This window comes from Plantactinospora sp. CA-290183 (genome assembly GCF_050936375.1).
GTDB lineage: Bacteria > Actinomycetota > Actinomycetes > Mycobacteriales > Micromonosporaceae > Plantactinospora.
Genome location: NZ_JBNJMX010000008.1, coordinates 1 through 55906, shown reverse-complemented (window position 1 = coordinate 55906; position 55906 = coordinate 1). Strand labels below are relative to the sequence as shown.

Genomic DNA, 55906 nt, shown 5'->3' with positions numbered 1-55906 from the left:
GGCCGCCAGCGGTGGACGCGAACCGCCATAGGTAGAAGGGACAGTGATGGGCACCGACGCAACCCCCACCGCCACCACCGATGCCTGGAGCCGCCGCGGCTTCCTCGGCCTCTCCGCCTGCGCGGCGGCCAGCGCCATCTCGCTCTCCGGCCCGTTCACCGGGGTGGCCCAGGCCGCCGAGGGTGGCGCGGTCCGCGACGCGCGGGGCACCCGGCTGCCGGTCGGCCGGATCGGCATCCAGCTCTACTCCGTCCGCACCGACCCGGCCCCGTTCGCCGAGAAGCTGCCGCTCCTCGCGGGGCTGGGCTTCAAGGAGATCGAGTTCGCCGGGTACGGCAACGGCACCCCGACCGACGCGGACATCCTGGCCATCCGGAAGATCCTCGACGACAACGGTCTGAAGGCGGTCGGCTCACACGTCGGCTTCGACGCGCTCTTCGGCGACCTGACCCGGCAGCTCGACATCGCCCAGATGCTCGGCATGAAGCACATCGGCACCGCCAACGCACCCACCGGCAGCCGCTACAGGGCCGACTGGCGGATCGCCGCCGACCGGTACAACGCGGTCGGCGGGGCGGCGAAGGCGCGCGGGCTGAAGTTCTACCAGCACAACCACGACGGGGAGTACAACTTCCTCCTGGACACCGGCCCGCTCGACGCGGGCGGCAAGCCGACCCGGTCCACCGGGCAGCGCGGCCTGGAGTACTTCTTCGGCCTCACCCAGCCGGACCTGGTCTACTTCGAGATGGACATCTACTGGGCGTACCAGGCCCAGGTGCGGTTCAAGAGCTACCTGGACGAGTACGGGGTGACCCGGCGCGACACCTTCGACCCGATCAGGACGATCAGCAAGCAGCAGGAGCGCTTCCCGCTGTTCCACGTCAAGGACGGCGTACTCAACGCCGAGGGCACCAGCCTGACCATGACCGAGTACGGCGTGCCCGGCGGCTACGTGCCGTTCGAGCAGTTCTTCGCCAGCCTGACGTCGACCGACGCCCACCACTACATCTGGGAACAGGACAACGCCGGCACCACCCCGCCCGAGCAGGGCGGCGTGTACGGCGCGGCGGAGCGCAGCTACGACAACATGCGCGCCACCCGCTTCTGAGGTGTAAGGAAGGGCCCCTTCCTATACAAAAAACGATAGGAAGGGGCCCTTCCTTACACCCTGGGTCAGAGGTCGGGGTCGGCGCCGGCCTGGGCGGCCGCCACGATCCGGTCGGTCTCGGAGACCACCTCGGCGTCGTCGGCCGGCGTGCCGGGGTCGTACCGGACCGTCCAGGTGAGCCCGTCGACCCCGCGTACCCGGCGGGCCGCCACCCGTACGCCGCCGGCGGGCAGCCGGTGGTGCGCGGTGTACGCCACCGAGCGGGTCACCCGGGCCCGTACCTGGTGCGGCACGTCCGCCGGATCGAGCAGCAGGTACGTCCGCGCCGGCCCGTCGGCCAGCACGAGGTAGCCGTCCCGCTCGGCGACCCGCTCCGCCGGGGTGACCGCCAGGTCCCGGCCCGACCAGACGGCCTTGTGGATGTCGTGCCAGCCCAGCCGGCCGGCCTCGCCGGGCAGCCACAGCCCCCGGTCGGTGACGACCAGCACCTCGTCGCCCTCGCCGACCCGGGCCCAGTCCAGCACCCGCTCGTCGCGGTCCAGCGCCGGCCGCAGCGCTGCGGGCAGCCGCCGGGACCGGGAGAAGAGCTTGAACGCCGCCATGACCTACAGCCCTCCCATCGCCTGCTCGCGCAGGGCTCGCCCGTGCTGCTCCAGCGAGAGCAGCTCACCGAAGAGCGCGAAGTACTCGTCCTTGTTGGCCGCCGGATTGATCCGCTGCACCTTCGACTTCAACTCCCGGATCCGGGTGGTGACCGCGCCCCACTCCAGCCGGGACAGCGTGATGGAGACGTACCGGGGATCGGGTTCGGTGTCGATGCGCAGCGGCTCGACGGCGAGTTCGCCGATGAGCGCGGTGGCGGCCAGGTCACCGCAGGCGTCCCGGACCCGCTCGATCCAGACGGCGCCGCCGGTCCCGCTCGCCGCGCCGCCGGCGGCCGCGACCGCCTCCCGCACCTCCCGGTGTACGGGGTTCAGGTAGGCCTCCGCGGCGAGTGCGTCGAACATCGGGCCGGCCAGCACCGGCACCTGCAACGCCAGCTTCAGCGCCTCGCGCTCGACCATGGACTGCGGGCTGTCCACCCCCTGCTCGCCGGACCTGACCCGGGCGGCCGGGGCGGGCCGGCCACCCCGGTTTGGTGCGGCGGATCCGCTCCCCTGCCCGGCCGCCGCGTTCAGCACCGCCCGCTGCACCGGTTCGATCTCCATGCCGAGGTCGCCGGCCAGCTTGCGGACGTACTCCGGGCGCTTCTCCCGGTCCTTGAGCTTGGCCACCAGCGGCGCGGCCCGGCGCATCGCCTCCACCCGGCCGTCGACGGTGTCCAGGTCGTAGCGGGTCAGCACGTGGCGCAACGCGAAGTCGACCAGGGGTTCGCGGCGGGCAACCAGGTCCCGCACCGCCAGGTCGCCCTTGGCCAGCCGCAGGTCGCAGGGGTCCATGTTGTCCGGACTGACCGCGATGAAGGTCCGCCCCACGAACCGCTGGTCGTCCTCGAAGGCCCGCAGTGCCGCCTTCTGCCCGGCCGCGTCGCCGTCGAAGGTGAAGATGATCTCGCCGGCCACCGCGTCGGTGTCCATCAGCAGGCGGCGCAGCACCGAGATGTGGTCGCCGCCGAACGCGGTGCCGCAGGTCGCCACCGCCGTCGGAACGCCGGCCAGGTGGCACGCCATGACGTCGGTGTAGCCCTCCACGATCACCGCTCGACCCTGCCGGGCGATCTCCCGCTTCGCCTGCGAGATGCCGTAGAGCACGTGTGACTTCTTGTAGATCGGCGTCTCGGGGGTGTTCAGGTATTTCGGGCCGTCGTCGTCGTCGAAGAGCTTGCGCGCGCCGAACCCGATCACGTCGCCGGTGAGGTCCTTGATCGGCCAGAGCAGCCGGCGCCGGAACCGGTCGATCAGGGAACCGGACCGGGCCTCGCGGGCCAGCCCGGCGCTGACCAGTTCCGGCCCGGTGAAGCCCTTCTGCCGCAGGTGCTTCGTCAGCGCGTCCCAGGTGTCCGGGGCGAAGCCGCAGCCGTAGGTCTGGGCGGCGGCCCGGTCGAAGCCCCGCTGGGCGAGGAACTCCCGGGCCGGCCGGGCGGCGGCGGTGCCGAGCTGGCCGGCGTAGAACTCGGCGGCGGCGGCGTGCGCGGCCACCAGGCGCTGCTTCTGTCCCTGCTGCGGGCGGACCGGCGCCGGCCCGGCCTCCTCGTAGCGCAGCTGGATGTTGGCCCGGGCGGCCAGTCGTTCGATCGACTCGACGAAGCTCAGGTGCTCGGCGTCCATCAGGAACTTGATGGCGTCGCCGCCGACCCCACACCCATGACAAAAGAAGACATTTCGGGCGGGCGCCACGGTGAAGGAGGGGGTCTTTTCGTCGTGGAACGGGCAGAGGCCCTTGAGGTTGCCGCCGCCGGCGGACCGCAGCGTGACGGTCTCGGAGATGATGTCCGCGATCGAGGTGCGTTCACGGACCAGCGTGATGTCCTCGTCCCGGATCCGCCCAGCCATCCGCCACCTCCTCCGGCGTACATCCTGCCCTGCCCGGCGGATCTCCTGCCGAAGGGGTGTCGGGCCCGGCGGCGGCCCCGACACCTTGTGGCCACACGCTGTTACCCCGTCGCAACAGGCGGCCTACACTGCCCGGCATGGTCAGCCCCCTGGTCCGCCGCCGGCGTCTCGCCACGGAGCTGCGCGCCCTCCGCGAGGCCGCCGGGTTGACCCACGAGCAGCTCGGCCGGCAGGTCGGCATGCACCGGTTGAAGATCAGCCGCCTGGAGACGGCGACCAGCCGGCCGAACGTGCCGGACGTGATGAAGCTGCTCGACGCCCTCGGGGTCACCGGGGCCCGGTGGCACGCGCTGGTCCAGGTCGCCCGGGACGCCGGCGACCGTGGCTGGTGGGAGCGGTACGGCACGGACATGGGCGGTCGCCAGCAGGTCTACGCGGACCTGGAGGCCGGCGCGGTGACGGTCCGGGAGTACCAGACGGTGGCGGTCCCGGGGCTGTTGCAGCTGCCGGACTACGTCCGGGCCCGTTCGGAGCAGAGCGTCCGGATGGGTGAGCCGATGCCGGCCGACCTGGCCCGCTCGGTCGAGGCCCGGATCGCCCGCCAGCGGATGCTGCGCCGGCCGGGGGGACCGAGCTACGAGGTGGTGCTGGAGGAACTGGCCGTACGGCGGCTCGGCGCGCCGCCCGAGGTGATGCTCACCCAACTCCGGCACCTGGTCGAGCTGGTCGGTGATCCGGCGGGGCGGACGGCCGTACGGATCCTGCCGATCGAGGCGGAACTGCCCGGCTACCTGCTCGCCCGTACGCCGTTCTCGCTCTACACCTTCGCCGATCCGGCGGATCCGCAGGTGGTGGCGATCGACACGGAGACCGAGGACCTCGTCCTCACCGAGCCCGAAACGGTACTGCGCCACCAACGCCTGTACGCCGAACTGCGCGACGCCGCGCTGCCGATCGAGGCGAGCCTCGTTTTCCTGATGGAGGCGGCCGACCGGATCAGTTCCGGCCGCCGGACCAGGAATGCGAAACCCGCGGCGGGAGAGGGCTGAGGCGGCGAATGGCGAAGCAGATGTTCGGCCAGTGGCACAAGTCGAGCCGGAGCATCGGCGGCAACGACAACTGTGTCGAGGTGTCGGTCAGCACGGACGGGCGGGCGGTCGGGGTACGGGATTCGTGGGATGCCGGTGGTCCGATCCTGGTCTTCACGCCGCTCGCCTGGTCGCGTTTCGCCGCCGCGCCGCCCGCGCCCGACCCTCGCTGACGGGCGTCGATTTCCGCGCGCAAGCGCATCCCGGGCACGCCGATTTGCGCGGTCGGCTTCCGGTTTTCCGGCCCGGTCCGTCGGGGCCGGGCACCGGCGTCGTGGCCGGCAACCGCCGCCACCTGCGTTAAACAGCGGTTTCGGGCCTTGCTTTCGTTGCGTAGCCGGGGGAATACTGATCAGGTCTTAGACGTGAACTGTTCACACATATCGGCGAACTTGCATCTGTAGTGCCACGTGGATCGTCTCACTGTCCTTGACCTGTCGACGGAAGGGCGCCGTCATGACCTCCGTTTTCCGTGAACCGAGCCCGGTGGACGACCTTGACGTGGTCACCATCGAAGAGGCACCCCGACTCTGTGCGCTCTACCGGACCCGAGAACCCGAGTTACCCGCGCACGAACAGCCGCCGGAGGGAGTGGCGGGCTGGGTATTGGCCTGGCCGGACGGATCGGCGCTCACCCTGGTCACCGAGGGCGGCCGGCGACAGATCATCACCGCTCCGCTCGCCAGCGTGCAGAAATTCTGGACCGGTGTGCTGGCCGCGGACCTGGTCGCGGTCAATCGCGCCGCGGCGTGAGCGGTGCGGTGGCAGCCGCGCCGCCCGACGCCGCGCGAGCATTCCCGCGAATAGCGGAATGGACGCCTCTCCCGGCGCGTCCCGCCCGGTGACAGCGCCGCCGTCGTAGCCGGTGCGCCGCCGGCCGCCCGGTCCGGGCACCGTACCGACCCGACGTACGCTGGCTGCCACGGACCGCCGCCGGTGGGCCGTGGACAGGCCAGTTCGTCCCGAGGAACGCTCATTCGTCTGGGGAGAGGTCATGGGCCAGGGCGTACACGTGCAGGAACTGCCGGGCATCGGCAAGCGGTACGACATCGATCTCGGCCACGGCGGCGATCGGATCTCGGTGGTGGTCCGCCGCGACGGCACCCGGGACCTGTACGTCTTCACCACCCGGTCCGACGACCCGACCGCCGTGATCGAGCTCACCGAGGAGCAGTCCCGGAAGGTCGGCGCGGTGCTCTCCGGCACCTTCTTCGCCTGACGGCCGCTGTCCCCGACGTCAGGCGAATCCGCCCGGCCCCACCCCGGCGCTACTCTCGACGCCGCCACGCCCTTGCCCGACGCGCCCGGCGTCCCGGCGCCACACCCGGTGGGAGACCACGCGATGCACGCTGACCTGATCGGCCTCGGTGCGCTGGTGCTGGTGGCCGGGCTGCTGGCCCGGGGAGGGCGGCGCCTGGGGCTGCCCACGGTCCCGTTCTTCATGCTCACCGGCATCCTGCTCGGCCCGGCCACCCCCGGGCCGGTGCTGGTCCGGCATCCGGAGGACCTGGCCCTGCTGGCCTCCGTCGGGCTGGTGCTGCTGCTGTTCAACCTCGGCGTCGAGTTTCCGATCGGGCAGGTGCTCGGCAGCGGCCGGCGACTCTTCATCGCCGCGGCCTGCTCCATCGGGCTCAACGTCAGCGCCGGGCTCGCCCTCGGCTTCGGCCTCGGCTGGGGCACCTCCGAGGCGCTGGTGATAGCGGGCGCGCTCGGCATCTCCTCGTCGGCGATCGCCACGAAGCTGCTCATCGAGCTGCGCCGGCTGACGAACGCCGAGACGCCGATCATCCTGGGCATCATCGTCATCGAGGACCTCTTCCTCGCGCTCTACCTGGCGCTGCTCTCCCCGATCCTGTCCGGCGCCGACTCGGCGGCCGAGGTCGCCCTGCACATCGGGATGAGCTTCGGCTACCTGCTGCTGCTCCTGCTGCTGGCCCGGTACGGCGCGCGGGCCGTCACCATGCTGATCGGCAGCCACTCCGACGAACTCCTCGCCATCCTGATGGTCGGCCTGGTGGTGCTGGTCGCCGGTCTCTCCGCCGAGGTCGGCGTCTCGGACGCGATCGGTGCGCTGATGATCGGACTGGTCGTCGCCCGGACCGCCGTACGGGAACGGGTGGAACGGCTCGTCCTGCCGCTGCGGGACGTCTTCGCCGCCGTCTTCTTCGTGGCCTTCGGGCTCAGCATCGACGTCGGCGCACTCGGTTCGGTGGCGGTACCGGCGGTCCTCGCCGCGCTGATCACCGTCGTCGTGAACATCGGCGCGGGGCTGATCACCGGCTCGCTCTTCGGGTTCAACCAGCGCGGCGCCGCCAACGTCGGGCTGACCGTGCTGGGCCGGGGCGAGTTCTCCCTGATCCTGGCGACGCTGGCGCTGGGTGCCGGGCTGAACCCGAAGATCGGGCCGTTCGTCGCCCTCTACGTGCTGATCCTCGCCGTCCTCAGCCCGATGCTCGCGGCGCAGTCCCGCTACCTGGCCCGGGTGATCCCGGACCGCCTGCTCCGGTCCCGCTGGCGCTACGTGCGCGAGGAGACGATGAGTACCGCCTGCACCCACCTCGACCGGATACAGATCACCGAGAGCGACGCCGAGGCCTGCCCGCAGTGCCTGGAGACCGGCGAGGACTGGGTACGGCTGCGGATGTGCCTCACCTGCGGCGCCGTCGGGTGCTGCGACGACTCGGCGAACAAGCACGCGACCGGGCATTTCGAGGAGACCGGGCACCCGTTGATCCGCTCGATCGACCCCGGTGAGGAGTGGCGCTACTGCTACCTCGACGGGGCGCTGGTCCGGGAGCCGATCGGGCCGCGCCCGACGGTCGGCTGAGCGTTCCGACGCGCTACCCGGCGTGCGAGGGACGCGGTCCCCGGCGCGGGTCAGGAGCCGGCCTGGGCCGGCAGCAGGTGGCTCACCTGCGGGGCGCCGTCGGCGTGCGACAGGGCCCGCAGTTCGGCCGCCTGGTCCGCCTTGGTCAGCCGGCCGCCGTGCTGCCGCAGGTGCTCGTCCCAGGATGGCAGCTCGTAGACCTCGATGAAGCGGTCCGTCGACTCGCCCTCCCGGTACAGCCCCCACCGCATCGCCCCGGTGCGCTGCCGGGCGGCGCGGACGTCCTCCATGGCCGCCACGAACGCCCCCTTCTGCTCCGGCCGGACGGCGTAGGTGAGGATCACCACCACCGGCCCGACGCTCGGGTCCGGCTCGTCCACCAGGTCCACCTCGGGCCAGTGGGTCGCCGGGTCCCGCTCCACGGCGCGCAGGTCGGGAAGCGGCCAGACCCGTACGGTCAGCGCGCCGGCGATCATCAGCACGGCGGCCCCGAGGTGGGCGACGACGAGGCTGGCCAGATCCGCCACCACGCCCCAGGCGAGTGCGCCCAACGCCTGCCCGCCGGCGAACACCACCTGGTAGACCGCCAGCCCCCGGGCGCGTACCCAGCCGGGGAGGAAGAGCTGGACCTCCGCGTTGATGTTGGACAGCACGGTCACCCAGGCGAGTCCGGCCGGGACCAGCGCCGCCAGCACCACGGCCTCGTCGCGGACCAGCGCGATCACCAGCAGGGCCAGCCCGTAGACCAGCCCGGCCAGCAACAGGAAACGGTTCGGGGAGAGCCGCGACCGGACCCAGGGCAGCGCCAGCCCGCCGAGCACCGCGCCGACGCCGAGCGCGGCCAGCAGCACGCCGTACCCGCCGGAGCCGAGACCCAGGCGCTGGTTGGCGATGAGCGGCAACAGTGCCCAGAGCGCGCTGCCCGGCACCAGGAAGAGCAGCGCCCGCAGCAGCAGGCGCTGCACGATCGGCGAGTGCCGGACGTACCGGCCGCCGGCCCGCAGCGCGGCGGTGAACCGCTCCGGCACCTCCACCGAGCGGGACGTGCCGGGCCGCCAGCGGATCAGGGTGAACGCGAAGAACGCGAAGGCGAGGGTGTTGAGCGCGAAGACCAGGGGCACGCCGGTCCAGGAGATCAGCAGGCCGGCCACGGCCGGACCGACCGAGCGGGCCATGTTGACGCTGATCGAGCCGAGCCCGGAGGCGGACTGGAGCAGGTTGCGCGGGACCAGGTCCGGAATGACCGCGGCCCAGGCCGGCAGGGTGAGCGCCTGGCCCACGCCGAAGGCGAAGGTCAGGGTGAGCAGCAGCGCCGGGGGCATCCGGCCGGTCGCGGTGAGCAGCGTCAGGCCCAGCCCCACCGCGACGATGAAGAACTGTACGGCGATCAGCAGGTGCCGCCGGTCGAAGCTGTCCGCCAGGGCACCGGCGGGCAGGGCGAGCAGCAGGATCGGCAGCATGCTCGCGGTCTGCACCAGGGAGACCAGGGTGGACGCGCCCGGTTCGCTGATCAGCAGCCACTGCGCGCCGACGGTCTGCATCCAGGTGCCGATGTTGGCCACGAGCATGGCGACCCACAGGTTGCGGTACGCCGCCACCCGCAGCGGCGCCCAGGCCGAGGGGGGCGGTTCGGCGGAGGCCGGCCCGGCGCTTACCATCGCCCGTCGGCGCGCAGCACCTTCTGCCCGGAGACGTAGAGGTCCTCGGCGCGAAGCAGCAGCAGCCGGACAACCTCCGCCGCCACCTGCTCGGGCGGTGCGGACACGGTGTCGAGGAACTCGGCGCCGACCCGTTCCTGCAACCGGGTGTGCATGGGTCCCGGGTGGATCTCCATCACCTTGACGCTGTTGCTCCGCTGCGCCTCGGCCAGCGACTCGACCAGGCTGGTGCCGAAGCTCTTGGTGGCCCGGTAGAGCGGGATGCCCGGCCGGGGGACCTCGACCGCCAGCGCCCCGACGTACACCAGGTTGCCGTGGCCCTGCCGGTGGAGCTGGATCAGCGCCTCCCGCAGCAGGTAGGCGGTGCCGAGCACGTTCACCTCGACGGCCCGGCGGATCAGGTCCGGGGAGAGCTCCTCCAGGGCTCCCCCGGCCCACATTCCGGCGCAGTGCGCCAGGCCGTCGATCGTGCCGTACCGGTCGATCACCTGCGCCAGGCTGTCCCGCACCTGGTCCGGGTCGGAGACGTCACAGACCAGGCCGTCGCAGCCGAGTTCGTCGCGGGCGGCGGAGACCTCTCCCGGCACGTTGCCGAGGACCACCACCCGGTGTTCCGCCGCGAGGATCCGGGCCACCTCCAGCCCGAGCCCACTGGTGCCGCCGTCCACCACGAAGGTCCTGGGCTCCATGCCGCTCCCGCTTCCGCCTCGCCGGCCCCGCGCCGACGCGGCGCCCTACAAGGAGGTTGTCACCTGCGGCGCGGCCGTGCGGCCATGATCGGCCAATCGCCGGACCGGGGCGGGCGGGCAGCGGGGCCGAAACGGCGCAGCCGGTGGCTCACCGGGACAGACCCCCCGGCCGCCGGTCGGTCCGCCGTCGCGGGGTGACCGGGCACCCGCCCGGCGGCGCGGGCCGCCCGCCGGTTCCCCGGAGGAGCTGTGCGCCCACCACGCGACGGGGGTGCCGCGGGCCGGCGCGACGGCGCGGGCCCCCGGGACGGCATCGAAGGGTTGAAGGTTTGTTTCATCGCTCGGTCTCTATCCGTCAACCAGGCGTCACGCCAGGTTCTCTCCCGTGGATCTTGCCGTTAACGGCCGGCCCGGAGGGTAGGCGCCCATGAGGAACCTGAGTCGTCGCACCTTCGTCCTAGGTGGACTCGTCACGGCCGGTACGGTGCTGGGGTCGTGGCACGCCGTCCAAGCCGCCGTCCCGTACCCGTTCAAGCTGGGCGTGGCCTCCGGGGAGCCGGAGCCGAACAGCGTCGTGCTCTGGACCCGGCTCGCACCGTCGCCACTGAACGCCGACGGGCAGGGCGGGATGGCCAACGCCGACGTGACCGTCGAGTGGCAGGTATCCAGCAACGAGCGGTTCAGCTCCCTGGTCGCCTCCGGATCGGTCACCGCCCGCTACGCGCAGGCCCACTCGGTGCACGTGGTCGCCGGCGGGCTGGCGCCGGACGCCGACTACTACTACCGGTTCCGCGCCCAGGGGCACATCTCGGCCGTCGGCCGGACCCGCACCGCCCCCGCCGTCGGCACCTTCGGCCGGGACCTGGTGATGGCCTTCGCCTCCTGCGCGCACTACGAGTCCGGCTACTACACGGCGTACCGGCGGCTGGCCGAGGACGCGCCGGGCCTGGTACTGCATCTCGGCGACTACATCTACGAGGGCGGCACCAACACCTCGGCGGTGCGCCAGCACGTCGGCGGCGAGATCGTGACGCTGGCCGACTACCGCCGCCGGTACGCCCTCTACAAGTCCGATCCGGACCTCCAGGCGGCCCACGCGGCGGCGCCCTGGCTGGTGGTGCCCGACGACCACGAGGTGGAGAACAACTACGCCGGCACGGTACGGGAGAACAACACCCCGGCGCTGACCGCGGCGCAGTGGACCGCCCGGCGTGCCGCCGCCTACCAGGCGTACTACGAGAACATGCCGCTGCGCCCCGCCTCGACCCCGAGCGGCAACTCGATCCCGCTCTACCGTCGGGTGCGCTGGGGGCAGCTCGCCAACTTCTACATGCTCGACACCCGGCAGTTCCGCAGTGACCAGGCGTGCGGCGACGGCAGGAAGGTCTGCGCCGACGCCGACCTGGCGTCCCGCTCGATCACCGGGGGCGCGCAGGAGAGCTGGCTGCTCGACGGGCTCGCGCAGCGCACCGCGACCTGGGACATCCTCGGCCAGCAGGTCTTCTTCGCCCGGCAGTTCGACGCCGCCGGCGCCGGCAACATGGACGCCTGGGACGGATACCGGGCCTCCCGCTCCCGCATCCAGCAGGGCTGGCGGGACCGGGCGGTACGCAACCCGGTCGTGCTCACCGGCGACGTGCACCGGGCCTGGGCCAACGACCTGAAGGCCGACTACGCCAACTCGAACTCGGCGACCATCGGCACCGAACTGGTCTGCACCTCGATCACCTCGGGGGGCAACGGCAGCGGCAGCACGACCATCCCGAACGTGGCCACCAACCCGCACCTGAGGTTCCACTCCGACCGGCGCGGCTACGTCCGTACCACGATCAGCCGAGCCCAGGTCCGGGCCGACTTCCGGACCGTCGCCTCGGTGACCGAGCACGGCGCCCCGGTCTCCACCCTGCGTTCGTTCGTCATCCTCGACGGCCAGCCCGGCCTCCAGGCCGGATAGTCCGGCCGGAACAGAAAGAGAGCCGCAATGACAGCCTTCGCGTCGTTGATCGTCGCGTCCACCCTGGTGGTGTCCGCCGCACCGGTCGAGGTGGCGGCCGCCGAGGTGACCTGGGCCACGGCCAACAGCGTCGCCACCGGCGACCAGGACTTCCCGGCCATCGCCGCCAACCGCACCGGCCAGGTCGCCGTGGTCTGGGAGGACGACCGGTCCGGCACCGACCCGGCCGACAACGCCCACTCGGAGATCTACCTGCGGCTGTTCACCAACGGCACCCCGGTCTACGAGGTCAAGCTCTCCGGCGGCGGCACCAGCGGCACCGCCTGGCGGCACCTCAGCCCGGACGTCGGCCTGGACGACCGGGGCAACGCCGTGGTCGTCTGGGCCGACGACCCGGACGGCAACGGCGTCTACAACATCCCGTACCGGGTGGTCTCGCCGACCGGCACGGTCCGGGCCTCCGGTCAGGCCAACGCGAGCGCCGCCGGCACACAGATCCTGCCGAAGGTCGCGGTCGACCCGGACGGCACGCCGAACAACGCCGCGGCGACCGCCTTCACCGTGGTCTGGGAGGACATCCAGGGGACCGGTCCGGCCACCGTCAAGGCCGCCGGCTACACCAACATGACGACCAAGGCGTACGAGGTGTCGGCGAGCCAGACCACCGGGGAGCACCACCGGCCGGACGTGGCGGTGTCGGCGTCCGGCGAGGCGCTGGTCACCTGGGACGAGGACGCGGACGCCAACGGCTCGTACAACATCGGGCTGACCCGGCTGGCCAGGGCCGACGGCGCGGTGGTGCTGTCCCGGCGTACCGCCAACTCGATCGGCGACGGCCAGCAGCGGACCTCGGCGGTGGCGGCGAACTTCGCCGGCGACTTCACGATCTCCTGGGTTTCCGACCACACCGGCAGCGCCGGCGTGTGGAGCCGCTCGTTCACCGCCGCCGGCACCGCCCGGCACGCCGAGGTGCAGACCTCGACGGGTGCGGGGGCCGGCGGCCCCACGGTCGGGATCGACGACCGGGCCAACGCGGTGGTGGGTTGGACGGTGCAGGGCGCGAACCCGGACGTCTGGCTGCGCGGCCTGAACCCGGACGGTACGACGGGTGGCGGGCGGCTGGCCGCGCAGGCGTTGAGCCAGTCCACCGCGGGCCGGCAGGAGCAGATGGCGGTCACCTCCTCGCCGTGGAGCGAGGTGGGCATCGCCTACACCGACGACGCCGACGGCAACCTCTCCGACCAGATCCTGCTGGGCGTCGGCCCGACCAACGCCGAGTGGCTGACCCTCCGGGCGCCGCACCGCTGACCGGCGGCCGGTAGGCCACGCCGAGCGCGTGACCCGCCCGGCCCGCAAGGCGCCGTTGATCGCGGTGATCAGGGAGTGGATGAGGCGACGCGCCGGACAACACGCGGAACCGTTCCCTGATCACCGCGATCGTCGGCTCAGCCGGCGGTGAGGCGCCGGTGCCAGGCCAGCGCGGCCGGGTCGGTCAGCGAGGCGACCTGGTCGACGACCACCCGGAGCCGGGCGGCGTCGTGCGGCGCGGCCTTCCACAGGGGAGCGAAGACCGGATCGAGCGCGTCCGGGGCCCGCGCCGTCAGCGCGGCCACCAACTCGGCGAGGATCTCCCGCTGGCGTACGTACCAGCTCTCCGCACCCGGCCGGCGCATGACGTAGCGCAGCGCCATCCCCTTCAGCAGGGCACACTCGGCACGGATCCGCCTCGGCACCACCAGCTCGGCGGCGTACCGGCGCAGTTGGCCGGCGCCGAACCGCTCCTCGGTGGCCGCCACGGCCGCCGCGACGAACCGTCCGGTCAGCACGCTCGTGCTGCTCTTGAGCGCGACCTGCGCGGCGTGGCTGCCGTCGTAACCGGCCAGTGGCGCCAGCACGGGATCGTCGAGCAGTTCGGTCAGCACCCCGGCCAGGTCGTCGGCCGACTCGTTCGAGTAGCGCCCGGCCACGTCGACGCAGAGCGCGGCCCGCTCGTCCGGATCGTCGCGCAGCAGCGGCAGCCGCAGGTAGCCGCCGTGCACCCCGTCCTCCACGTCGTGCACCGAGTAGGCCACGTCGTCGGCCCAGTCCATCACCTGGGCCTCCAGGCACTGGACGTCGGGCGGGGCGCCCCGGCGCAGCCAGGCGAAGGTGTCGGCGTCGTCGGCGTACACCCCGAACTTGGCCTGCCCCGGGCGGCGCGGCCACGGGTATTTGCAGGTCGCGTCGAGGGAGGCCCGGGTCAGGTTCAGCCCGGCGGACCCGCCGTCCGGCCCGAGGACCTTGGCCTCCAGCCGGGCCAGTACGCGCAGCGTCTGGGCGTTGCCCTCGAAGCCGCCGCAGGCCTGGGCGATGCTGTCCAGGGCGGCCTCGCCGTTGTGCCCGAACGGCGGGTGCCCGAGGTCGTGTGCCAGCCCCGCGACGTCCACCAGGTCGGGATCGCAGCCGAGCCGGGCGCCCATCTCCCGGGCGATCTGGGCTACCTCCAGCGAGTGGGTCAGCCGGGTCCGCAGGAAGTCGTCCGTGCCCGCGGTGTGCACCTGGGTCTTGGCGGCCAGCCGGCGGAAGGCGGCCGAGTGCAGCACCCGGGCCCGGTCCCGCTGGTAGGGCCCGCGCCCGTAGCCGGTGTCCTTGGGCGGCTCGGCGACCAGGCGTTCGGCGTCGGGCTGGCTGACCACCCCGCCCTGTCTCACCGACACCGCCTCACGCCCCCGTACGCCCCGGTCCCGTGCCCAACCGCGGAGAGGGTCAGGAGCGGCCGGCCAGTACGCAGAATTCGTTGCCCTCGGGATCGGCCAGCACCGTCCAGGTGTCGTCCGGGGACTGTCCGACGTCGACGTGCCGCGCCCCCATGTTGACCAGCCGCTCGACCTCGGCCTCCTGGTCGGCCGGGCGGAGGTCGATGTGCAGCCGGTTCTTCGTCTCCTTGCCCTCGGGCACCGGTACGAAGATCAGGCCCGGCAGCGTGTCCGGTCCGCACCGGATCTCCACCTCGTCGGGCAGCTCGTTGACGATCTGGTAGTCGAGCGCCTCGGCCCACCAGCGCGCGAGCCGAGCCGGATCAGCGGCGTCGACCACCAGGTTCTCCCAGACGCTGCCCATCGATCACACCTCCACGGCGAGGGAAGGGAAACTCGCGTGCCGAACAGGGTACGCCGGCCGGCCGACGCCGGTGCGGCAACGATCCCCCGACACTCTGCGCGGTCGGAGAATGTCTCTGGGCAACAGTCGATCAGCCGAGAGTTGTCACACAATCGCCCATGGTCAGGGACCCCGTGCCGGCATCGCCCGGTGTAGCGTGCCGGAGGCGGAAGGTTACCGGCCGGGAACCGCAGGCCCGGCGGCACGGACCGATCTGAGGAGAGACACCGGTGAACACTGATGCCGCTCTGCTGGCCGAACTGCACCGGCTGCGCCGCGCGGTGCCGCAGATATCCGGCGCGGTGGTCGCGGCCGTGGACGGGCTGCTCGTCGCCAGCGACCTGCCGGGTGCCGACCCGCACCACATCGCCGCCCTCTCCGCGGCGTGCCTCGGCATCGGACACCGCTTCGCCCATCTGGTCGGTCACGGCCCGCTGCGGGAATCCGTCGTCCGTGGCGCCGACGGCTGGGTGGTCTCCTACCCGGCCGGTCCAAACGCGATCCTGACCGCGGTGGCGGTCCCCGAGGCCGACCTGGGCCGGCTGCACGCCGAGGCCCGCCCCGCCGCGCAGCGGCTCGGCGCGCTCTGGGAGGCCGCCCGGCAGCCGACGGTGGCGACCGCGATCCCCCCGGTCGACGACCCGCACGCGCCGCTGGCCACCCGGACGCCGATGGCCACCCTGCCGGCGAACCTTCGCGGCGCGGGGTGGCGCCCGTCCGGCCGCGAGTGAACCCCCGCCCGCCGCCGCACCCGGGCCGGATCGTCGTCCGGTGCCGGTGCCCGCGGGCAGGCACCGGCACCGCGCCCGGCGGTCACCCGGCGGAGGTGCCGGTCAGCGGCTGTCCGAGCCGGCCGCCGAAACCACCGCCCGGCCGGCCTCCAGCCGCGCCACCGGCACCCGGAACGGTGAGCAGGAGACGTAGTCCAGCCCGACCTCGTGGAAGAAGTGCACCGACTCCGGGTCGCCGCCGTGCTCGCCGCAGACGCCGAGCTTGAGCCCGGGCCGGGCCGCCCGGCCCTCCTCGCTGGCGATCCGGACCAGCCGGCCCACGCCCTCGGCGTCGATCGACTCGAACGGCGAGATGCCGAAGATGCCCAGCTCCAGGTAGCGCCAGAAGAAGGCGCCCTCGACGTCGTCCCGGGAGAACCCCCAGCCCATCTGGGTCAGGTCGTTGGTGCCGAAGGAGAAGAACTCGGCCGCCCCGGCGATCTGTCCGGCGGTCAGCGCGGCCCGGGGCACCTCGATCATCGTGCCGATCAGCACCTGGACCGGCTGTTCCCGGGTCACCTCCGCGATGATCTTCTCGGCCTCGGCGCGTACCGTCTCCAGCTCCTGGACCGCGCCGACCAGCGGCACCATGATCTCCGGCTTCGGGTCGCCGCCGCCCCGGGCGCACTCCACCGCCGCCTCGACGATCGCCCGTACCTGCATCGCGAACAGGCCGGGGATGACCAGCCCGAGGCGTACCCCGCGCAGGCCGAGCATCGGGTTCTGCTCGTGCATCCGGCGTACCGCGCTCAGCAGCGCCTCGTCCCGGCCGGCGTCCTCGCCCCGCTCGTGGGCGACCGCGACGTGCACGGCGAGTTCCTCCAGCGGCGGAAGGAACTCGTGCAGCGGCGGGTCGATCAGCCGTACCGTGACCGGTTGGCCGTCCATCGCCTGGAAGATCTCCAGGAAGTCCGCCCGCTGCAGCGGAAGCAGCTCGGCCAGCGCCGCCTTGCGGTCCGCGTCGGTGCTGGCCAGGATCAGCCGCTCCACCAGCGCACGCCGGTCGCCGAGGAACATGTGCTCGGTGCGGCACAGGCCGATCCCCTCGGCGCCGAACCGCCGCGCCCGGGCCGCGTCCTCGCCGGTGTCGGCGTTCGCCCGCACGCCCAGCCGCCGCTGCCCGTCGGCGTGCGACATGAGCCGGTGTACGGCGACGACCAGCGCGTCGTCGGCGCGCTCCGGGTCGAGGGTCCCCTCGAAGTAGCGCACCACCTCGGAGGGCCAGACCGGCACCTCGCCGAGGTAGATCCGGCCGGTGGTGCCGTCGATGGAGATCACGTCCCCCTCGCTGATCGTCTGCCCGCCGACGGTGAACCTGCGGCCCGGGACGTCCACGTCGAGGGAGTCGGCGCCGCAGACGCAGGTCTTGCCCATGCCCCGGGCGACCACGGCGGCGTGGCTGGTCTTGCCGCCGCGCGAGGTCAGGATGCCCTGGGCGGCGATCATCCCGGGCAGGTCGTCCGGGTTGGTCTCCCGGCGCACCAGGATGACCGCCTCGCCGGCGTTGCCCAGCTCGACCGCCCGGGGGCCGTCGAAGACCACCGTGCCGACCGCCGCGCCCGGGGACGCCCCGATGCCCCGGGCCACCGGTGTCAGGTCGTCGCTCACCTTGAACCGGGGGAACATCAGTTGGGCGAGCTGGGCGCCGTCGACCCGGCGCAGCGCCTCGTCGAGGTCGATCAGGCCCTCGTCGACGAGCTGCGCGGCGATCACGAACGCGGCGGCGGCGGTCCGCTTGCCGACCCGGGTCTGCAACATCCACAGCTTGCCGCGCTCGATGGTGAACTCGATGTCGCACAGGTCGCGGTAGTGCTCCTCCAGCCGGGCCATGATCGCCAGCAGCTCGTCGTACGCGGGCTTGTTCAGCTCTTCGAGCCGCTGCAACGGGACGGTGTTGCGGATGCCGGCCACCACGTCCTCGCCCTGCGCGTTGGCCAGGTAGTCGCCGTAGATGCCCTGGGCGCCGCTGGCCGGGTCCCGGGTGAAGGCGACCCCGGTGCCGGAGTCCGGGCCGAGGTTGCCGAAGACCATCGCGACGACGTTGACGGCGGTGCCGAGGTCGGCCGGGATCCGTTCCTGGCGCCGGTAGAGCACCGCCCGCTCGGCGTTCCACGACTGGAAGACCGCGTTGACGGCCAGCTCCAGCTGCTGCCGGGGCTGCTGCGGGAACTCCCGCCCGGTGTGCTCGACGAAGATCTTCTTGTACGCGTCGACCAGCGCGCGCAGGTCGCCCGCGTCCAGGTCCAGGTCGCTGGTGGTGCCCTTGGCCTGCTTGGCCTCGTCGAGCGCCTGCTCGAACTCCTCGCCCGGTACGTCACAGACCGTCTTGCCGAACATCTGGATGAGCCGGCGGTAGGAGTCCCAGGCGAACCTGGCGTTGCCGCCCGCCTGGGCGGCCAGCCCGGCGACGCTGGCGTCGTTGAGCCCGACGTTGAGGACCGTCTCCATCATCCCCGGCATCGAGTATCTGGCGCCGGAGCGCACCGAGACCAGCAGCGGGTCGGCCGGATCGCCCAGCCGCTTGCCCATCCCCTCCTCCAGGGTGGCCAGGTGCGCCGCGATCTCCTCGGGCAGCCCGGCCGGCTGCCTGCCGGTGGCCAGGTACGCCTTGCAGGCCTCGGTGGTGATGGTGAAGCCGGGCGGTACGGGCAGCCCGAGGTTGGTCATTTCCGCCAGGTTGGCGCCCTTGCCGCCGAGCAGGTCCTTCAGGTCCCTGTTGCCCTCGGAGAAGTCGTAGACGTACTTCTGTTCCGCCGTGTGCTGCGATGCCACCGGAGCCTCCCACGCGCGCCGTTCGACACTGAACGATGGTTTAGCCGCTCTCTACGTACCCCTCGGAGGGCGTCCCGTATCCGGGGGAACGAATGGCCGTTGGTGGGCGAAGGCTAAGCGACGGACGGGCGACCTGGGAGGCTTCGGTGACAATGTGCACAGGCATCCGGCCTGTCCGTGTTCGCGAGGTTGCGTGGGAACGATCCCACGGTCACCACTGAGCATTGCCGGGTCGTCGTCACCGCTTCGACATCACTGGTTCACAGTCGTACCACAGGGTGATCAGACCTTGACAGGCGGCCATTTCGAACGTACGTTTCACGGGATTTGCCCCGAATCATTTGCGGCTTCCCCCCGGAGATGCCTGCCGTGCGACCTACCACTTCCCCGCCCCGGTCCGCCCCGGACCCCACCACCGACGCCCAGGTCCGCCTCACCGACGTGCTGCCCGCCCCGGTGCGGGTGGAGCCCGCCGCCGGGGTCGAGTTCTTCCTGACCCCCGGCACGACGATCCGGACCACCCCGGCGCCCGCAGCCGGCGACGTCGGCCGCTACCTGGCCGAGCTGCTGCGCCGTCCCACCGGCTACCCGCTGCCGGTCGTGCCCGCCAACCCCGCCGAGGCGGCCGGCGGGATCTCCCTGCTGCTCGTCGAGGACGACGATCCGGCGGCCGGGACCACCCCACCCGCGACCCGGGCGCAACCGCCGGCGACCGACTCCCCCCGGGCGGCGACCGAGGGGTACCGGCTGGAGGTGACCGCGACCGCCGTGGTGATCCGGGCCCGGACCGCCACCGGGCTCTTCCACGGGGTGCAGACGCTGCGCCAACTGCTGCCGGCGAAGATCGAGTCCCGCCGGCGGCAGCCGGGCCCGTGGCGGGTGCCCGGCGGGTCGATCTCCGACCACCCCCGGTTCGCCTACCGGGGCGCGATGCTCGACGTGGCCCGGCACTTCTTCGCCGTACCGCACGTGCTGCGCTTCATCGACCACCTGGCCCGCTACAAGCTCAACCACCTGCACCTGCACCTCACCGACGACCAGGGGTGGCGGATCGCGGTGGACTCCTGGCCGAGGCTGGCCACCGTCGGCGGCGCCACCGAGGTGGACGGCGGCCCCGGCGGCCACTACACCAAGGAGGACTACCGGAAGATCGTGACGTACGCCGCCGCCCGGCACATCACCGTGGTACCGGAGATCGACCTGCCGGGGCACACCAACGCGGCGCTCAACGCGTACGGCGCGCTGGCCCCGGACGGGATCGCACCGCCGGAGTACACCGGCACCGACGTCGGCTTCAGCGCGGTGGCGGTGCACAGCGACCTGACGTACCGGTTCGTGGACGAGGTGCTCGGCGAGGTCGCGGCGCTCACCCCGGGACCGTACCTGCACATCGGCGGCGACGAGGCCTTCACCCTCTCCCCGGCGGACTACGCGGCGTTCGTGGACCGGATCCAACCGCTCGTCACCGGGCACGGCAAGGCGGTGCTGGGCTGGCACCAGATCGCGGCGGCCGGACACAGCCCGGGTCGGGTCGTGCAGTACTGGGGCACCGGCCAGGCCGACCCCGCGGTCGCCGCCGCCGTCGCGGCCGGCGCCCGCCTGCTGCTCTCCCCCGGCAACCGGACCTACCTCGACATGAAGTACGGCCCGGCCACCCCGCTCGGCAAGGACTGGGCCGGCTTCGTGGAGGTGCGCACGGCGTACGACTGGGACCCGGGTGCCTACCTCAGCGGCGTACCCGCGGAGGCGGTGCTCGGGGTCGAGGCACCACTGTGGACGGAGACGGTGGCCTCGGTCAGCGACATCGAGTTCATGATCTTCCCCCGGCTGCCGGCCATCGCCGAGCTCGGCTGGTCGCCGGCGTCGACCCACGACTGGGCGGACTTCCGGGCCCGGCTCGCCGGGCACGGACCACGCTGGACGCTGGCCGGCATCACCTTCCACCGCTCGCCCGAGGTGCCGTGGCCGGCCGCCACGCCGGCCCGCCGGGCGAGCATTCCGGCACCCCGGTCGGCCCCGGGCGAGCCGGACGGCAGCACCCCGAGCGGCGTACCGGAACCGGCCGGTGGCACGGACAGCGCGCCGGCGGCGCCGGCCGGCTGAGGTTGTGGTGTGGCACGGGCTCACCACGGAGCCCGTGCCACCCGATTCAGACCGCGAAGGTCAGCACAGCTCGGTGGAACCGCGCTCCCGGAGATGGGCGTCCGGGATCCAGCCCACGTAGAGCGGTCCGCCGTTGCCGTAGCGGACCCGGCTCCACGACTCGTAACCGCCCACGTTGTCGCCGTTTTCGATGTAGCAGTCGAGGGTGACCCAGTGCCGGTCCGGCACCATGACGACCCTGCTGCACCCGACGTGCGGCCCGGTCCGCATGTTCACCCCGGCCGTGCCGGACGCGGCGATCACCTGGTCGCTGCCGACATCCTTGTCCGAGTACCCGTGCGCGCAGCCGGCCTGGGCCGCCGAGCCGGTCAGGAACACCGTGGCGGCGGCCAGCGTGACCGTCGCCATGCCCACCGTCGACAACGCCCGGAACGCACGGAACGGCCCCGACCGGGTGTCCCTGCGCCGCATCACGCCTCGATCCACGGGGTGCACACCCAACCCGCGCCGGCGTGGTTGTAGCAGGCCCGGAACCGGTCGTCGTCCACGGTGCTGTTCGGCACCGTCGCGGTGTCCCGGGTGCCCTGGAACCCACCGATGACGCTCCGGGACTGGGTGTGCGAGGTCAGCCAGCCGTAGGTGCCGTTGACCTGCCGTTCGACCCGGATGACCCAGCTGTGCCCGATGCTCGCGGTCGCGTCGTCCACCGTGAGCCTGGTGTACATCGTGCAGCTGGAAGTGCTCCGCAGGTGGACGCTCGACCAGCTGCCGCCGTCCAGCCAACCCCCGCCCACGGCACCGCCGCAGGCGGCCGAGGCCGACGCCGGCGCGAGCGCCACCGCCGAACCGGTCAGACCCACCGCGAGGACGGCCAGCGTGCCCAACCGGCCCGCCCGGGTACCGAGTTTCGTGCTCATATTCATCACTGCCCCTTCGATCGTCGCCCTGGCGCGTCCAGGCCACCAGGACGCTAGAGACGCTCCCCATCGAGTCGTCATCGATCGACCCCGCGATCGACATCCTCTCCCGAGGCAGGTATGACGGCCTCCGGGCGCCGCTCGGTGAACGCCGTATTCCAATGTGGTGTTGTCGGTTTATCCCATCAGCCATCACATGACAGCTAATGCGGACAATGGCGGTATCCACCTTTTGCGCCGATCATTTCGCCGTCGGCACGGACCGTGGCAGGTCCCACAACGGGTCGGCGCCTACCGTGCGCGACCTTCCCCGGCCGCCTCGTCGAAGATCGAATGCCGCGCTCACCAGCGACGGATCGGGCCCGGACGGACGCAACTCGTTGACGTCTATACCGCCAGAGCCGCAGGCCATTGACATCCACCTACAGGCTCCGAGAGCATACGTCCCACCAACCGGACGACGATCGGGGGATCGTTCGTGGAGTTTCGGATTTTGGGCCCGCTCGCGCTGGCATCCGGCGCAGCGAACGACGTAGGTGGCCCTCGTGAACGCAAAATCCTTGCCGCCCTGGTACTGATGGCCAACGAGCCGGTGTCCACCCAATACCTCATCGACGTGGTGTGGCACGAGGCCCCACCGAGCACCGCACGTCAGCAGGTGCAGAACTGCGTCGGCGCGATCCGGAGCAGGCTGCGCCGGTCGGGCATCAGCGCCGAGATCGCCCGCCGCGCGACCAGTTACAGCCTCCAGCTCTGCGAGGAGCAGGCCGACGTCCTGGTGTTCCGGCGCCTGTGCGCGGACGCCGACCGGTTCGCGGCCCGTGGCGACATCGTCGGCAGCTGCGCCCACCTGCGGAACGCGCTCGCCCTGTGGCGCGGCCACGCCCTGGAGGACATCGACTCCGAGGTCCTCACGGGGCGTGCGGCCGCCCTGGAGGAATGCCGGGTCCGGGCGATCGAACAGTACGTCCGGCTGGAGATCACCCAGGACAGGGCGGGTGAGATCCTCGCCGACCTGTTCGGCTGGATACGGCAGTACCCGTACCACGAGGGGCTGCACGGCTTCCTCGCCGAGAGCCTGGAGAAGGTGGGCCGCACCGCGGAGGCGATCCGGGTCCTCCAGCAGTTGCGCCACCGTCTCCGCGACGACCTCGGCATCAAGGCGGGTGCGGCGGTGCTGGAGGTCGAACAGCGTCTCCTGCTGCGCTCCAGCCAGCCTCGGTCGGCGACCGGTCCGGCGGCAGAGAATCGCGGGGATCTGGTCCGCACCATCGAGTCCGCGATGTCGAGCCTCTCCGCCGTCCTCGACATCCTCGCCCACACCAATCGCCTCGGCCTGAGTGGACCCGGCAACGACCCCGGGGTGGTCACCGGTCGTTGAGCAACCCCGGTCAGCCGCCGGAGTCGGCCAGTTCGGCTCCGGCGGGCACCTCGGCGCTGTCCCGGTCCGCGAGCCAGCCGTCCGGTAGGAAGACCTTGCCCGGCGAGTTCGTCCGGCCGCGCGGCTGCCCGAGGGTGCTGGTCGGGAAGGGTTCGACGGCGTCCAGCTTCCCCAACAGGTCGTCCAGCTCGGCCAGGCTGTTCACCATCGCCAGCGACCGCCGCAACTCGGAGCCGACCGGGAAGCCCTTGAGATACCAGGCGACATGCTTGCGGAAGTCCACACACCCGTCGCGCTCACCGGCGCGTCCCCTGCCGGCGGCCCGTACCGCGCCGTCCACGCGGTCACCACCGGTCCCACCGTGGTCACCCGCGGTGCCGTCGCCCGCGCCGGGCTCACTTACGCCGTGCTCACCCGCGGTGCGGTCGCCACCGGCGTACCAGTCCACCAGCAGCTCCGCGTGCCGGCGCATGGTCGCCGACACCTCCCCCAGGGACGGCAGTCGACGTTCGGGCCGCCCCTCGAAGGCCGCCGTCAGGTCCGCGAAGAGCCACGGCCGCCCCAGGCAGCCGCGGCCGACGACCACCCCGTCCGCGCCGGTGTGCGCCATCATCCGCAGCGCGTCGTCGGCCTCCCAGATGTCGCCGTTGCCCAGCACCGGCACGTCCAGCGCCTGCTTCAGGGTGCCGATGGCGTCCCAGTCCGCGCTGCCCGAGTAGCGCTGCGCGGCGGTACGCCCGTGCAGGGCGACGGCGGCGACCCCGGCGTCCTGGGCGGCGAGCCCCGCCTCGACGTACGTCAGATGGTCGTCGTCGATGCCCTTGCGCATCTTCACCGTCACCGGCACACCGGCCGGGGCCGCCGCCGCCGCCACCGCCGCCCCGACGATCCGGGCGAAGAGCCGCCGCCGCCACGGCAGCGCCGCCCCGCCGCCCTTACGGGTGACCTTGGGCACCGGGCACCCGAAGTTGAGGTCGATGTGGTCCGCCAGGTCCTCCTCGACCACCATCCGGACGGCGGCGGCGGTGACCGTCGGATCGGTGCCGTAGAGCTGGAGGCTGCGCGGCCGCTCGTCACCGCCGAAGGCAACCATCCGCAGCGTCCTGGGGTTCCGCTCGACCAGGGCCCGGGTGGTCACCATCTCGCAGACGTAGAGCCCGCCGCCCTGCTCCCGACAGAGCCGCCGAAAAGCGACATTCGTGATCCCGGCCATCGGAGCGAGCACGACCGGCGGCCACACCGAATGCCCCCCCAACACCAGGGGTGTAAGGAAGGGCCCCTTCTTATCGCTTTTTGCATAGGAAGGGCCCCCTCCTAACCGCTCGCTCATAGCACACCTTTCACCGCACCGCTGCGTCGTACACAGGGCACCCGGTTATCCACAGCTTGCCGAAACAGCCCTGACAACGTACGCCGGCCCCGGGCAACCTGCACCGATGACCACAACCAACCCATCCGATGATCCGTCGAGCAGCATCAGTGATCTTGCCCTCCGGCAACAGCAGATTGTGACACGCGCCCAGTTGCTCTCCGCCGGCCTGGACGACATGCACATGTACCGGCAGACCCGGCGCGGCCGGTGGCAACGGATCCTTCCGGCAACGTACGCCCTCGTCACCGGCACGCTCACCGAGGAGCAGCTCCGCATCGCCGCGTCGCTGTACGTCGGTCGGGGCGCGCAGATCACCGGGCTGGCGGCCCTGAGCTGGTACGGCTTCCGTTACGTACCGAAAACCGACAAGCTGCACCTCGTCGTGCCCCACGGGGCGCGCCGGATGTCCGCCGGCCACGTGCTGGTGTGCCGAGCCCTCGCCCTCGACGACCGCGCCCGGGACGCCGGTCTCTACCAGGTGTGCTCCCCGGCCCGGGCCGTCGTCGACGCCGGTCGGGTGCTGCGTGACCTTCGTACGGTGCGGGCGATCCTGGCGGAGGCGATCCAGCGTGACTTCGCCGACCTGCCCGCCCTCGACGAGGAGGTGACCCGGGCCCGCCGCAGCCGCACGGCACTGGTCAGAAAGGCCTTCGAGGAGGTGGCGCGGGGCGTACGGTCCTCGCCGGAGGCGGAGCTGCGGGAGTGCCTGTCGGCGAGCCGCCTGCTTCCCGAGATCCTCTGGAATCCCCGGCTGGTGGGCTCGGACGGCGCGCGCCTGCCCACCCCGGACGGTTACCTGGCGGACGCGGCGATCGCCCTGGAGGTCGATTCGCAGGAGTTCCACTTCGCCCCGGCGGACTGGCACCGCACGATGGACCGGCACAACGAGCTCAGCCGGTACGGGGTGCTGATCCTGCACTTCCCGCCGGCCCAGATCCGGCGGGAGCCAGGGCGGGTACGTCGCATCGTGGAGGACGCGTACCGGTCCCGCCGCGGGTTCGGTGCCCGATGCGGGGTGTTAACAGGGGCCCCTTCCTCTACAGAAAGCGATAAGAAGGGGCCCTTCCTTACACCTCAGCAGCCGGGGAGGCGCTCGATCAGGTAGCGCTCCACCTGGTCCAACGAGACCCGTTCCTGGGTCATGCTGTCCCGGTCCCGGACCGTCACGGCGTTGTCCTCGAGGGTGTCGAAGTCGACCGTGACGCAGAACGGGGTGCCGATCTCGTCCTGCCGGCGGTAGCGGCGGCCGATCGCCTGGGAGTCGTCGAACTCGACCGTCCAGCGCTTGCGCAGGGCCGTGCTGAGGTCGCGGGCCTTCGGGGAGAGGGCGGGGTTGCGGGAGAGCGGGAGCACCGCCACCTTGACCGGGGCCAGCCGCGGGTCGAAGCGGAGCACGGTGCGCTTGTCCACCCCGCCCTTGGTGTTCGGCGCCTCGTCCTCGTCGTACGCCTCCAGCAGGAAGGCGAGGACGGCCCGGGTCAGCCCGGCGGCCGGCTCGATCACGTACGGGACCCAGCGCTCGCCCTTCTCCTGGTCGAAGTAGGACAGGTCGACGCCGGAGTGCTTGCTGTGCGTGGAGAGGTCGAAGTCGGTGCGGTTCGCGATGCCCTCCAGCTCGGAGAACTCGGTGCCACCGAACCGGAACCGGTACTCGATGTCGACGGTGCGCTTCGAGTAGTGCGAGAGCTTCTCCTGCGGGTGCTCGAAGAACCGCAGGTTCTCCTCGGAGAGGCCGAGGTCGAGGTACCAGTTCCAGCGCTCCCGCAGCCAGTACTCGTGCCATTCCTCGTCGGTGCCGGGCTCGACGAAGAACTCCATCTCCATCTGCTCGAACTCCCGGGTCCGGAAGATGAAGTTGCCGGGGGTGATCTCGTTGCGGAACGACTTGCCGGTCTGGGCGATGCCGAACGGCGGCTTCTTGCGCGCCGAGGCGGCCACGTTGTTGTAGTTGACGAAGATGCCCTGCGCGGTCTCCGGCCGGAGGTAGTGCAGGCCCTCCTCGCTCTCCACCGGGCCGAGGTAGGTCTTCATCAGGCCGTTGAACATCCGCGGCTCGGTGAAGGTGCCCTTGTTGCCGCAGTTCGGGCAGTTGAGTTCGGCGAGCGAGGCGGGCGGCTGCCCGTGCCGGGCCTCGTACGCCTCCTCCAGGTGGTCGGCGCGGAACCGCTTGTGGCAGGACTGGCACTCGGTCAGCGGGTCGACGAACGCGTCGAGGTGGCCGGAGGCGGCCCAGACGTCCCGGGCCAGGATCACCGCCGAGTCCAGGCCGACGATGTCGTCGCGTTGCTGCACCATCGTGCGCCACCACTGGCGGCGGACGTTCTCCTTCAGCTCCACGCCGAGCGGGCCGTAGTCCCAGGCTGACCGGGTGCCCCCGTAGATCTCGCTGGACGGGAAGACGAAGCCGCGGCGCTTGGCGAGACTGACGACGGCGTCGATACGGTCGGCTGGCATGGCTACCTCCTACACCGGCTGGCGGCCGGCGGGGACATGATCGGGACGATGAGCGGAACCTGGTTCGGAACGTTCGACGGGGGCATGACGGGCGACCGCGGGAACAACGGTACGGTCACCCCGGACCCGAGCCCAGCAATTTACTCCACCCCGGGGGCCGCGCCGCTGGCGCCCACCGGGGGAGCCCGGCGGGTGGGATCGGGGGCGGGGGCGCTCAGCTGACCGCGCAGACCTTGAACGCCCCGGTCGACCCGTCCTGGTCCAGTACCGCCCGGAGGTTGTCCTGACCGCCGCCGGTGTAGGTGACGTCGACCGGCACGGCCAACTCGGTGGTCACCGACACGTCGCCGACCTGGAACGAGGCGATCTCCGGTTCCGAGGCCACCCGCTCCTCGAACTCCCGGGGCGACTCGCGCCGCTTCGCGTCCGCGCAGAGCTGGTCGTACGCCTCGCCGAAGTCCTCCCGGCGGAGCGCGTCGAAGTAGTCGCCGACCACCGCCTGGGCCTGCTCGTTGACCGCCTCGGTCCCGGAGACGAAGAGCCCGACCAGCGCGGCGCCACCGCCACCGCAGCAGAGCAGGAGGGCCAGGGCGGCCACTCCGAGTCCGAGCCACATCCGCACCGTGCGGCCCTCGGTCGGGGGCGCGGCGAACGGGGGGACGGCGCCCGGCCCCGGCGGGACCGTACCGGCACCGGGCGGCGGGACCGGGGCACCGGGCGGGACCGGTCCGGGGTACGACGCCGGGAAGCCGGGCGGTCCGGGATTGGTCATGACGGCAAGGGTAGTGCCCGGAGTCTCATCGACCGGCGTCGCCGGCCCGGTCGCTGCGGGTGATCTCGACCGGCCCGTCCGGTTCGGCGCTGGCCAGCGTCTCGTACGCCGAGGGCTCGTCCAGGGACTCGGCGAGCAGCGGGGTGGCGTGCACCTTGACGTCGAAGGCGCCCAGGGCGCGGCGGTAGGTGCCGACGGACTCCCACTCGGTCACCAGGCACCAGGCGCGGGTGTCGTCGAGCGCCCGGAGCAGTTGACCGCGCCGGTAGCCGGGCCGGGCGGCGAGCACCCCGAGCGCGGTGTGCGCCCGCTCGGTGAAGGCGGCGGCGGCCTCCTCGGCGACCAGGAACCGGTTGGTGACGAGCACGTGTGCCTCCTTGCGGCGACGGGCCGTGTCCGCCGCGACCGGGGCTCGCCGGGGGCGGACCACGGGCCGCCCCGGAGCCGATGACGCCTCGGCCCGGGTGCGCCGGCCGGGGTGGCGGACGGTGACCTCGTAGAGTCTGTGGGATGCAGCGTACGCAGAGTGTCCTGCTGGCCCGCCTGGCCCGGGTCAACCCGACCGCCGTGTTCCTCGCCGCGCTGGTGGTGGTGCTGGTCGCCCTCTTCGCGCCGGGGATCATCGGCGGCGGGCTTTTGCTGCTGCTCGGCGCCGGGCTGGCCGCCCTGCTGGTCACCACCTGGCCGGTGCAGCGGCCGGCCACCCGGGTACTGCGGCTGGTCATGCTGACCCTGCTGGTCGGAATCGCCCTGGTCAAGATCCTCTGATCGGGACCTCCGCCGTGGTCCTGGAGGACGTGAGGCACTCTCATGCAAGCATGCGTTTTTGACAATCATTCTCATTGTCGCGGACAGTGGATGACATGCTGATCCGCTCCGCCTCCCGTACCGTCGCCCTCGCCGCCGCCGGACTGCTCGCGCTGGCCACCGCCACCGCCTGCGCCGACGACGCGGGCGGCGCCGACCCCGACCGGGTCGACGTCGTCGCCGCCTTCTACCCCCTGCAGTTCGTCGCGGAGCGGGTCGGCGGGGACGCCGTCCGGGTGACGAACCTGGCGAAACCGGGTGCCGAACCGCACGACCTGGAGCTGAACCCGGGTCAGGTCGGACAGGTCACCGAGGCGGAGCTGGTGGTCTACCTCGCCGGCTTCCAACCGAACGTGGACGAGGCGGTGGCGCAGCAGGCCGGCGACCGGGCGTTCGACGTGGCGACCGTGGCACCGCTGCTGGACGCCGCGGCCGGCGGGCACGAGCACGAGGGTGAGGGCGAGGGCGCCGCGGAGGAGCACGCCGAGGAGGCCGGCGGCGCCAAGGACCCGCACGTCTGGCTGGACCCGACCCGGCTGGCCGCGATCGGGGACCGGCTGGCCGAGCGGCTGGGCGGGGTCGACCCGGACCGGGCCGCCGACTTCACCGCGCGGGCCCGGGCGCTGCGCACCGAGCTGGAGACCCTCGATTCCGAGTACGCCCAGGGCCTGCGGACCTGCCAGCGGCGCGAGATCGTGACCAGCCACACCGCCTTCGCCTACCTCGCCGAGCGCTACCGGCTGGAGCAGGTCGGCATCTCCGGGCTCACCCCCGAGGACGAGCCCGCCGCCCAGCGGCTGGCCGGGGTCACCGCCGAGGCCCGCGAGCACAAGGCGACGACGATCTTCTTCGAGACGCTGGTCAGCCCCAAGGTCGCCGAGACCATCGCCCGAGAGGTCGGGGCGAAGACCGCGGTGCTGGATCCCATCGAGGGCCTGCAACCGGGCAGCACCGGGGACTACTTTTCGGTGATGCGCAGCAACCTGCAGACGCTTCGGACCGCCCTGGGCTGCTCGTGACCGGGCCCGTCGTCAGCGTCGCGCACGCCGCGGTCGCCTACGACGAGCGCCCCGTGCTCCGGGACGTCTCGCTCACCCTCACCGCCGGCGACGTGGTGGCGGTGCTCGGCGCCAACGGCTCCGGGAAGTCGACCCTGATCCGGGCGGTCCTCGGCCTGGTACCCCTGGCCGCCGGCGAGGTCACGCTCTTCGGAACCCCCCGGCGCCGCTTCCGGCAGTGGTGGCGGATCGGGTACGTGCCGCAGCGGATCGGTGCCGGCAGCGGCGTACCGGCCACCGTCGCCGAGGTGGTCGCCTCGGGCCGGCTGGCCCGCCGGGGCGTACTGCGGCCACCCGGACGCGCGGACCGGACGGCGGTGGCCGAGGCGCTGCGGGCGGTGGGCCTCGCCGACCGGGCCGGTGACCCGGTGGCCACCCTCTCCGGCGGGCAGCAGCAGCGCACCCTGATCGCGCGGGCCCTGGCCGGGCAGCCGGAGCTGCTGGTCCTCGACGAGCCGACCGCCGGAGTCGACGCGGCCAGCCAGGACGCCTTCGCGGAGGCGCTGCGCGGATTCGTCTCCGGCGGCGGTACGGTGCTGCTCGTCGCCCACGAGCTCGGGCCGCTCGCCACGCTGATCAGCCGTGCCGTGGTCGTACACGAGGGGAAGATCGCGCACGACGGCGCGGTGCCGGAACCGGCCGGGCACCACGCGGCGCCCGGACACGACCACGTCCACCCGCACGCGCCGGAGGAGTCGGTGGGGATGTGGGGCGGATGAGCGGGGTGCCGGCATGAGCCTGTTCCAGTACGACTTCATGATCCGTGCCCTGGTCGGGGCGCTGGTGATCGGGCTGACCGCCCCGGCGCTCGGCATCTACCTGGTGCAGCGGCGGATGTCACTGATCGGCGACGGTGTCGGACACGTGGCGCTGACCGGGGTCGGGGTCGGCCTGCTGCTCAACCGCTCCCCCGTGCTCGCGGCCGTGCTGGTCGCGGCGGTCGCCGCGGTCGCCATCGAGCTGGTCCGGGAGCGCGGCCGGACCTCCGGCGACGTCGCGTTGGCGCTGATGTTCTACGGCGGGATCGCCGGCGGCGTGATGCTGGTCGGGCTCTCCGGCAGCCGCAGCAACGCCAACCTGATGGCGTACCTCTTCGGCTCGCTGACCACGACCTCGCCGCAGGACCTGGTGGTGATCGTCGTGCTCGCGGTCGCGGTGCTGGCGACGATGATCGTCCTGCGCCCGGCGCTCTTCGCGATCTGCCACGACGAGGAGTACGCCCGGGTCTCCGGCCTGCCGGTGCGGGCCCTCAACCTGCTGCTCGCGGTGACCACCGCGGTGACCGTGACGATCGCCATGCGGGCGGTCGGGCTGCTGCTGATCAGCGCCCTGATGGTGGTGCCGGTGGCGACCGCGCAGCTCTTCACCCGGGGGTTCGCCGGCACGATGGCCGCCGCGATGGGGCTGGGCCTGCTCGCCTCCGGCTCCGGTGTCTGGCTGGCCGGCACCGCCAACACCGCGCTCGGGGCCACCATCGTGGTCCTGGCGATCGGCCTCTTCCTGGTGGTGGCGCTCGGCGTCGCGCTGCGCCGGGCGCTGGGCCGGCGCCGCGCCGTACCGGCCGTACCGCCGAGCGTCGAGCCCTGTGACGTGGTGCTGGACGCCGCTCCCGGCGCGGCGGCGCGGCCGTCCGACGCCCTTCTGGGGCGCTGAGCCGGGTACCCGGCCGCCCCGACACCGGCAGTTGACCTTGACATCGGTCGGGCGCACGCTGGTATCGCCCCAGAATTGGTTACCGTTACGGGGTGACGAGCACGAACCACTACGAGGCCTACGCCGGCGCCGGCGAGCTGCTTCGCGCGCTCTCCGCGCCGATCCGGCTCGCCATCGTCAGCGAACTGGCCCACGGCGAGCGGTGCGTGCACGAGCTGGTCGACCAACTCGGCGCGCCACAGCCGCTGGTCTCCCAGCACCTGCGGGTACTGCGCGGCGCCGGGGTGGTGCGCGGCTCGCGGCGGGGCCGGGAAATCGCGTACGCCTTGGTCGACGAGCACATCGCGCATATCGTGGCGGACGCGGTCAGCCACTCCGGCGAGGCGACGTGACCCGGCCCCGACCGGCGGAGGCCCCGTAACACGGTCTTGCGACAGCGGCGGACAATCATCGACGGGGGGCAACCCGATGCGGCGCAGCGGGAGGGCGAGATGACGACGGCAGACGGCGGCACCGCGGTCCGCAACACCCGGCAGCGCAGCGCGGTCAGCGCGCTGCTGGGCGAGGTGGAGGGCTTCCACAGCGCCCAGGACCTGCACGCGATGCTGCGCGAACGCGGCGAGCGGGTGGGCCTGACCACCGTCTACCGGACCCTCCAGGGGCTGGCCGACTCGGGCGAGGTCGACGTGATGCGGCCGCCGGGCGGCGAGCACCTCTACCGCCGGTGCAGCGAGGGCCACCACCACCACCTGGTCTGCCGGGCCTGCGGCCGTACCGTCGAGGTGGAGGGGCCGGCCGTGGAGAGCTGGGCCGAGCGGGTCGCCGCCAAGCACGGCTTCGCGGACGTCAGCCACACCCTTCGGCACCTGCCCGGCCTGCGCCGCCCGCTGAGCCGGCGGCACCGGGGCCGGCGGCCCGTCTCGCCCGGAATTGCCTCGGAGCCGGCCGCCCCGGCGCGGGCCAGGCCATCGCTGCACCGTCACCTCCGAGCGAGCGAAGGCTGTAGCGATCATGCGCTGGTCCCAGATGCACATTCCCACGTTGCGCGAGGACCCGGCGGAGGCGGACGCCCCGAGCCACCGGCTGCTGCTGCGGGCGGGCTACATCCGGCAGCTGATGGCGGGCCACTACAGCCTGCTTCCCCTCGCGGTCCGGGTCCGGGCCAGGGTGATGGCCGTGATCCGCGAGGAGCTGAACGAGATCGGGGCGCAGGAGTTCCTGCTCCCGACCATGCACCCGGCCGAGATCTGGCAACGTACCGGCCGGTGGGAGCTGATGGGCGACCTGCTGTTCCGGATCCGGGACCGCAGGGGGGCCGAGGCGGCGCTCGGCGTCACCCACGAGGAGATCTTCGCGACCCTCGCGGCGGAGCTGAACTCCTACCGGGAGCTGCAGCAGGTCTGGTACCAGTTCCAGACCAAGTACCGCGACGAGCCCCGCCCGAAGGCCGGGCTGATGCGGACCCGCGAGTTCACCATGAAGGACTCGTACAGCTTCGACCTCACCGCCGAGGGGCTGGACCGCGCCTTCGACGCACACCAGGCCGCGTACGAGCGGATCTTCAAACGGCTGGGGATCCGGGCGATGGCGGTGGCGGCGTCCAGCGGCGCCATGGGCGGCTCGACCTCGACCGAGTTCATGTGCGCCTCCCCCGCCGGCGAGGACGACGTGGTGCACTGCCCGGGATGCGGCTACGCGGCCAACCTGGAGAAGGCGACGTCCCGGCTGGCCGAGCTGGTCGACGCGGCGGGGCCGGACGCCCCGGAGCGCTTCGACACCCCCGGCGCGCGCACCATCGACGACCTGGCCACCAGCTACGGCGCGCCGGCCGACCGGCAGGTCAAGACCCTGGTGTACGCCCTCGACGGGCAACTCACCCTGGTGCTGCTGCGCGGCGACCACACCCTGGTCGAGCAGAAGCTGATCGACGCCACCGGCGCTGCGACGGTACGCCCGGCGCACGCCGACGAGATCCGCGCGGCGCTGGGCGCCTCGCCGGGCAGCCTCGGCGCGGTCGGGGTGACCGACCTGCCGATCGTGGTGGACGAGGCGCTGCGGGGCCGGCGGGACATGTTCACCGGCGCCAACACCGACGGCGTACACCTGCGGGGTGTCGACGTCGACCGGGACGTCACCGCCGGCCGCTGGGCCGACCTGCGGGCGGCCGGCGCCGGCGAGCCCTGCGTCGACTGCGGGCAGCCGTTGCGGGTGCTGCGGGCGATGGAGGTCGGGCACATCTTCAAGCTCGGCTACAAGTACAGCGAGGCGCTCGGGGTGACCGTGCTGGACGAGGCGGGCAACCGGGTGATGCCGATCATGGGCAGCTACGGGATCGGGGTGGAGCGGGCGATCTCCGCCATCGTGGAGTGCCACCACGACGACCGGGGCATCCGCTGGCCGATGGCGGTGGCACCCTTCCAGGTGGCGGTCGTGGTGGCCCAGGCCGACGACGACGAGGTGGCGAAGGTCGGCGAGGAGATCTACCGGCAACTGCGGGCGGGCGGGATCGACGCGATCATCGACGACCGCTCCGAACGGGCCGGGGTGAAGTTCCGCGACGTGGAACTGACCGGCATCCCGGTGCGGGTCACCGTGGGGCGGCGCGGGCTCGCCGACGGGGTGGTCGAGCTGACCCTGCGGGCGACCGGCGACACCGAGCGGGTCTCGGTCGAGGCGATCGTCGCCGAGGTGGGCCGGGCCATCGCCTCGGCACCCTGACCGGCGATCCGCGGTACGGCGCGCGGCGCCGGGTCGTGGCACGCTGGCCGGCATGAGGATCTACGCCGATCGCTTCCCGGCCGCCGCCCGCCAACTCCTCACCGACCTGCTCGTCCTCGCCTGGGTCTACCTCTGGATCCGCGCCGCGATGTGGCTGCACGATCTGGTGCAGAAGCTCGCCGTACCCGGGCAGAAGCTGGAGGGGGCCGGCGGTGGACTGGCCGACAACCTCGCCGACGCCGGCGGCAAGGTCGGCCGGTTGCCGCTGGTCGGCGACGAGCTGACCGCCCCGTTCGAGCGGGCCGCCGACGCCGCCCGCTCGATGGCCGACGCCGGCCGCGACCAGCAGGCGCTGGTCGGCGACCTCGCGCTCGCCCTGTCGCTGGCGCTGCTGGTCTTCCCGCTCGCACTGGTGCTCTTCGGCTGGCTGCCGCTGCGGGTGCGCTGGATGCGCCGGGCCGGCGCCGCCCGCGCCCTGCGGGCCGCACCGGCCGGGCGGGACCTGCTGGCACTGCGGGCGCTGGCCAGCCAGCCGTTGCCGAAGCTGACCCGGATCCATCCGGACGTCGCGCAGGCGTGGCGGCGCGGCGACGACGCCACCGTGGACGCGTTGGCCGCGCTGGAACTGCGCGCGCTGGGCCTGCGCGCCGGCCCGGTACGCCGCTGACGGTACGGTTCACGCCGGGGCGACCTCCGGCCTGGCCACCGGCGGCCAGGAGCAGCCCCGCGGGCGACCGGATCTCGCGGTACACGAGAATCGGCACGTGACCGACGACTTTCCCCGCCGCCCGCTGGGCGCCACCGGCCTGCACGTCACCCCGGTCTGCGTCGGCGGCGGGCCGCTGGGCAGCATGCCGGACGTCTTCGGGTACGACGTCAGCACCGAACGCGGCACCGAGACCGCCGTCGCCGCGCTGACCGGACCGTTCAACTTCCTCGACACGGCGGCCGGCTACAGCGACGGGGAGAGCGAACGGCGGATCGGCGCGGCGCTGGCCCGGATCGGCGGCGTACCGGAGGGCTTCGTGCTCGCCACGAAGGTGGACCGGGACTTCGCCACCGGGGACTTCTCCGGTGACCAGGTCCGGCGCTCGGCCGAGGGGAGCCTCCAGCGGCTGGGGCTGGACCGGCTGCCGCTGGTCTACCTGCACGACCCCGAGCACATCAGCTTCGAGGAGGGGATGGCGCCGGGCGGCGCGGTGGAGGCGCTGGTCGCCCTGCAACGCGAGGGCCTGATCGCGCACCTCGGGGTGGCCGGCGGCCCGGTGGAGCTGATGGCGCGGTACCTGCGCACCGGCGTCTTCGCCGCGCTGATCACGCACAACCGGTGGACCCTGGTGGACCGGTCGGCCGGTGACCTGATCGACGAGGCGGTCTCGCTCGGCGTCGGCGTGGTCAACGGGGCGCCGTTCGGCGGCGGTGTGCTGGCCAAGGGCACCGCCCAGGTCGGCAACTACGCCTACCGGGAGGCCGACGACGAGGTGCTCCGGCGGATCCGGGCGATGGAGGAGGCGTGCGCGGCGTACGGCGTGCCGCTGGGCGCGGCGGCGCTGCAGTTCTCCCTGCGCGACCCACGGGTCGCCTCGACCATCGTCGGTGTCTCGCGCCCGGAGCGGATCGCCGAGACGGCCCGGCTCGCCACCGTGGACATTCCCGAGGAACTGTGGCAGACGCTGGCCCCACTCACCGCGCCGAGGGAGTCCTGGCTCTACTGACTTGGCGCTACGCGCGCCCGGCGTCTGGCTGTCATGGAGCAGCCTGTGCCGGACCGAACATCGTGGTTGATGCCGGGCAGCACAGCGGGCACGGCACGTGCACTGACTGCTACCGTTATCGTGATCCACCGGTCAATCGGATGCGGGTGAGCAGGTCGCGTATCTCCCGGGCTTCGGGGTGCTCGGGGCCGCGGGTAGCGACGAGATCATCGTGGAGCGGACGGAGGATCTGGTCGGCCTCCCGGAGCCGGTTCGCGGCCAGCAGAAGAATGCCGATCTGCGTGCGTAGCTCCAGCGCGTCCCGGCTGCGATCGTCGTGCTGGCGGCGCACGTGCTCCTGGACGGCCCGAAACCCCGCGAGCGCGGCGTCGGTGTCGCCCAGCTCGGCGTGGCAGTACGCCGCCTGTTTCTGGCACTCCAGCACCCGCGGGTCGTCCGGACCCGCCCTCCAGGCGAACGCGTCGGTCAGTTCCTCGAACGCGGTCAGCGCCCGACGGACATCGCCACCGAGAAACAACACCGCCGCGTGGGTGTTCCGCAGTTCCAACACGCGAGGGTGGTCGAGCACGCCTTCGGCGTCGGCCGACGTCAGCGCCGCGTCCAGCACCATGACGGCCTGCGAGAGGCGGTCGGAGTCGACGAGTTGCTGGGCCCGTTCTTCGGCGACATCGAGTTCTTGGGCGAGCGCGGTGGGCAACGCCTGTCGTTGTGCGACCACGCGCGACGGAGCCGACGGGGTCGGTCGTGGCACGCCCGCTGGCGCGACCAGGCGGCGCGGGGCGAGCGGATGCCGGTAGGGGCGGGTCGGGTCGGGCGTGGCCCCGGGATCGGCACCGGGCTCGCCGGTCCGGGCGGCCACGGGAGCACCCGGCGCCGGCAGGAACGGGCTGAGCCGGTCGAACACCTCCTGCGCCGAAACGGGACGGTCCTCAGGCGCCTTCTCCAGCAGGTCGAGGACCAGCCTCTCGATTGCCTCAGGAACGTCGGCCCGCAACCCCCGAAGGGGTGTCGGCCGGTCGTGGACATGCTGTAGTGCCGCGTCGTTCGCCCCGTCGAAGAGCCTCTTCCCGGCGAGCATCTCGTGCAGCAGGCAGCCCAACGCGTAGAGGTCGCTTCGCGGGCTGACACCGACACCATGGAACTGTTCGGGTGACATGTAGTCCCGGCTGCCGATCATCTGCCCGGTCCCGGTCAACTGGGTGACGTCGGTCCGGAGCACCGCGGCGACTCCGAAGTCCAGGACCTTGACATTGCCGTCCTCGTCGACCATGACGTTGCTCGGCTTGAGGTCGCGGTGGACGACCGGAATCGCGTGGGCGTGGGACAGCACGGCGCAGACCTGGGCCGCGATGCTGACGGCCCATGGCACGGGAAACGGACCGTGTTCGGCGAGGAGGTCGGCGACGGTGACGCCGCGCACGAGCTGCATCACCAGATAGAGCTGTTCGACGGCGTCGGTGCCCCGGTCGATGGCGGCGTCGTAGACGGCCGGTACGCCGGGATGTTCGATCTTCGCGGTGATCCGGGCCTCGCGGCGGAAACGCTCGGCGAGTTCCCGGCGCAGCTCGGCCGGATGGTGGCGGTCGCTGCGGATCTGCTTGACGGCGACGAGGCGGTCGAGGACCCGATCGTAGCCCTGCCAGACCGTTCCCATGCCGCCGTCGTCCAGCGGCTGCACCTCGTAGCGGCCGGCGATCAGTCGCGGATGCCGGGACCCCACGCGTTTCCTCCTCGCGATCACGTTCGGTCAGTCTGTCGTGGACGACGCGAACATGTCTATGCGTGCGCGGGATTAGGACATCGGCCCCGAGAGACCGGGGCACCCCGCCGGGCGGGCTCAGGCCACGTCGGACAGACCGTGCCGGCGTCGGATCATCCGGTACGCGAGACGCCGGGCCTCCCGGGTCAGCCGGCCCCGGAACTCGTTGTCGGCGAAGTACCGCTCGGTGAACTTCGTGTCGGCCTCGGCCCGCTCGACCATGATGTCCCGGAAGCGGGCGTCGAACGGCAACTCGAAGTCACCTTCGTTGCGGCTGGCCACGGCCGCCTCCTGAAGCTCGGCGTCCTCGGCCGCCGCGACAATGCGCTCCTCGACGCTCAGCCGGTCCGCCTCGCTCATCCCCTCGCCGTACCGCCGGTTGAAGTCCTCGATGAGTTCGGAGAGCAGGGCCTTCTCCGGGTCCCTGCCGATGCCGCCACCGCTGCTGTCGAAGCCGGGCAGGAGCTGCACGCCTTCCGGCTCCAGGGTCATGTCGTGTTCGCCGGTCTTGGCCACCCGGAGGTGGGTCAGGTCGACCTCGCCGATGTCCATGGCCGGATCCTGACGTCGGGGCAGCCGGTTGAGCAGATGCTTGCCGAAGAGGTAGAGCGCCTCGAGGTCCGGGTCGACGAACTGCATCACCTGGGAGAGGAAGCCGTATTTGCGGACGTAGTCGGTGAGGTCCGAGCGGAACATCTCGGCCGCGTCGGCATCCTCGGCGGCGAGCCGCTCGAAGCGCTGCCGGGCCGGGTCGGTGAGCTGGTAGAGGGCCGCGTGACGGCGGTCCCACCGGTGGGCGGGCGGCTGCCCGGCCTCGGTCGAGCCGGGCGCGGGCTGGGCTCGCAGGTACGCCTCGGCGAACTCCCGCAGCTCCGACTCCACCAGGATCTGGTGGTCCATCACCGCTCGCTGGATCCCATAGAGCAGGTTGGGGTCGCTGGGGGTGGCGCGGGCCTCTTCGAAGTACGGCTTGAAGGCGGCCTGGATGTCCTCGGCGTCGTTGGCGAAGTCCAGCACGAACAGGTCGTCCTGGCTCTTCAGCGGGTGGGTGCGGTTGAGCCGGGACAGGGTCTGCACGGCCGCGACGCCGTCGAGCGGCTTCTCGACGTACATGCTGGTCAGCAGCGGCTGGTCGAATCCGGTCTGGTATTTCTCCGCGACGACCAGGATGCGGTATTCGGTGCGGGGCGGCGCCGCGCCGGGGCGGCCGGTGCGGGCGGCGGCGTAGGGGTCGTCGGCCCGGGTGTATCCGAACACCTCGGGCAACTCCCGTTCGGAGAACCCGTTCAGCCCGGTCTCGGTCACCTTGACCCCGTCCACCTCCAGCTCGCCGGAGAACGCGACGAGCACGCCGATCTCCGGGCAGCCCAGGTCGTCGGTGGCCTTGACCAGGGCGTGGTACATCCGTACCGCGCTCTCCCGGGACCGGGTCACGACCATGGCCTTGGCACGGCCGCCCAGCCGGTGCGCGGCCCGGGTCTGGAAGTGGTGGACGATCACCTCGGCGTGCGCGCCGAGGGTGGCCGGGTTGAGGTAGACCAGCCGGGCCAGTTGCGCCCCGGCCTTGCCCGGGTCGACCTCGATGTCCTCGGCACCTTCCTTCGCCACCCGCCAGTACGTCTGGTAAGTGGTGTAGTTGCGCAGCACGTCGAGGATGAAACCCTCCTCGATGGCCTGGCGCATCGAGTAGATGTGAAACGCCCGCATCTCATTGGTGATCGGGTCGAGGATGCCCCACTTGTCGAGGGTCTTCTGTTTCGGGGTTGCCGTGAACGCGAAGTAGGAGACATTCGGGCGCTGCTGGCGGGAGCTCGCGGCGGCGAGCAGCAGGTCGCCGTCCGCGGCGGCATCCTCGGCGCCCTTGCCGCTCAGCACCCTGCCCAGCTTGCTGACGCTGTCGCCGGAGTGCCCGGAGTGCGCCTCGTCGACGATCACCGCGATCCGCTTCTCCTTGAGCGCATCGATGCCGTCCAGGACGTACGGGAAGGTCTGCACGGTCACGATGACGATCTTCGTGGCGGTGTTGGCCAGCGCGGCGGCCACCTCGGCGGACTTCGACCCGCCGGAGCCGGTGATCCGCTCCACCACGCCGGGGGTGTGGTCGAACTGGTAGATCGTGTCCTGGAGCTGCTTGTCCAGCACGGACCGGTCGGTGATCACCACGATCTTGTGGAACACCGGCTTGTTCGGCTCGATCCACCCCGCCGCGACCGAGTCCGGGTCCAGGGCGCCGGGGTTCGCCGAACCGTGCAGGGTGGAGAGCCGGTGTGCCAGCCAGCCGATCGTGTTCGACTTGCCGGAGCCGGCGGAGTGCATCACCAGATAGTTGCTCCCCGAGCCGGCGCGGGCGGCGTGTGCGGTCAGCCCGAGCACCGCGTGCCACTGGTGGTAGCGCGGGAAGATCAGCGTGCGGTCGTGCACGCTCGTCCGGCCGCCGTTACCGGCGCCCCGGCCCCTGGATTTGGCGGCCTTGGGATCCTCCACGTGCAGGAACCGCTTCAGCAGGTCCAGCCAGGCGTCCGGCTGCCACACCTGCTCCCAGAGGTACGAGGTCCGGTAGGCCGGTCCGCCGAGGGCCGGCACCGGCGGGTTGCCGGCACCGCCGGGGTTACCCGGCCCGGCGGTGCCCTGGTTGAACGGGAGGAAGGCGGTCTTCTTGCCCCGCAGGCGGGTGGTCAGGAAGACCAGGTCCTCGTCCACCGCGAAGTGCACGAGGGTGCGTCGGGCGAAGAACGGGTCCTTCGGGTCGCGATCGGACCGGTACTGCTCCTTGGCGTCCTCGACGGTCTGCGGACGCTGGCTGGCGGAACTCTTCAGCTCGGCGGTGGCGACCGGGATCCCGTTGACGAAGAGTGCCAGGTCGACCGACTGTTGCGGGGCACCGGCCGAGAAGTGCAGTTGGCGGGTCACCGAGAGCCGGTTCCGCCGGTAGTCGTCGAGCGCGCCCTCGGCGATGGTGTGCGCCGGCCGGAAGTAGGCCAGCCGGATCCGGACGCCCCGGTCCCGGACCCCGTTGCGCAGCACGTCGAGCGCGCCGCGTTCGTCCAGCTCGCGGGCCAGGAAGCGGGTGAACTGGTGCTGGGCGACGGGTTGGTCACCCCCGGCGTAGCCGATCAGAGTCTTCCACTCCTCGTGTTGGGTGGCCCCGATGAACTCGAAGAGGTGGCCGGTGTCCAGCCCGAACTCCGGCCGATACGACTGCTGGTCGCCACGCTGCCATCCCGAGGCGAGCAGCGACTCGAAGATCTCGCGCTCGAACGCCCCTTCGGTCAGCACCCGCTCGCTATTCATCAGCCGCCCTCCCCGGTCAGCAGTCGTGTCACGTCGCGCCAGAGTTTGTCGAAGGACGGCGAGTTGTCCCGGGCCATCTTCAGGTCGAAGACCGCCGCGAGCGCGGCCTGGTCGGCGGCGGGCTTGTAGGCCCGCCCGTCGGTCCGGCGCTGCTTCAGCCAGCCCTTGCAGTCGCGCGGCCCTTCCGCGTCGGCGGGCAGCGCGAGATCTCCGGCCAGGCCCCGATGCCCGCGCAGCGAGGGCGCCGAGGCGAGGAACCACGCCTCGAACTCCCGGTTGGCCAGCACGACCGAGCTGGGCCGGTCCCCCCTGGCCGCGTGGATGCGGGCGAGCAGCCGTGGGCCCAGGTCGGCCGGACAGTCGTCGTCGGCGTCCAGCAGCACCAGCAGACCGGCGTCCGGGCCGGCGTGTACGGCGGCGGTTTCGACGTACCGCTCCAGACCGAGCGGTGCGGTCAGGGTGCCCCGGGACACCCGCAGCGGGCGGGCGACCTGGACCCAGATGTCCGGGGCGATCTCGGCGGCCATCCGGCGCAGCAGCACCGGCACCGCCCGCTCCTCGCCCTGACCTTCCACTATCGCGGCGATCGTGGCGCGGCTCATCGCCCGACCTCACCTCCGGCGGGCCACGGTCCGGGACTCGCCCCTTCCGGCTGCATCTGGCCGCTGCGGTGCAGCTCGCCGATGCTCATCAGCCCCTTCTCCACGATGGTGCGCCCACCGGCGTCCACCTCTCCGATCCGGGTCACGCCGTCCACGTTGGCCACTGCGCGCACGTGGTCGAGCCGGACGTACTCGTTGTCGAGCAGTTCCGAACTCTGACTGGTGACGATCACCTGAGCGCGCGCGGCGGCGTCGTCGAGCGCCTCGTAGAGCGCGCCGACCCCGGCCGGGTGTAGCCCGATCTCCGGCTCCTCTATCCCGATCAGAGGCATCCGTCCGGTGGAGACGGCAGGTTGGAACAGCGCGGCGAGCACCCCGGCCGCCCGCACGGTCCCCTCGGACAGGTTCTCCCGGAGAAAGGTCTGCACCCCGTCGTCGTCCCCGGCCTGGAACCGCGCCTGCACTGTCGAATACCGGCCCTCCCGCCGCTCGTCCACACCCAGCGCGTTGGGCACCAGCGCCGACAGGTAGGCGTCCAGTCGCTCCTTGCCCAGCGGGTCGGCGCCGTCGAGCGCGCCGAGGACGGGACCCAGATGCTGTCCGGCCGGGCCAAGCACGGGCCGTTTGGTGACCGGCTCGTCCAGCGCGCGCAGCACGGCCGGGTCCAGCTCGTAGAAGGTCATGCCCCGCAGGCTGGACTCCAGGGTCGCCTGCGGCTCCTCCTCCCGGAGGATCGTGGCGGAGAGCCGCAACCGCTGGCTGCGGCCCGGCACCTCCAGCGGCAGCCGCAGCACCCCGTCCGGTTGCCGGATCTCGCCGGTCTCCCGCAGCACCAGCAGCGGCAGCAGGCCATCAGGGTCCGGGCCGACCGCGAACCCGTACGTCGCGGGGACCGCCTCCGCGCCGGCCACCCGGGGCCGGAGCATCAGGTCAAGCAGGATCTCGAAGGAGCCGGCCACGCCGCTCGGGCCGCGATGCAGCAGGGCATCCAGGCCGCCCCGGTCCGACACCGCCTGAGGCAGCGAGGTCCGCAGGGCATCGGCTACCAACCGGAGTACGTCGAGGAAGTTCGACTTGCCCGACGCGTTGAAGCCCAGGAGCACGGTCAGCGGCCCCAGCGTGACGTCACAGTCGGCGATCGACCGATAGTTCCTGACCCGGACCCGCCTGACGAACGGCACCGGCTGCGGGCCGAGCCCGAACCCCTCGCTCACGACACCTCCACCCCCCGAGCGGTCGTCACGTCAATCTGCCCCGTCACCGCCGCCGTAATAAGCGCCTGCCGCCGCTCGGCGAGGAGCTGAAGTTGGCGATGGACGGCGTCAATGAGCTGGTCGATACGAGCATTATCCTCGCGAATCCGTTCAACAATCTGCTGCTGCTCGTATAGTTCTGGCAACGGGATCCGGAGCATCTGCAGATCGGGAACGTAAATCGTTTTGTGTGTCGATCCCATGGCCAAGCGGCCGAGCAGGTCCTGCCGCATTGCTCGCAGGCACCACAGGAGATAGAAGGGATTCAAGCGCGGACCGCAGGTCCAGGTCACGAAATCCTGGCTGGTCGCCATGCTGTCACCCATGACAGCAGAGTACCCCGCCGATGCGGTGCGGCAGAGAACGACTGTTCCCGGAGGATGTAACTCGGCGGCGCTATTCGCAAGGCCGAGCGCACTAATCCGCTCGCGGGTCTCGGTGATGACCTCGCGCCGGTCATCGCGCACTTGACTGACTTCCCCCGTGGTGATCCACGGGATGATGCAGTCTGTCCACCACTCCGGATGCGACCGGCTTGGCGTGTGCCCACTTCCCATTCGCGCCACAAGTCCCAGGCGCACCTCCGGCCAGTGGGCAGGCAGCACATCCGTCCAGGCAAGCCTTGACGTACGCTGGCTTGGCTCGGCAAGTCCAGTGATATGTGAAATAACGCCGACATCGCGCCGCTCCCGCAAAAGGTGCGTGACCCGACGTTGCGCCTCGGTTAATCCATCAATCCGAGCCACTTCAGCGTCGAGGAAGTCGGCGATGCGGCGCTGCTCGCGCAGACTGGGCAATGGAAGCTTTAGGTTGCCCAGCTGTTCGAGGTTCAACCCATCGCGATTCCCACCGACCTGTAGCGAAGATATCTGCTCCTGCGCATTGAGCGCCGAGAGCGCGTATGAAAGGAACCGAGTGTCCGCATCCTTGCTTGGTCTAACGATGCAGACATGCTGATTGACGTTGGCTCTACCAAAACCGTCCGGCACGTAGGTGACCCGTCCAAGCGAAGCGCCAGTAATGTTGACGAGGACGTCTCCATTACGCACCCGAGAAGCCCGCATTTCATGATCAACTTCATGATCGATATACACGACGTCATCGAGCTTGAGACCGTCAAAGTGAATATTCTGACTGCGAAGGAAAATTATCCCTTCGTCCTTGTAGGACTCGCCGCCACCGTTGGGGGTCTTTCCACTACCGATCTTCGTGGTGAAGGTCTTGACGCGCCGCAGTCTCCATAGAGCGGTCGGAGTCTGAATCACGCTGTCACCTGGCCGAGGAGGGTTTGGATTTCTGCTTCCAGGGCCTTCAACTCGGCGTCGATCTCTGCCAGCGGGCGGGGTGGCTGGTAGACGTAGAAGTGGCGGGTGAAGGGAATCTCGTACCCGACTTTGGTCTTCTCGTGGTCGACCCAGGCGTCCGGGACGTGCGGCAGGACCTCACGCTCGACGTAGGCGTCGATGTCCTCGTCCAGCGGGACGTTTTCGAAGTCGCGCAGCTCCGGGTCCGGCTCGGGGGCACCCTTGACCATCTGCACCTCGCCCTCCGGGTCCCGGACACCGATCACGTCGCGGAGCGCCTTCTGGAACGGTGCCCCGGCGGGCCAGAGCACCCCTGCTTCGGCCATGCTGCCGCGCAGCGCGGTCCACGCCGCCTTCTTGGTGGACCATACCGAGCCGAGCAGCGGCTTGAGAGCACTCTCCAGCGCGTCGGAGCCGATCAGCCGCTGGAGCGCCTTGGATTCGCGTACCCGGGTCAGGGTTTCCTCGGTGACCTCGAAGCGGAGCTTCAGCGGGCGCTCGACCGTGATGCGGTGATAGCCGAAGTCGCGGTTGCGAAAGATTTTCACCTTGCCGTGCTGGGGGTGCTCGGGGTCGGCGGCGATGGCGGGGCCGTCCGCGTACATCCGCATGATCTCGTCGATCTGCTTCTCGTCGATCATCTTGCGCTTGTCGCCGAGCGACTTACGCATCTTGACCCAGTAGTCCCGGGCGTCCACCAGCATCACTTTGCCACGGTGGGCAGGGTCCTTGTGGTTGGTGAGGATCCAGAAGTACGTGGAGATGCCGGTGTTGTAGAAGAGCTGGTCGGGCAGGGCAACGATCGCCTCCAGCCAGTCGTTCTCCAGGATCCAGCGGCGGATCTCCGACTCGCCGGACTCGGCGGCGCCGGTGAAGAGCGGCGAGCCGTTGAAGACGATCGCGAGGCGGCAGCCACCCTCGCTGACCGGCCGCATCTTGTCGATCATGTGCTGGAGGAAGAGCAGCGAGCCGTCGTTGATCCGGGGCAGGCCGGCGCCGAAGCGACCGTCGAAGCCGCGCTCCTGGTGCTCGTCCCTGACCTGTGCCTGCACCTTCTTCCACTCCACCCCGAACGGCGGGTTGGAGAGCATGTAGTCGAAGGTGCGGTGCTTGAGCTGGTCGTCGCTGAACGAGTTGCCCAGCTTGATGTTGTCGACCTCCTGATTCTTGATCATGAACTCGGAGCGGCAGATCGCCCAGGACTCGGGGTTGAGCTCCTGGCCGAAGGCGTACACCTGGGCGGTCTTGTTGTGCGCGAGGATGAACTCCTCGGCGGCGGTCAGCATGCCGCCGGTCCCGCAGGCCGGGTCGTAGATCCGGCGAGGCGCACGCGGCACCTTGATCTCGTCCAGGTCGGGGGCGATGAGCAGGCCCGCCATCAACTTGATCACTTCGCGTGGGGTGAAGTGCTCGCCGGCGGTCTCGTTGGAGGCTTCCGCGAACTTCCGGATCAGCTCCTCGAAGGCGTAGCCCATCTCGTGGTTGTCCACCACGTCCGGGTGCAGGTCGAAGTCGGCGAACCTGCCGACCACCAGGTGCAGCAGCTTCGCCTCGGCCAGGTGGGCGACCTGCTCGGCGAAGCGGTACCGGTCGAAGACCTCGCGGGCGTTCTCCGAGAAGCCGTTGAGATAGCCCATCAGGTTGCGGACGGCGTCGTCGGGTGCGTTGGCGATCGATTCGAGCGTGTGCTCGGTGGTGTTATAGAAGCGGTAGCCGGTCGGCCTGGCCAGGTACGGGCTCGGATCGACGCCCTTGGCCTCCCACTTTGCCTTCTCCGCCAGCACCGCGTCCCGGGTCGGCTCCAGCACGCACTCCAGGCGGCGCAGCACCGTGAACGGCAGGATCACCTTGCCGTAGTCGGCACGCTTGTAGTCGCCCCGGAGCAGGTCCGCGACCTGCCAGATCCAGTTGGCCAGATTCTTCGGCGTCGGGTCGCTCACCGGGGTCCTTTCTTGTCGTACCGCGCGGCGCGCCGGGCACGGCGTCGTCCGGACCGAGTCTTTCACGAGGGGGTTTGACCGTAATCCGCCGCTTGGTCAGCTCTCCCGCCAGCCGATACCGCCCCGGGTCCACCGACAGTTCTCCACAGAACTCCGAACTCTCCACAGGTCTCCACCGACACCTTCACCGTCTGAGCAGGAGTCGCTACTGTGCGGCAGCAAACGGCGCGACGTGAGGGGGACACAATGGAGGACCACGATGAGCAGCCCGGCCAGCAGCCCGGCAGATGGGTGGTCGACGCACCGCTGATCGAGTTCATCCGGGCGCACCTGCGACGGATGCGGGTCGCCGCCGGCCTGAGCCAGGAGCAGTTCGGCAAGCGGATCAACTTCTCCGGCTCCCAGGTCAGCGCCGTGGAGACCGGCACCCGCCCACTCGATGCCCGCTATCTGGCCCTGGCGGACCGGGAGCTGGAAACCGGCGGTCTCTTCGTGGAACTGCTCCGGGTCGCCACCGACGGCGGCCGGCAGACCTGGTTCCGGTCGTGGCGGGAGACCGAACGGAACGCGAAGAGCCTGCGATGGTTCGAGCCGAACCTAGTACCGGGACTGTTGCAGACCGAGGCGTATGCCCGAGCGGTGATCACCGCTGGCAGCCGGCTCAGCAGTGCGGAAATCGACCGCCGGGTGACGTCCCGGCTGGAACGGCAGAAACTCCTGACCCGGGAGTTGCCGGTGCAGCTCTTCGCGGTGCTGGACGCGACCATCCTCGACCGGCTGATCGGGACCTGCGCGATCATGCGCGAGCAACTCGACCACCTGGTGACCATGGCCGAACTGCCCAACGTCGACCTGCTGGTCGTGCCGACCGGGATCGGCATGTACGTCGGGCTGGCCGGGCCGCTGGCGCTGGCCGGCCTGGAGGGAAACAGTTGGATTGGTTATCTCGACAATCTGCTCCGTGGTCAGATCATCACCCATGCCGACGAGATTGATAGCCTGCAAGAGGCGTGGGAATGCATCCGCAGCGAGGCGTTGCCACGCCAGCAGTCCCTCAATCTGATCAAGGAAGCGGCGCAGAAATGGATCTGAGCAACGCCCACTGGCGCATCTCGACCCGCTCCTCCAACGGCGGAGCCACCTGCGTCGAGGTCGCCGACAACCTGCCCGGCGCCGTACACGTCCGGGACAGCAAGGACCGGCAGGGGCCCGTCCTCACCTTCGGCCCCACCGCCTGGCGCGCCTTCGTCCACACCCTCGAGCCCGGCTACCTGAAGTAGATTTCCTTCGCTTCTCGGAACTCGTCCATCACCACGCCCTTCACATCTTCTCGCCCGGGCGCGGGATCCGCCGGCGCACGTCCTCGGCGGTCGACGGGCCGGGCTGCCAGGTGGCGACCCACGGCAGGTCGGCGGGCGGGGTGAGCACGCCCTCCTCCAGGAAGGCGTAGCGCCCGGCGAGGACCCGTTTCGCCGCCACGTTGTCGACCGAGTCGGTGTTCTCCCACAGGCTCCGGAACAGCTCCGCGATCCGCACCCGGGCCTGCCGGCAGAAGAGGTCGGCCAGTTCCACACCCTCCGGCCGGGTCTCCCGCTCGGCCTGGGCCCGTACGCAGACCGCCGACATCGCGAACAGCTCGGCGCCGATGTCCACGATCCGGCCGAGGAACGCCTGCTTGCGCTCCATCCTGCCCTGCCACCGGGACATCGCGTAGAACGTCGACCGGGCCAGCTTGCGGGAGGCGCGCTCCACGTGCCGCAGGTGGCCGGCGAGCGGCCCGTACTCGGCGTACCCGTTGGGGGTCTGGCCCCGGCCGACGGCGAGGGTCGGCAGCCACTTCGCGTAGAACGCGCCGGCCCGCGCCCCGGCCCGGACCTTGCGGCCCAGCTCGGCCTTGGGGTCGATGATGTCGCCGGCCACCGAGAGGTGCGCGTCGACCGCCTCGCGGGCGATCAGCAGGTGCATGATCTCGGTGGAGCCCTCGAAGATCCGGTTGATCCGCAGGTCCCGCAGGAGCTGCTCGGCGGCGGCCGGGCGCTCACCCCGGGCCTGGAGCGACCCGGCCGTCTCGTAGCCGCGTCCGCCCCGGATCTGGATCAGCTCGTCCGCGATCCGCCACGCCATCTCGCTGGCGTAGAGCTTCACCAGCGCCGCCTCGATCCGGATGTCGTTGGTGTCGTCGTCGGCGAGCATGCAGCAGAGGTCCAGCATGGTCTCCATGCCGTAGGTGGTCGCGGCGATGAAGGAGAGTTTGGTCGCGACCGCCTCGTGCTCGCCGACCGGCCGGCCCCACTGCACCCGGTCGGCCGCCCACTCGCGGGCCACGTTGAGCGACCACTTCGCGGCGCCGACGCACATCGCGGGCAGCGAGAGCCGGCCGGTGTTCAGGGTGGTCAGGGCGATCTTGAGGCCGCGGCCCTCGCCCCCGATGACGTTCTCCTTCGGTACGACGACGTCGTGGAACCGGGTGACGCTGTTCTCCAGCCCGCGCAGGCCGAGGAACTCGTTGCGCCGCTCGACGGTGATCCCCGGCGAGTCGGCCTCGACCACGAACGCGGTGATCCCGCCCCGTCGGTCCTCGGTCTTCGGCACCCGGGCCATCACCACCAGCAGGCTCGCCACGCTGCCGTTGGTGGCCCAGAGCTTGACGCCGTTGAGCCGGTAACCGGTGCCGTCCTCGGTCGGCTCGGCGATGGTGCCCAGCCGGGCCGGGTCGGAGCCGACGTCGGGCTCGGTGAGCAGGAAGGCGGAGACCTCGCCGGCGGCGAGCCGGGGCAGGTAGCGCTGCCGCTGCTCGTCGGTGCCGAACATCTTGAGCGGCTGCGGCACCCCGATCGACTGGTGTGCCGAGAGCAGCGCGCCGATCGACGGGTTCGCCGAGCCGGCCAGCGCCAGCGCCCGGCAGTAGTGCAGATTGGACAGCCCGAGGCCGCCGTACCTCTCGCCGATCTTCATGCCGAACGCGCCGAGCCCCGCCAGGCCCTGGAACACCTCGTCCGGGATCCGCGCGTCCCGCTCGATTGCGGCGCCGTCCACATCGGAACGCACGTACTCCGCCAGCCGTCCCAGGAACTCCTCGGCCTTTGCCGCGCGCTCCGGATCGGGGCGCGGCCACGGGTCGATCAGGTCGAGTCGGAGCCGGCCGAGGAAGAGTTCCTTGCCGAAGCTCGGTCTGCCCCATTCGAGCTCGCGGGCGGCCTCGGCGACCTGCCGGGCCTCCTGCTCCGAGACCTGGCCGGCCTCCTTGGGCAGCGGGCCGGTGCCATCCTCCGGTCCACCCGCCGCCGGCCGGCTGTTCTGCGTCGTGGTCACGGCTGCCCCCATTCGGGTACGGGTCCCAGCGCTGCCCGCCAGAACGACGTTACTCCGCGGTGTTACCCAACAGTAGGATCTGTCTATCCTGCGACACCGCCGCCGCGGTCCGCCAGCCCCGCCAGCAGTACGCCCAGCAGACGCGCCAACCCCGCCTGCTCGGCGGGGGCGAGGCTGTCCAGCAGTCCCTGCTCATGGTCGAGGAGGTCGCCGACCGCTCCCTCCACCGCGCGGTGTCCCCGATCGGTCAGCTTCACCGGTACCGCGCGACTTCCCGGCTCCGGCGCGAGCCGGCTGACCAGCCCCTCCCGCTGCGCCCGGTCCACCCGCTGCGTGATCGCCCCGGCGGTGACCAGGCAGCGGTCGGTGAGTTCCCGGGTCGAGAGCCGGTACGGCGGCCCCGAGCGGCGCAGCGTGCTGAGCAGGTCGAGGGTGGCGGCGTCCATGCCGATCCTGGCCAGCGTCCGGCGCCGCTGGTCGGCTAGCAGCTTGGCGGCCTGGTGGATCCGGGTGAAGACCTCGATCGAGCCGACCGGCACGTCGGGCCGCTCCCGCCGCCACGCGCCGGCGATCTGGGCCGCGAGATCGTTCGGGGGCTGCTTGGACTGACTCATGCCTGGTAGTGTCGCACGCACGTTTAGCGCTAAACGAAGAATGGCGACGTGAGGAGTGGTGACATGGGGAGCCGGGACACGCGGGACGTCGTGGTGACGGGTGGGGGGACCGGCATCGGCCGGGCGGTCGCCGGAGCGTTCGCCGCCGCCGGGGAACGGGTGGTGATCACCGGCCGCCGTACGGCGGTGCTGGCGGAGACCGCCGCGCTGCTCGGGCCGAACGTCCGCGCCGTACCCTTCGACGCGACCGACCCGGCGCAGGTGACGGCGGCGCTCGATGCCCTGCCGGCGCGGGTCGACGTGCTGGTCAACAACGCGGGCGGCAACACCGACATCGGCGCGGGCCACCCCGGCGACCTGACCGGCCTGGCCGCCGCCTGGCGGGCCAACCTCGACGCCAACGTCCTCTCGGCGGTGCTGGTGACCGCCGCGCTGCGCCCGCGCCTCGCGCCCGGCGGCGCGGTGATCAGCCTCAGCTCGATCGCGGCGCACCGGGGCGGCGCTGGCTCGTACGGGGCGGCGAAGGCGGCGGTCGAGGCCTGGAACCTCACCCTGGCCGAGGAACTGGGCCGGGACCGGATCACCGCGAACGTGATCGCCCCGGGCTACATCGCGGAGACCGAGTTCTTCGGCACCGCCATGACCGAGCAGCGGCACGCGACACTGGTCGCCCAGACCAGCACTGGTCGGGCCGGCACCCCGGCCGACATCGCCGGCAGCGTGCTCTTCCTGGCCTCACCGGCCGCGAGCCACCTCACCGGGCAGGTCCTGCACGTCAACGGCGGAGCACTGGCCGGCCGGTGAGCGCCCCTCCGGCGCGACCGGCGCTCACCGGTCGTAGGACGCGTAGCGGTGGACCGCGTGCCCGGTGTCGATCAGGAAGCAGTACTGCCGGAGCCAGTCACCGTCCGTGGTGACCTGCTGGAACAGGATGCCGCTGCCGGCGCCGAAGAGCGCCACCGCGCAGGACCGGTAGTCCCGCCCGCCGAAGTACTCCTGAAGCTCCTCGTGGTGCTCCGCGAGGTCGTCGGCGATCGCGGTGCTCACCGCCTCGACCGCCGCGGCCCGGGAACCGCCGGAATGGATTATCTCCGCTCCGTAGACCCCGAGCCGCAGCGCCGCGATCCTGGCGGCCGCCGGGGGAACCTCACCGATCCCCGCCACCAGTTCGTCGACCACGGCGTGCACCGCGTCGAAGGGTTCGGAGGCCGCCGACAGCGGACGCTCCGTACCGGCGTCGGGCGCCAGCCAGGGACGGTGCCCCGGCGTTTCGACGTGCCGGAACCGGGAGATGAGCTGGAAGTACGACTCTTCGCAGGATCTGCAGTAGTAGCCGTGCGGTGCGCCATAGGCGGTGTCAGACAGCCGCCTGACCCCATCCGCGCCGCAGAAGACGCAGGTGCGCGGGCCGGTCTCCGCCTTCTCGGCGGCCGATCTGCGCCGGAAGAACCACATGGTGGCCCAGGCTACCCAGATTCGCCGGGACCGGTCCCGGGCGAGGCCGCTACCGGCCAGAGGTCCCGCTACGCCGCCGCGCGCTGCTCCGCCTCGGACATCGTCTCTTCCTCGTCGTCCTCTTCCTCGTCGTCGCCCCAGTTGCGGCGCAGGAACGGCAGTCCGGCCCAGAAGGTCAGGAACCAGATCGCGGTCACCGCGCTCAGCACGAACGCCACCGGCCGGGGCAGCACGAAGTCGGTGATCAGCAGCACCGAGCTGACCATCGCGATGAGCATGAAGGCGAGCCCGCCGGTAGCCATGGCGTGCCCGAACCGGACCAGTTCGGGCTTGCGCCCCTGCCGGAACAGCGCCCGGTGGAAGGCGACCGGCGAGATGATCAACGCGGTCGCGGCGGCGGCGGCGAGCAGCGCGACGATGTACGTGTCCTTCTGGAACTCGTTGACGTCCTCGAAACCGGTGCTGAACGGCAACGTGAGGAGGAAGGCGAACAGGATCTGGACCCCGGTCTGCGCCACCCGCAACTCCTGCAACAGATCAGTGAAGTTCCGTTGCCAGCGCTGCTTCTCGGTTTCCCTGGTCACCCAGGCCACCTCCCGTTTCCCTCAGGTTCCGGGCCAGTTTGCCCGAACGCCATGATCATGAAACGCGAGGGGGACTCATGACCGGATCACCCTATTTTGTCCCTCCCTTCCGGGTGCTCGCCGTGCCCTGGCCGAGCCCAAGAACGAAGCGACCATTGTGGACAGTCAGCTGCACGGCCGAGGCGCGAGCCCGACCACCGTGTTGCCGAACCACCCGACCACATCGAACGGGTACGAGCCCTCACCGGTACGCCGCCGTCAGGAACCGCGCCGGATCCGGCCGGCGTACCGGGCCTCCAGCGCGTTGTTGTGCTCGTCGCCGGCCGGGATGTTGGCGGAGAGGTAGACCGGCGGTGTCTCCCCGGCCTCGATCATCCGGGCCACCACCTCGACGGTGATCTGCTGGGCGAGCAGCGCGGCGGTGATCGACGATATCGCGCCGACCGCGCCGCCGCCCGGCAGCGGCAGGGCGGCGTCCCCGAACGGGGCGCCGTTGTCCAGCGCCACGTCGGCGAGGTCGCCGAGCTTGCGCCCGGACGGGTGGCGCGAGTCGACCCCGGCCGAGTGCTCCGCCGAGGTGATCGCGACCAGGGCGTGCCCGCGCTCCTTGACCAGCGAGGCGAACTCGACGATGGTGCCGTTGACGCCGGAGTTCGAGGCGATCACGAAGATGTCCGGTGGCCGGACCGGCGCCAGGTCCAGCAGCCGCCGGGCCACCGTCGGGTCGCGTTCCAGGGTCGGCCCGAGGATGTGGGCCGGCTCGCCGCCGTGCAGCACCAGGTCGCGCAGCGCGATCCGGTTCGTCGGGACCAGCCCGCCGGCCCGGCCGGCGATCTCCATCGACAGCGCCTCCGAGTGGCCGGTGCCGAAGGCGTGCACCACGCCGTCGGCCCGCAGCGCGGTCGTGATCAGCTCGGCCGCCCGGCGTACGCCGTCGCGTTGGCTCGCCGCCACCCGGGCCATCGTCGCGGTCACGGTTTCCAGGTAGCCCTCGGCGCTCAGTGTCACCAGTCCTCCGACTTGTTCGTGCGATCCATCCGGCGGGATCACGATGCCACGGCGGGAACCGCCCCCGCCCGTGGGCTCACCGTGCCGGGGTGATCCGGGACAGCACGGCGTCGGCGAGCGCCGCCGGTGCCTCCTCCGGCACCCAGTGGCCGACCCCGGCCAGCGGCACGAAACGGTAGTCGCCGGTGACCCGGTCGGCGCACGCCCGCGCCGCGACGGAGCCGATCGCCACGTCCCCGTCGCCCCAGACGAACGTGGTCGGCACCGGCACCGGACCGGTCCCGGCAAGGTCCTCGGTCGACAGGGCCCGGTACCAGTTCAGCGCGGCGGTCAACGCGCCGGGCCGGCGCAGCGGCTCGACGTACCGCTCGACCCGCTCGTCGGGCACGCCGGTGAGCACCCGGCGCAGTCCGGCCGCCTCGCCGGCGAGCAGCAGCCGCTCGGCCTTGCCGGTCAGCCGGAAGAAGCCCACGTACGCCGAGCGGGCCCGCTGGTCCAGGTCCTCGGCGATCGCGTACGCCATGGCCGCCGGGTGCGGGACGGAGACCGCGGTCAGGGTACGGACCCGGTCGGGGTGTTCGGCGGCGAGCCGCCAGGCGACCAGTGCCCCCCAGTCGTGCCCCACCAGGTGCGCCTCGGTCACGTCGAGCGCGTCGAGCACCGCCACCGCGTCGGCGACGCACTCCGTCAACCGGTAGTCCCGGACCTCGGCGGGGCGGGCGTCGGGCGAGTAGCCGCGCTGGTCCAGCGCGTAGCTGCGGAGCCCGGCCGCGTGCAACGCCGGCAACAGGTCGTCCCACTCGGCGCTGTGCTGGGGGAAACCGTGCAACAGCAGGACGGGTTCGCCGTCCTCGGGGCCGCCGGCGTGCAGGTCGAAGGTGAGTCCCCGGACCGTGATCCGCATGCCCGAAGCGTACGCCGCACCTCGCCGGCCGGCGCCGACCGCGGCGGTGGCCGGGTGTCCCGGGCCACACCCAGGCTGCCCACAGCTATCGGCCAGGACTGATCCGGTGCTAGCGTCTGCGGGACAACTGCACATCCGACAGGGGAGCGCACAGCGCTGAGAGTGCGGGCCGACGCCCGCAGACCCTCGAACCTGATCTGGGTAATGCCAGCGCAGGGAGTTCGGTCGAGTCTCCAGCCGCGCCGCAGTCCGGGCCTCCGGACCGCGGCGTGCGTCTTGCCCGGTCAGGTCGGCGACTGGGAGGCACGTCCATGCACCAACCCACCAACCCCCGGTGGCGTACCGTCGACATCGTCATCGCGTCGGTCATCGCGGTCGCGTTCGGCGTCATCTTCTGGGCCTGGAACCTCGTCTGGAGCGCCACCGAGGGGGCCTTCACCTTCTTCCCGCCGGCCCAGGCGGTCATCTACGGCGTGTGGCTGCTGCCCGGCGTGCTCGGCGGCCTGATCATCCGCAAGCCGGGCGCCGCGCTGTACTGCGAGTTCGTCGCCGCGTTCGTCTCGGTGCTGCTCGGCAGCCAGTGGGGGATGCTCGCCATCCTGCAGGGCCTCGCCCAGGGCGTCGGCGCGGAGGCGGCCTTCCTCGCCACCCGTTACCGCTCCTTCCGGCTGCCGGTGGCGGTTCTCTCCGGCGCGCTCGCCGGACTCGCCGCCGCGCTCTTCGACCAGATCCGCTACTACTCGGAGTACGACTTCGACTCGTTCCGGCTGCCGGTCTTCGTGCTCACCGTGGTCAGCGCGGCGATCATCGCCGGTGCCGGCGGCTGGGCGCTGACCCGGGCGCTGGCCCAGACCGGGGTGCTGGACCGTTTCCCCGCCGGGCGCGACCGCGCGGCCGTCTGACGGACCGGACGAGCGGGGAAGCGGCACACGATGAGCGCGGTGCAGCTGCGCGGCTTCGGCTGGCGGCACGCCGGGCGCCGGGCCTGGGCCGTACGCGACGTGGACCTGCGCGTCGAGCACGGCGAGCGGCTACTGCTGCTGGGCGCCTCGGGCGCCGGCAAGAGCACCCTGCTGGCCGCGCTGGCCGGCCTGCTCGCCGAGGATTCGGGCGAACAGGCCGGCACCGTCGAGATCGACGGACTGGACCCGCGCAAGGCCCGGGAACATGTCGGCATCGTCTTCCAGGACCCGGAGACCCAGCTGGTGATGGGCCGCGCCGGTGACGACGTGGCGTTCGGGTTGGAGAACCGGGGCGTACCGGCGGTGGAGATCTGGCCCCGGGTCGACCGGGCGCTGGCGCGGGTGGGCTTCCCCTACGGCCGCGACCGGGCCACCGCCGCGCTCTCCGGGGGTGAGCAGCAGCGGCTCGCGCTGGCCGGGGTGCTGGCGCTCCGCCCCGGCCTGCTGCTGCTCGACGAGCCGACCGCCAACCTCGACCCGGCCGGGGCGGCCCTGGTCCGGGACGCGGTCCGGGACGCCGTGGACGCCGACACCACGCTGATCCTGGTGGAGCACCGGGTGGCGGAGGCGCTTCCCCTGGTCGACCGGGTCGTGGTACTCGAACCGGGTGGCGGGGTGCGGGCGGACGGCCCGCCGGCAGCGGTCTTCGCCGCACACGGTGCGGAGCTGGCCGCCGCCGGGGTCTGGGTTCCCGGGCCGCCGCCGGCACCGCGCCGGGCGGCGTCCGGGCCCGGCGAGCCGCTGCTCTCCGCCGAGCGGCTCGGCCTGCCGCCCCGGCTGGCCGCGACGGACCTCGGGGTACGCGCCGGCGAGGCGCTCGCGGTGCTGGGTCCCAACGGCGCCGGCAAGTCGACCCTGGCGCTGCTGCTCGGCGGCCTGCTCCGGCCCGGCACCGGGCGGCTGCACGGGACCGCCGCGCTCGCCGGCCGGTACGCCTCGACGCCACCGCACCGGTGGCCGGCGCCCGAGCTGGCCCGCCGGATCGGTTCGGTCTTCCAGGACCCGGAGCACCAGTTCGTCAGCACCACCGTCTTCGACGAGCTGGCCCTCGGCCCCCGCCGGCTCGGCCAGCCGGAGAACGCGGTGAGGTCCACGGTGGAGGAGCTACTGGACCGGCTCCGGTTGGCGGAGCTGGCCCGGGCCAACCCGTACACCCTCTCCGGCGGGCAGGCGCGGCGGTTGAGCGTGGCGACGGCCCTGGCCACCGCGCCCCGGCTGCTGGTCCTGGACGAGCCCACCTTCGGCCAGGACCGGCGCACCTGGATCGAGCTGGTCGACCTGCTCGCCGGGTTGCGCGACGCCGGACACGGCGTGGTCACGGTCACCCACGACGCCGACTTCGTCGCGGCGCTGGCCGACCGGACCCTCACCCTCGACGGTCGACCGGGCGGGGGGCGGGCGTGATCCCCTACCAGCCGATCGCGACGCCCGGCGCGCCGCTGGCCCGGCGCAACCCGGTGGCCAAGCTCGCC

The 55906-nt window shown here is 71.7% G+C and carries 50 protein-coding genes, 2 pseudogenes and 1 riboswitch; of the genes and pseudogenes, 27 read left to right on the top strand and 25 right to left on the bottom strand.

Annotation, left to right across the window (positions count from 1 at the left end; all coding sequences use genetic code 11):
* Positions 1-46 precede the first annotated feature (46 nt).
* Positions 47-1108: a sugar phosphate isomerase/epimerase family protein gene (locus ACQEUR_RS16005; protein ID WP_433031201.1), complete on the top strand. Its 1062-nt coding sequence runs from the start codon at positions 47-49 to the stop codon at positions 1106-1108.
* A gap of 65 nt (positions 1109-1173) precedes the next feature.
* Here ACQEUR_RS16005 and ACQEUR_RS16000 read toward each other — a convergent pair whose 3' ends face one another.
* Positions 1174-1710 carry a hypothetical protein gene (locus tag ACQEUR_RS16000; protein ID WP_433031198.1) on the bottom strand — a complete coding sequence of 179 codons (537 nt, stop codon included), beginning with the start codon at positions 1708-1710 and terminating at the stop codon, positions 1174-1176.
* Between the two features lie 3 nt (positions 1711-1713).
* Positions 1714-3600: a DNA primase gene (gene dnaG / locus ACQEUR_RS15995; RefSeq protein ID WP_433031195.1), complete on the bottom strand. Its 1887-nt coding sequence runs from the start codon at positions 3598-3600 to the stop codon at positions 1714-1716.
* 137 nt (positions 3601-3737) lie between these two features.
* Between dnaG and ACQEUR_RS15990 the strand changes: the two genes are divergently transcribed.
* From ACQEUR_RS15990 to ACQEUR_RS15970, 5 genes are all read left to right on the top strand, one after another.
* The gene (locus ACQEUR_RS15990) at positions 3738-4649 is read left to right on the top strand and encodes a helix-turn-helix domain-containing protein (protein WP_433031192.1); all 912 of its coding nucleotides are present in this window, start codon (positions 3738-3740) and stop codon (positions 4647-4649) included.
* 8 nt (positions 4650-4657) lie between these two features.
* Positions 4658-4861, top strand: coding sequence for a DUF397 domain-containing protein (locus tag ACQEUR_RS15985; RefSeq protein ID WP_433031189.1), 204 nt, complete (start codon positions 4658-4660; stop codon positions 4859-4861).
* A 283-nt stretch (positions 4862-5144) separates the two neighbouring features.
* Complete coding sequence (locus ACQEUR_RS15980; RefSeq protein WP_433031186.1) at positions 5145-5441, top strand: hypothetical protein; 297 nt, start codon at positions 5145-5147, stop codon at positions 5439-5441.
* A 241-nt stretch (positions 5442-5682) separates the two neighbouring features.
* The gene (locus tag ACQEUR_RS15975) at positions 5683-5907 is read left to right on the top strand and encodes a potassium transporter TrkA (protein WP_433031183.1); all 225 of its coding nucleotides are present in this window, start codon (positions 5683-5685) and stop codon (positions 5905-5907) included.
* Positions 5908-6030: 123 nt separating this feature from the next.
* Complete coding sequence (locus tag ACQEUR_RS15970) at positions 6031-7515, top strand: cation:proton antiporter domain-containing protein (RefSeq protein ID WP_433031180.1); 1485 nt, start codon at positions 6031-6033, stop codon at positions 7513-7515.
* Between the two features lie 50 nt (positions 7516-7565).
* Here ACQEUR_RS15970 and ACQEUR_RS15965 read toward each other — a convergent pair whose 3' ends face one another.
* Both ACQEUR_RS15965 and ACQEUR_RS15960 read right to left on the bottom strand, forming a co-directional pair.
* Positions 7566-9173: an MFS transporter gene (locus ACQEUR_RS15965; RefSeq protein WP_433031177.1), complete on the bottom strand. Its 1608-nt coding sequence runs from the start codon at positions 9171-9173 to the stop codon at positions 7566-7568.
* Positions 9167-9862, bottom strand: coding sequence for an SDR family NAD(P)-dependent oxidoreductase (locus tag ACQEUR_RS15960; RefSeq protein ID WP_433031174.1), 696 nt, complete (start codon positions 9860-9862; stop codon positions 9167-9169). The genes ACQEUR_RS15965 and ACQEUR_RS15960 overlap by 7 nt, the downstream gene beginning before the upstream one ends.
* 427 nt (positions 9863-10289) lie before the next feature.
* Here ACQEUR_RS15960 and ACQEUR_RS15955 point away from each other — a divergent pair, with 427 nt between their 5' ends.
* Positions 10290-11816, top strand: a complete 1527-nt coding sequence (locus ACQEUR_RS15955) for an alkaline phosphatase D family protein (RefSeq protein ID WP_433031171.1) — start codon at positions 10290-10292, stop codon at positions 11814-11816.
* Positions 11817-11843: 27 nt separating this feature from the next.
* Positions 11844-13124: a hypothetical protein gene (locus ACQEUR_RS15950; RefSeq protein ID WP_433031168.1), complete on the top strand. Its 1281-nt coding sequence runs from the start codon at positions 11844-11846 to the stop codon at positions 13122-13124.
* A gap of 137 nt (positions 13125-13261) precedes the next feature.
* Here the strand turns inward: ACQEUR_RS15950 and ACQEUR_RS15945 are convergent, their stop codons facing one another.
* Both ACQEUR_RS15945 and ACQEUR_RS15940 read right to left on the bottom strand, forming a co-directional pair.
* Positions 13262-14506 (bottom strand): deoxyguanosinetriphosphate triphosphohydrolase, encoded by a 1245-nt coding sequence (locus tag ACQEUR_RS15945; protein WP_433031165.1) that lies wholly within the window; start codon positions 14504-14506, stop codon positions 13262-13264.
* Positions 14507-14561: 55 nt separating this feature from the next.
* Entirely contained in the window at positions 14562-14915 is a 354-nt protein-coding gene (locus tag ACQEUR_RS15940) for a VOC family protein (protein WP_433031162.1), read from the bottom strand.
* Between the two features lie 269 nt (positions 14916-15184).
* Here ACQEUR_RS15940 and ACQEUR_RS15935 point away from each other — a divergent pair, with 269 nt between their 5' ends.
* The gene (locus ACQEUR_RS15935) at positions 15185-15685 is read left to right on the top strand and encodes a roadblock/LC7 domain-containing protein (RefSeq protein ID WP_433031159.1); all 501 of its coding nucleotides are present in this window, start codon (positions 15185-15187) and stop codon (positions 15683-15685) included.
* A gap of 102 nt (positions 15686-15787) precedes the next feature.
* On the opposite strand, the gene ppdK is transcribed toward ACQEUR_RS15935, so the two are convergent.
* Positions 15788-18496 carry a pyruvate, phosphate dikinase gene (gene ppdK / locus ACQEUR_RS15930; protein ID WP_433031156.1) on the bottom strand — a complete coding sequence of 903 codons (2709 nt, stop codon included), beginning with the start codon at positions 18494-18496 and terminating at the stop codon, positions 15788-15790.
* 360 nt (positions 18497-18856) lie between these two features.
* On the opposite strand from ppdK, the gene ACQEUR_RS15925 reads away from it, so the two are divergent.
* Positions 18857-20599 (top strand): beta-N-acetylhexosaminidase, encoded by a 1743-nt coding sequence (locus tag ACQEUR_RS15925; protein ID WP_433031153.1) that lies wholly within the window; start codon positions 18857-18859, stop codon positions 20597-20599.
* 60 nt (positions 20600-20659) lie between these two features.
* Here ACQEUR_RS15925 and ACQEUR_RS15920 read toward each other — a convergent pair whose 3' ends face one another.
* Together ACQEUR_RS15920 and ACQEUR_RS15915 are read right to left on the bottom strand one after the other, a co-directional pair.
* Positions 20660-21073: a hypothetical protein gene (locus ACQEUR_RS15920; protein ID WP_433031150.1), complete on the bottom strand. Its 414-nt coding sequence runs from the start codon at positions 21071-21073 to the stop codon at positions 20660-20662.
* Positions 21070-21516, bottom strand: coding sequence for a hypothetical protein (locus tag ACQEUR_RS15915; protein WP_433031147.1), 447 nt, complete (start codon positions 21514-21516; stop codon positions 21070-21072). Before ACQEUR_RS15915 ends, ACQEUR_RS15920 begins: the two co-directional genes overlap by 4 nt.
* 478 nt (positions 21517-21994) lie before the next feature.
* On the opposite strand from ACQEUR_RS15915, the gene ACQEUR_RS15910 reads away from it, so the two are divergent.
* A complete protein-coding gene (locus ACQEUR_RS15910; RefSeq protein ID WP_433031144.1) occupies positions 21995-22897 on the top strand; it encodes an AfsR/SARP family transcriptional regulator in 903 nt (300 codons plus the stop codon).
* Positions 22898-22907: 10 nt separating this feature from the next.
* Here the strand turns inward: ACQEUR_RS15910 and dusB are convergent.
* A pseudogene (gene dusB, locus ACQEUR_RS15905) lies at positions 22908-24158 on the bottom strand (tRNA dihydrouridine synthase DusB); the annotation flags it as partial.
* A 175-nt stretch (positions 24159-24333) separates the two neighbouring features.
* Here dusB and ACQEUR_RS15900 point away from each other — a divergent pair.
* Entirely contained in the window at positions 24334-25374 is a 1041-nt protein-coding gene (locus ACQEUR_RS15900) for a type IV toxin-antitoxin system AbiEi family antitoxin domain-containing protein (RefSeq protein ID WP_433031141.1), read from the top strand.
* On the opposite strand, the gene ACQEUR_RS15895 is transcribed toward ACQEUR_RS15900, so the two are convergent.
* On the bottom strand, positions 25344-26723 hold the full coding sequence (locus ACQEUR_RS15895; protein ID WP_433031138.1) for a glycine--tRNA ligase: 1380 nt from the start codon (positions 26721-26723) through the stop codon (positions 25344-25346). The genes ACQEUR_RS15900 and ACQEUR_RS15895 overlap by 31 nt on opposite strands.
* Before the next feature lie 48 nt (positions 26724-26771).
* On the opposite strand from ACQEUR_RS15895, the gene ACQEUR_RS15890 reads away from it, so the two are divergent.
* Positions 26772-26945 (top strand): hypothetical protein, encoded by a 174-nt coding sequence (locus ACQEUR_RS15890; protein WP_433031135.1) that lies wholly within the window; start codon positions 26772-26774, stop codon positions 26943-26945.
* On the opposite strand, the gene ACQEUR_RS15885 is transcribed toward ACQEUR_RS15890, so the two are convergent.
* Together ACQEUR_RS15885 and ACQEUR_RS15880 are read right to left on the bottom strand one after the other, a co-directional pair.
* Complete coding sequence (locus ACQEUR_RS15885; protein WP_433031132.1) at positions 26938-27495, bottom strand: hypothetical protein; 558 nt, start codon at positions 27493-27495, stop codon at positions 26938-26940. The two genes, ACQEUR_RS15890 and ACQEUR_RS15885, sit on opposite strands and share 8 nt — an antisense overlap.
* A gap of 25 nt (positions 27496-27520) precedes the next feature.
* Entirely contained in the window at positions 27521-27862 is a 342-nt protein-coding gene (locus tag ACQEUR_RS15880) for an antibiotic biosynthesis monooxygenase (RefSeq protein ID WP_433031129.1), read from the bottom strand.
* Between the two features lie 143 nt (positions 27863-28005).
* On the opposite strand from ACQEUR_RS15880, the gene ACQEUR_RS15875 reads away from it, so the two are divergent.
* The 9 genes and pseudogenes from ACQEUR_RS15875 to ACQEUR_RS15835 all read left to right on the top strand — a co-directional run bounded on the left by ACQEUR_RS15875 (position 28006) and on the right by ACQEUR_RS15835 (position 35446).
* Positions 28006-28263 carry a hypothetical protein gene (locus ACQEUR_RS15875; protein WP_433031126.1) on the top strand — a complete coding sequence of 86 codons (258 nt, stop codon included), beginning with the start codon at positions 28006-28008 and terminating at the stop codon, positions 28261-28263.
* 95 nt (positions 28264-28358) lie between these two features.
* On the top strand, positions 28359-29321 hold the full coding sequence (locus ACQEUR_RS15870; protein ID WP_433031123.1) for a metal ABC transporter substrate-binding protein: 963 nt from the start codon (positions 28359-28361) through the stop codon (positions 29319-29321).
* Positions 29318-30079: a metal ABC transporter ATP-binding protein gene (locus tag ACQEUR_RS15865; RefSeq protein ID WP_433031120.1), complete on the top strand. Its 762-nt coding sequence runs from the start codon at positions 29318-29320 to the stop codon at positions 30077-30079. Before ACQEUR_RS15870 ends, ACQEUR_RS15865 begins: the two co-directional genes overlap by 4 nt.
* 13 nt (positions 30080-30092) lie before the next feature.
* Complete coding sequence (locus ACQEUR_RS15860; protein WP_433031117.1) at positions 30093-31013, top strand: metal ABC transporter permease; 921 nt, start codon at positions 30093-30095, stop codon at positions 31011-31013.
* A gap of 92 nt (positions 31014-31105) precedes the next feature.
* Positions 31106-31405 carry an ArsR/SmtB family transcription factor gene (locus ACQEUR_RS15855; protein WP_433031113.1) on the top strand — a complete coding sequence of 100 codons (300 nt, stop codon included), beginning with the start codon at positions 31106-31108 and terminating at the stop codon, positions 31403-31405.
* Positions 31406-31504: 99 nt separating this feature from the next.
* Positions 31505-31904 (top strand): annotated as a pseudogene (locus tag ACQEUR_RS15850) (Fur family transcriptional regulator).
* A gap of 120 nt (positions 31905-32024) precedes the next feature.
* Positions 32025-33731: a proline--tRNA ligase gene (locus ACQEUR_RS15845; RefSeq protein ID WP_433031110.1), complete on the top strand. Its 1707-nt coding sequence runs from the start codon at positions 32025-32027 to the stop codon at positions 33729-33731.
* Positions 33732-33783: 52 nt separating this feature from the next.
* Positions 33784-34398: a hypothetical protein gene (locus ACQEUR_RS15840; protein WP_433031107.1), complete on the top strand. Its 615-nt coding sequence runs from the start codon at positions 33784-33786 to the stop codon at positions 34396-34398.
* A 97-nt stretch (positions 34399-34495) separates the two neighbouring features.
* Positions 34496-35446, top strand: a complete 951-nt coding sequence (locus ACQEUR_RS15835) for an aldo/keto reductase (protein ID WP_433031104.1) — start codon at positions 34496-34498, stop codon at positions 35444-35446.
* 115 nt (positions 35447-35561) lie between these two features.
* Here the strand turns inward: ACQEUR_RS15835 and ACQEUR_RS15830 are convergent, their stop codons facing one another.
* The 6 genes from ACQEUR_RS15830 to ACQEUR_RS15805 form a co-directional block, all read right to left on the bottom strand.
* On the bottom strand, positions 35562-37166 hold the full coding sequence (locus tag ACQEUR_RS15830; RefSeq protein ID WP_433031101.1) for a protein kinase domain-containing protein: 1605 nt from the start codon (positions 37164-37166) through the stop codon (positions 35562-35564).
* Between the two features lie 117 nt (positions 37167-37283).
* Positions 37284-40496 carry a type I restriction endonuclease subunit R gene (locus ACQEUR_RS15825; protein WP_433031098.1) on the bottom strand — a complete coding sequence of 1071 codons (3213 nt, stop codon included), beginning with the start codon at positions 40494-40496 and terminating at the stop codon, positions 37284-37286.
* Entirely contained in the window at positions 40496-41098 is a 603-nt protein-coding gene (locus ACQEUR_RS15820; protein ID WP_433031095.1) for a DUF4276 family protein, read from the bottom strand. Before ACQEUR_RS15820 ends, ACQEUR_RS15825 begins: the two co-directional genes overlap by 1 nt.
* Positions 41095-42312 (bottom strand): AAA family ATPase, encoded by a 1218-nt coding sequence (locus ACQEUR_RS15815; protein WP_433031092.1) that lies wholly within the window; start codon positions 42310-42312, stop codon positions 41095-41097. Before ACQEUR_RS15815 ends, ACQEUR_RS15820 begins: the two co-directional genes overlap by 4 nt.
* Positions 42309-43616, bottom strand: a complete 1308-nt coding sequence (locus ACQEUR_RS15810) for a restriction endonuclease subunit S (RefSeq protein WP_433031089.1) — start codon at positions 43614-43616, stop codon at positions 42309-42311. The genes ACQEUR_RS15815 and ACQEUR_RS15810 overlap by 4 nt, the downstream gene beginning before the upstream one ends.
* A complete protein-coding gene (locus ACQEUR_RS15805) occupies positions 43613-45595 on the bottom strand; it encodes a type I restriction-modification system subunit M (RefSeq protein ID WP_433031086.1) in 1983 nt (660 codons plus the stop codon). The genes ACQEUR_RS15810 and ACQEUR_RS15805 overlap by 4 nt, the downstream gene beginning before the upstream one ends.
* 246 nt (positions 45596-45841) lie before the next feature.
* Between ACQEUR_RS15805 and ACQEUR_RS15800 the strand changes: the two genes are divergently transcribed.
* Both ACQEUR_RS15800 and ACQEUR_RS15795 read left to right on the top strand, forming a co-directional pair.
* Positions 45842-46687 (top strand): helix-turn-helix domain-containing protein, encoded by an 846-nt coding sequence (locus ACQEUR_RS15800; protein ID WP_433031083.1) that lies wholly within the window; start codon positions 45842-45844, stop codon positions 46685-46687.
* A complete protein-coding gene (locus tag ACQEUR_RS15795; protein WP_433031080.1) occupies positions 46678-46875 on the top strand; it encodes a DUF397 domain-containing protein in 198 nt (65 codons plus the stop codon). Before ACQEUR_RS15800 ends, ACQEUR_RS15795 begins: the two co-directional genes overlap by 10 nt.
* A 40-nt stretch (positions 46876-46915) precedes the next feature.
* Here the strand turns inward: ACQEUR_RS15795 and ACQEUR_RS15790 are convergent, their stop codons facing one another.
* Together ACQEUR_RS15790 and ACQEUR_RS15785 are read right to left on the bottom strand one after the other, a co-directional pair.
* The gene (locus ACQEUR_RS15790; protein ID WP_433031077.1) at positions 46916-48907 is read right to left on the bottom strand and encodes an acyl-CoA dehydrogenase family protein; all 1992 of its coding nucleotides are present in this window, start codon (positions 48905-48907) and stop codon (positions 46916-46918) included.
* Between the two features lie 83 nt (positions 48908-48990).
* A complete protein-coding gene (locus ACQEUR_RS15785) occupies positions 48991-49521 on the bottom strand; it encodes a MarR family winged helix-turn-helix transcriptional regulator (RefSeq protein ID WP_433031074.1) in 531 nt (176 codons plus the stop codon).
* Positions 49522-49584: 63 nt separating this feature from the next.
* Here ACQEUR_RS15785 and ACQEUR_RS15780 point away from each other — a divergent pair, with 63 nt between their 5' ends.
* On the top strand, positions 49585-50325 hold the full coding sequence (locus tag ACQEUR_RS15780) for an SDR family NAD(P)-dependent oxidoreductase (protein WP_433031071.1): 741 nt from the start codon (positions 49585-49587) through the stop codon (positions 50323-50325).
* Between the two features lie 24 nt (positions 50326-50349).
* Here ACQEUR_RS15780 and ACQEUR_RS15775 read toward each other — a convergent pair whose 3' ends face one another.
* From ACQEUR_RS15775 to ACQEUR_RS15760, 4 genes are all read right to left on the bottom strand, one after another.
* Positions 50350-50976 carry a hypothetical protein gene (locus ACQEUR_RS15775; protein WP_433031068.1) on the bottom strand — a complete coding sequence of 209 codons (627 nt, stop codon included), beginning with the start codon at positions 50974-50976 and terminating at the stop codon, positions 50350-50352.
* Between the two features lie 68 nt (positions 50977-51044).
* On the bottom strand, positions 51045-51560 hold the full coding sequence (locus ACQEUR_RS15770) for a DUF6328 family protein (RefSeq protein ID WP_433031065.1): 516 nt from the start codon (positions 51558-51560) through the stop codon (positions 51045-51047).
* Positions 51561-51818: 258 nt separating this feature from the next.
* Positions 51819-52568: a sugar isomerase domain-containing protein gene (locus ACQEUR_RS15765; RefSeq protein ID WP_433031062.1), complete on the bottom strand. Its 750-nt coding sequence runs from the start codon at positions 52566-52568 to the stop codon at positions 51819-51821.
* A 76-nt stretch (positions 52569-52644) separates the two neighbouring features.
* Entirely contained in the window at positions 52645-53472 is an 828-nt protein-coding gene (locus ACQEUR_RS15760) for an alpha/beta fold hydrolase (RefSeq protein WP_433031060.1), read from the bottom strand.
* 130 nt (positions 53473-53602) lie between these two features.
* Positions 53603-53709: riboswitch (TPP riboswitch) on the top strand.
* Between the two features lie 74 nt (positions 53710-53783).
* On the opposite strand from ACQEUR_RS15760, the gene ACQEUR_RS15755 reads away from it, so the two are divergent.
* Together ACQEUR_RS15755 and ACQEUR_RS15750 are read left to right on the top strand one after the other, a co-directional pair.
* Positions 53784-54374: an ECF transporter S component gene (locus ACQEUR_RS15755; RefSeq protein WP_433031057.1), complete on the top strand. Its 591-nt coding sequence runs from the start codon at positions 53784-53786 to the stop codon at positions 54372-54374.
* 30 nt (positions 54375-54404) lie between these two features.
* Positions 54405-55838: an ABC transporter ATP-binding protein gene (locus ACQEUR_RS15750; protein ID WP_433031054.1), complete on the top strand. Its 1434-nt coding sequence runs from the start codon at positions 54405-54407 to the stop codon at positions 55836-55838.
* The last annotated feature ends 68 nt before the right edge of the window (positions 55839-55906 follow it).

Excerpts from the sequence above, each read along its gene's own strand:
- ACQEUR_RS15895 (WP_433031138.1), bottom strand. The coding sequence starts at position 26,723 with ATGCCAGCCGACCGTATCGACGCCGTCGTCAGTCTCGCCAAGCGCCGC.
- ACQEUR_RS15915 (WP_433031147.1), bottom strand. The coding sequence starts at position 21,516 with ATGAGCACGAAACTCGGTACCCGGGCGGGCCGGTTGGGCACGCTGGCC.
- ACQEUR_RS15775 (WP_433031068.1), bottom strand. The coding sequence starts at position 50,976 with ATGTGGTTCTTCCGGCGCAGATCGGCCGCCGAGAAGGCGGAGACCGGC.
- ACQEUR_RS15860 (WP_433031117.1), top strand. The coding sequence starts at position 30,093 with ATGAGCCTGTTCCAGTACGACTTCATGATCCGTGCCCTGGTCGGGGCG.
- ACQEUR_RS16000 (WP_433031198.1), bottom strand. The coding sequence starts at position 1,710 with ATGGCGGCGTTCAAGCTCTTCTCCCGGTCCCGGCGGCTGCCCGCAGCG.
- ACQEUR_RS15875 (WP_433031126.1), top strand. The coding sequence starts at position 28,006 with ATGCAGCGTACGCAGAGTGTCCTGCTGGCCCGCCTGGCCCGGGTCAAC.
- ACQEUR_RS15825 (WP_433031098.1), bottom strand. The coding sequence starts at position 40,496 with ATGAATAGCGAGCGGGTGCTGACCGAAGGGGCGTTCGAGCGCGAGATC.
- ACQEUR_RS16005 (WP_433031201.1), top strand. The coding sequence starts at position 47 with ATGGGCACCGACGCAACCCCCACCGCCACCACCGATGCCTGGAGCCGC.
- ACQEUR_RS15820 (WP_433031095.1), bottom strand. The coding sequence starts at position 41,098 with ATGAGCCGCGCCACGATCGCCGCGATAGTGGAAGGTCAGGGCGAGGAG.
- ACQEUR_RS15970 (WP_433031180.1), top strand. The coding sequence starts at position 6,031 with ATGCACGCTGACCTGATCGGCCTCGGTGCGCTGGTGCTGGTGGCCGGG.
- dnaG (WP_433031195.1), bottom strand. The coding sequence starts at position 3,600 with ATGGCTGGGCGGATCCGGGACGAGGACATCACGCTGGTCCGTGAACGC.
- ACQEUR_RS15990 (WP_433031192.1), top strand. The coding sequence starts at position 3,738 with ATGGTCAGCCCCCTGGTCCGCCGCCGGCGTCTCGCCACGGAGCTGCGC.
- ACQEUR_RS15870 (WP_433031123.1), top strand. The coding sequence starts at position 28,359 with ATGCTGATCCGCTCCGCCTCCCGTACCGTCGCCCTCGCCGCCGCCGGA.
- ACQEUR_RS15890 (WP_433031135.1), top strand. The coding sequence starts at position 26,772 with ATGAGCGGAACCTGGTTCGGAACGTTCGACGGGGGCATGACGGGCGAC.
- ACQEUR_RS15760 (WP_433031060.1), bottom strand. The coding sequence starts at position 53,472 with ATGCGGATCACGGTCCGGGGACTCACCTTCGACCTGCACGCCGGCGGC.
- ACQEUR_RS15885 (WP_433031132.1), bottom strand. The coding sequence starts at position 27,495 with ATGACCAATCCCGGACCGCCCGGCTTCCCGGCGTCGTACCCCGGACCG.
- ACQEUR_RS15750 (WP_433031054.1), top strand. The coding sequence starts at position 54,405 with ATGAGCGCGGTGCAGCTGCGCGGCTTCGGCTGGCGGCACGCCGGGCGC.
- ACQEUR_RS15900 (WP_433031141.1), top strand. The coding sequence starts at position 24,334 with ATGACCACAACCAACCCATCCGATGATCCGTCGAGCAGCATCAGTGAT.
- ACQEUR_RS15840 (WP_433031107.1), top strand. The coding sequence starts at position 33,784 with ATGAGGATCTACGCCGATCGCTTCCCGGCCGCCGCCCGCCAACTCCTC.
- ACQEUR_RS15925 (WP_433031153.1), top strand. The coding sequence starts at position 18,857 with ATGCCTGCCGTGCGACCTACCACTTCCCCGCCCCGGTCCGCCCCGGAC.
- ACQEUR_RS15795 (WP_433031080.1), top strand. The coding sequence starts at position 46,678 with ATGGATCTGAGCAACGCCCACTGGCGCATCTCGACCCGCTCCTCCAAC.
- ACQEUR_RS15975 (WP_433031183.1), top strand. The coding sequence starts at position 5,683 with ATGGGCCAGGGCGTACACGTGCAGGAACTGCCGGGCATCGGCAAGCGG.
- ACQEUR_RS15985 (WP_433031189.1), top strand. The coding sequence starts at position 4,658 with ATGGCGAAGCAGATGTTCGGCCAGTGGCACAAGTCGAGCCGGAGCATC.
- ACQEUR_RS15785 (WP_433031074.1), bottom strand. The coding sequence starts at position 49,521 with ATGAGTCAGTCCAAGCAGCCCCCGAACGATCTCGCGGCCCAGATCGCC.
- ACQEUR_RS15845 (WP_433031110.1), top strand. The coding sequence starts at position 32,025 with ATGCGCTGGTCCCAGATGCACATTCCCACGTTGCGCGAGGACCCGGCG.
- ACQEUR_RS15780 (WP_433031071.1), top strand. The coding sequence starts at position 49,585 with ATGGGGAGCCGGGACACGCGGGACGTCGTGGTGACGGGTGGGGGGACC.
- ACQEUR_RS15965 (WP_433031177.1), bottom strand. The coding sequence starts at position 9,173 with ATGGTAAGCGCCGGGCCGGCCTCCGCCGAACCGCCCCCCTCGGCCTGG.
- ACQEUR_RS15800 (WP_433031083.1), top strand. The coding sequence starts at position 45,842 with ATGGAGGACCACGATGAGCAGCCCGGCCAGCAGCCCGGCAGATGGGTG.
- ACQEUR_RS15755 (WP_433031057.1), top strand. The coding sequence starts at position 53,784 with ATGCACCAACCCACCAACCCCCGGTGGCGTACCGTCGACATCGTCATC.
- ACQEUR_RS15940 (WP_433031162.1), bottom strand. The coding sequence starts at position 14,915 with ATGGGCAGCGTCTGGGAGAACCTGGTGGTCGACGCCGCTGATCCGGCT.
- ACQEUR_RS15955 (WP_433031171.1), top strand. The coding sequence starts at position 10,290 with ATGAGGAACCTGAGTCGTCGCACCTTCGTCCTAGGTGGACTCGTCACG.
- ACQEUR_RS15960 (WP_433031174.1), bottom strand. The coding sequence starts at position 9,862 with ATGGAGCCCAGGACCTTCGTGGTGGACGGCGGCACCAGTGGGCTCGGG.
- ACQEUR_RS15950 (WP_433031168.1), top strand. The coding sequence starts at position 11,844 with ATGACAGCCTTCGCGTCGTTGATCGTCGCGTCCACCCTGGTGGTGTCC.
- ACQEUR_RS15980 (WP_433031186.1), top strand. The coding sequence starts at position 5,145 with ATGACCTCCGTTTTCCGTGAACCGAGCCCGGTGGACGACCTTGACGTG.